Source organism: Streptomyces sp. NPDC005281, from assembly GCF_040607495.1.
GTDB lineage: Bacteria > Actinomycetota > Actinomycetes > Streptomycetales > Streptomycetaceae > Streptomyces.
In genome coordinates this window covers 1-43,310 of record NZ_JBEXGX010000048.1, presented here as the reverse complement: position 1 = coordinate 43,310, position 43,310 = coordinate 1, and the positions used below count along the sequence as shown (strand labels likewise).

At 68.9% G+C, this 43,310-nt stretch carries 36 protein-coding genes and 1 pseudogene; 28 read left to right on the top strand and 9 right to left on the bottom strand.

Features of this window, described 5'->3' with window-relative positions:
* Positions 1 to 356 precede the first annotated feature (356 nt).
* Positions 357 to 785, bottom strand: a complete 429-nt coding sequence (locus tag ABZV42_RS38840; protein WP_355846440.1) for a hypothetical protein — start codon at positions 783 to 785, stop codon at positions 357 to 359.
* A 355-nt stretch (positions 786 to 1,140) separates the two neighbouring features.
* Between ABZV42_RS38840 and ABZV42_RS38835 the strand changes: the two genes are divergently transcribed.
* The 11 genes and pseudogenes from ABZV42_RS38835 to ABZV42_RS38785 all read left to right on the top strand — a co-directional run bounded on the left by ABZV42_RS38835 (position 1,141) and on the right by ABZV42_RS38785 (position 12,782).
* Complete coding sequence (locus ABZV42_RS38835) at positions 1,141 to 1,470, top strand: hypothetical protein (protein WP_355846438.1); 330 nt, start codon at positions 1,141 to 1,143, stop codon at positions 1,468 to 1,470.
* Positions 1,467 to 4,220, top strand: coding sequence for a Helicase associated domain protein (locus tag ABZV42_RS38830; RefSeq protein ID WP_355846435.1), 2,754 nt, complete (start codon positions 1,467 to 1,469; stop codon positions 4,218 to 4,220). Before ABZV42_RS38835 ends, ABZV42_RS38830 begins: the two co-directional genes overlap by 4 nt.
* 287 nt (positions 4,221 to 4,507) lie before the next feature.
* Positions 4,508 to 5,518, top strand: a complete 1,011-nt coding sequence (locus ABZV42_RS38825) for a hypothetical protein (RefSeq protein ID WP_356056284.1) — start codon at positions 4,508 to 4,510, stop codon at positions 5,516 to 5,518.
* An 84-nt stretch (positions 5,519 to 5,602) separates the two neighbouring features.
* Positions 5,603 to 6,562 carry a hypothetical protein gene (locus ABZV42_RS38820; protein ID WP_356056282.1) on the top strand — a complete coding sequence of 320 codons (960 nt, stop codon included), beginning with the start codon at positions 5,603 to 5,605 and terminating at the stop codon, positions 6,560 to 6,562.
* Positions 6,559 to 7,599, top strand: coding sequence for an ImmA/IrrE family metallo-endopeptidase (locus ABZV42_RS38815; protein ID WP_355846427.1), 1,041 nt, complete (start codon positions 6,559 to 6,561; stop codon positions 7,597 to 7,599). Before ABZV42_RS38820 ends, ABZV42_RS38815 begins: the two co-directional genes overlap by 4 nt.
* Before the next feature lie 147 nt (positions 7,600 to 7,746).
* Positions 7,747 to 8,769 carry a hypothetical protein gene (locus ABZV42_RS38810; RefSeq protein WP_355846424.1) on the top strand — a complete coding sequence of 341 codons (1,023 nt, stop codon included), beginning with the start codon at positions 7,747 to 7,749 and terminating at the stop codon, positions 8,767 to 8,769.
* Between the two features lie 583 nt (positions 8,770 to 9,352).
* Positions 9,353 to 9,910: a hypothetical protein gene (locus tag ABZV42_RS38805; RefSeq protein ID WP_356056280.1), complete on the top strand. Its 558-nt coding sequence runs from the start codon at positions 9,353 to 9,355 to the stop codon at positions 9,908 to 9,910.
* A gap of 199 nt (positions 9,911 to 10,109) precedes the next feature.
* Positions 10,110 to 10,211, top strand: a pseudogene (locus ABZV42_RS38800) (DNA-binding response regulator); the annotation flags it as partial.
* A 133-nt stretch (positions 10,212 to 10,344) separates the two neighbouring features.
* On the top strand, positions 10,345 to 11,820 hold the full coding sequence (locus ABZV42_RS38795) for an NF041680 family putative transposase (protein WP_356056278.1): 1,476 nt from the start codon (positions 10,345 to 10,347) through the stop codon (positions 11,818 to 11,820).
* A 67-nt stretch (positions 11,821 to 11,887) separates the two neighbouring features.
* Entirely contained in the window at positions 11,888 to 12,181 is a 294-nt protein-coding gene (locus ABZV42_RS38790) for a hypothetical protein (RefSeq protein WP_356056275.1), read from the top strand.
* Between the two features lie 163 nt (positions 12,182 to 12,344).
* Positions 12,345 to 12,782 carry a VOC family protein gene (locus tag ABZV42_RS38785; protein ID WP_355846412.1) on the top strand — a complete coding sequence of 146 codons (438 nt, stop codon included), beginning with the start codon at positions 12,345 to 12,347 and terminating at the stop codon, positions 12,780 to 12,782.
* Positions 12,783 to 12,851: 69 nt separating this feature from the next.
* Here the strand turns inward: ABZV42_RS38785 and ABZV42_RS38780 are convergent, their stop codons facing one another.
* The 5 genes from ABZV42_RS38780 to ABZV42_RS38760 form a co-directional block, all read right to left on the bottom strand.
* Positions 12,852 to 13,715 carry an IS5 family transposase gene (locus tag ABZV42_RS38780; RefSeq protein WP_356056272.1) on the bottom strand — a complete coding sequence of 288 codons (864 nt, stop codon included), beginning with the start codon at positions 13,713 to 13,715 and terminating at the stop codon, positions 12,852 to 12,854.
* A gap of 39 nt (positions 13,716 to 13,754) precedes the next feature.
* The gene (locus ABZV42_RS38775) at positions 13,755 to 14,162 is read right to left on the bottom strand and encodes a hypothetical protein (protein ID WP_355846406.1); all 408 of its coding nucleotides are present in this window, start codon (positions 14,160 to 14,162) and stop codon (positions 13,755 to 13,757) included.
* A gap of 2 nt (positions 14,163 to 14,164) precedes the next feature.
* The gene (locus tag ABZV42_RS38770) at positions 14,165 to 15,166 is read right to left on the bottom strand and encodes a DUF6192 family protein (RefSeq protein ID WP_356056270.1); all 1,002 of its coding nucleotides are present in this window, start codon (positions 15,164 to 15,166) and stop codon (positions 14,165 to 14,167) included.
* A gap of 865 nt (positions 15,167 to 16,031) precedes the next feature.
* Complete coding sequence (locus ABZV42_RS38765) at positions 16,032 to 16,580, bottom strand: TetR family transcriptional regulator (protein ID WP_355846400.1); 549 nt, start codon at positions 16,578 to 16,580, stop codon at positions 16,032 to 16,034.
* 171 nt (positions 16,581 to 16,751) lie between these two features.
* A complete protein-coding gene (locus ABZV42_RS38760; RefSeq protein WP_355846397.1) occupies positions 16,752 to 18,155 on the bottom strand; it encodes a right-handed parallel beta-helix repeat-containing protein in 1,404 nt (467 codons plus the stop codon).
* Positions 18,156 to 18,780: 625 nt separating this feature from the next.
* Between ABZV42_RS38760 and ABZV42_RS38755 the strand changes: the two genes are divergently transcribed.
* From ABZV42_RS38755 to ABZV42_RS38695, 13 genes are all read left to right on the top strand, one after another.
* Positions 18,781 to 19,491, top strand: a complete 711-nt coding sequence (locus ABZV42_RS38755; RefSeq protein WP_355846395.1) for a GntR family transcriptional regulator — start codon at positions 18,781 to 18,783, stop codon at positions 19,489 to 19,491.
* A complete protein-coding gene (locus ABZV42_RS38750) occupies positions 19,488 to 20,693 on the top strand; it encodes a hypothetical protein (protein ID WP_355846392.1) in 1,206 nt (401 codons plus the stop codon). The genes ABZV42_RS38755 and ABZV42_RS38750 overlap by 4 nt, the downstream gene beginning before the upstream one ends.
* A complete protein-coding gene (locus ABZV42_RS38745) occupies positions 20,690 to 21,631 on the top strand; it encodes an ABC transporter permease (RefSeq protein WP_355846390.1) in 942 nt (313 codons plus the stop codon). The genes ABZV42_RS38750 and ABZV42_RS38745 overlap by 4 nt, the downstream gene beginning before the upstream one ends.
* An 8-nt stretch (positions 21,632 to 21,639) precedes the next feature.
* Positions 21,640 to 22,515 (top strand): ABC transporter permease, encoded by an 876-nt coding sequence (locus tag ABZV42_RS38740; protein ID WP_355846387.1) that lies wholly within the window; start codon positions 21,640 to 21,642, stop codon positions 22,513 to 22,515.
* A gap of 409 nt (positions 22,516 to 22,924) precedes the next feature.
* Positions 22,925 to 24,520 carry an ABC transporter substrate-binding protein gene (locus tag ABZV42_RS38735; RefSeq protein WP_355846384.1) on the top strand — a complete coding sequence of 532 codons (1,596 nt, stop codon included), beginning with the start codon at positions 22,925 to 22,927 and terminating at the stop codon, positions 24,518 to 24,520.
* A 5-nt stretch (positions 24,521 to 24,525) separates the two neighbouring features.
* A complete protein-coding gene (locus ABZV42_RS38730; RefSeq protein WP_355846381.1) occupies positions 24,526 to 26,403 on the top strand; it encodes an ABC transporter ATP-binding protein in 1,878 nt (625 codons plus the stop codon).
* Positions 26,391 to 27,554 (top strand): enolase C-terminal domain-like protein, encoded by a 1,164-nt coding sequence (locus tag ABZV42_RS38725; RefSeq protein WP_355846378.1) that lies wholly within the window; start codon positions 26,391 to 26,393, stop codon positions 27,552 to 27,554. Before ABZV42_RS38730 ends, ABZV42_RS38725 begins: the two co-directional genes overlap by 13 nt.
* The gene (locus tag ABZV42_RS38720) at positions 27,551 to 28,438 is read left to right on the top strand and encodes an SDR family oxidoreductase (protein ID WP_355846375.1); all 888 of its coding nucleotides are present in this window, start codon (positions 27,551 to 27,553) and stop codon (positions 28,436 to 28,438) included. The genes ABZV42_RS38725 and ABZV42_RS38720 overlap by 4 nt, the downstream gene beginning before the upstream one ends.
* On the top strand, positions 28,435 to 29,202 hold the full coding sequence (locus tag ABZV42_RS38715; RefSeq protein WP_355846372.1) for a ribonuclease activity regulator RraA: 768 nt from the start codon (positions 28,435 to 28,437) through the stop codon (positions 29,200 to 29,202). Before ABZV42_RS38720 ends, ABZV42_RS38715 begins: the two co-directional genes overlap by 4 nt.
* 74 nt (positions 29,203 to 29,276) lie before the next feature.
* Positions 29,277 to 31,256 (top strand): hypothetical protein, encoded by a 1,980-nt coding sequence (locus ABZV42_RS38710; protein ID WP_356056268.1) that lies wholly within the window; start codon positions 29,277 to 29,279, stop codon positions 31,254 to 31,256.
* Positions 31,257 to 31,312: 56 nt separating this feature from the next.
* Positions 31,313 to 32,692: an FAD-linked oxidase C-terminal domain-containing protein gene (locus ABZV42_RS38705; protein WP_356056266.1), complete on the top strand. Its 1,380-nt coding sequence runs from the start codon at positions 31,313 to 31,315 to the stop codon at positions 32,690 to 32,692.
* A 25-nt stretch (positions 32,693 to 32,717) separates the two neighbouring features.
* Positions 32,718 to 33,839: a (Fe-S)-binding protein gene (locus tag ABZV42_RS38700; RefSeq protein WP_356056264.1), complete on the top strand. Its 1,122-nt coding sequence runs from the start codon at positions 32,718 to 32,720 to the stop codon at positions 33,837 to 33,839.
* Positions 33,840 to 33,877: 38 nt separating this feature from the next.
* Positions 33,878 to 35,344 carry an aldehyde dehydrogenase (NADP(+)) gene (locus ABZV42_RS38695; RefSeq protein ID WP_356056261.1) on the top strand — a complete coding sequence of 489 codons (1,467 nt, stop codon included), beginning with the start codon at positions 33,878 to 33,880 and terminating at the stop codon, positions 35,342 to 35,344.
* 234 nt (positions 35,345 to 35,578) lie between these two features.
* Here the strand turns inward: ABZV42_RS38695 and ABZV42_RS38690 are convergent, their stop codons facing one another.
* Both ABZV42_RS38690 and mobF read right to left on the bottom strand, forming a co-directional pair.
* Complete coding sequence (locus tag ABZV42_RS38690; RefSeq protein ID WP_355846357.1) at positions 35,579 to 35,932, bottom strand: hypothetical protein; 354 nt, start codon at positions 35,930 to 35,932, stop codon at positions 35,579 to 35,581.
* Positions 35,898 to 37,736, bottom strand: coding sequence for a MobF family relaxase (gene mobF / locus ABZV42_RS38685; protein ID WP_355846354.1), 1,839 nt, complete (start codon positions 37,734 to 37,736; stop codon positions 35,898 to 35,900). Before mobF ends, ABZV42_RS38690 begins: the two co-directional genes overlap by 35 nt.
* A 424-nt stretch (positions 37,737 to 38,160) precedes the next feature.
* Here mobF and ABZV42_RS38680 point away from each other — a divergent pair, with 424 nt between their 5' ends.
* From ABZV42_RS38680 to istB, 4 genes are all read left to right on the top strand, one after another.
* Positions 38,161 to 39,174: a restriction endonuclease gene (locus tag ABZV42_RS38680; RefSeq protein ID WP_356056288.1), complete on the top strand. Its 1,014-nt coding sequence runs from the start codon at positions 38,161 to 38,163 to the stop codon at positions 39,172 to 39,174.
* The gene (locus ABZV42_RS38675) at positions 39,174 to 40,160 is read left to right on the top strand and encodes a restriction endonuclease (RefSeq protein ID WP_356056286.1); all 987 of its coding nucleotides are present in this window, start codon (positions 39,174 to 39,176) and stop codon (positions 40,158 to 40,160) included. The genes ABZV42_RS38680 and ABZV42_RS38675 overlap by 1 nt, the downstream gene beginning before the upstream one ends.
* A 475-nt stretch (positions 40,161 to 40,635) precedes the next feature.
* Positions 40,636 to 42,291, top strand: coding sequence for an IS21 family transposase (istA, locus tag ABZV42_RS38670; protein WP_356056258.1), 1,656 nt, complete (start codon positions 40,636 to 40,638; stop codon positions 42,289 to 42,291).
* Positions 42,288 to 43,082 carry an IS21-like element helper ATPase IstB gene (istB, locus tag ABZV42_RS38665; protein WP_356056256.1) on the top strand — a complete coding sequence of 265 codons (795 nt, stop codon included), beginning with the start codon at positions 42,288 to 42,290 and terminating at the stop codon, positions 43,080 to 43,082. The genes istA and istB overlap by 4 nt, the downstream gene beginning before the upstream one ends.
* Before the next feature lie 44 nt (positions 43,083 to 43,126).
* Here istB and ABZV42_RS38660 read toward each other — a convergent pair.
* On the bottom strand, positions 43,127 to 43,310 hold a 184-nt coding region (locus ABZV42_RS38660), incomplete at its 5' end, for a hypothetical protein (protein ID WP_356056254.1).

Here is a 43,310-nt window from a genome sequence, read left to right as displayed (position 1 = left end):
CGCGGAGCGGGAGCGCAACCCCCCCGCGCAGCGGGGGGGTTCGCTTGCACATCGCGCAGCGATGTGGTACCCGCTCCGCGGGAGCGCTGGCGGTTCGCTGCGCTCTCCGCTCAACCCGAGTGCTGCGCACTCGGGTTGGCACCCCCTTCGCTGCGCTGCGGGGGTGGAGTTGCTGCGCAGCCTGGCCCGGCCTGCGTCCGGGCTGAGCGGTCCTCCGCTGCGCTCCGGACCGCGGGCCTCACGCTGCGCGCGAGGCGATGCGCCGCGCTTCGCGCGGCTTGGGCTGGCGGCGAGGGGTGGTCCGGGGTGATCGGTCGTCAGCTTCTGAGGCCTTCGTGGCGGGGGGTCCTGCTCCTTCACTCTGAGAGTTTCCCGGCGGGCGTCCACGGCTTCGGGGAGGGTGCCGGGGCCTGCACAGCACTGCGGAGCATCTCTTTCAGCGTTTTCGGTGGGGCTTGCTTCTCCTCCTGGGAGTGCATCAACCGGGCTACGGACACCCGTATATGACACTCACGGTTCCGCTGCTTGAGGAGCACCACCCAGATCCCGTCAGGGGCGAGGAAGGCGTGCCGGGCCGGCTCATCTCCGGGCTGGGCGTGCCGGGCGAGGACTCCCGGCAGGTAGTGCAGGGCTGCGTCCTCGGCTGCTGCGGTGGCTTGCTCCTGGTCGCCGTTGATGTGGTGAGTGCCCACCAGCATCCATCGGTGCAGTTTCAGTTCCACGCCGTCGGCGCGTTCGGTCTCTCTGGTGTCCTCTTCAATGAGGACGTACCACTGATCGGTCATGATCGAATCATAGCTTTCTTCTGGGGTTCTCTGGAGGGTTCTCGGTTTGATGCAGCATGTAGAGTTGGCAGAAATGAGGGATCCCCTGTGGGGCATCAGGACCACAGGGGAAGGAGGAGGATAGGCGTGTTGATCTACGAGTATCTTCCCTACGAGCTCGTCCGGCTGGGGGTGGTCTCGAAAGCGGCCGGACGCACCTGTGCGGTGGCCGCACAGGTGCGTCCGGCTCAGGAACGCCTCGGCAGCGCGGCGGGCCCCTCTCGAGCCTCACCATCTGAGCGAGCTGCTCATCGCAGAGTTGCGATGTCGTCAGTGGGAGCGGATCGCGAGTCTCATGAACAAGGAGGGGATGGCCGTGTACGAGCTCGCTGGTGATGCGCGTGGCGGCCGTTACGAGCAGCAGCGGCTGCAGCGTCTGGTGAAAGAGGTGGCCGAGGCCGAGCGGTCGGGGGCCAGGGCTGTGGAGATCACGCGGCACCGGGTCTACCGGATCGATGCCCGGTCCGCTGTCGGATCGACGGCGCACGTACCGGTCCTCACACTTCATCTGATGGAGGCAACACCCGACCGCGCGGCCGAGAAGGCCTGGACCGTCCACGGACGAGAGGGCGGCCTCTACCAGCGTGGCGGATACCGGATCGCCTCCGTCGAACAAGTCCTTCCCGAACCCGGAGAGCTCTTTTGATCCAGCTCCGAGAACATCAGGTGGCTCAGAAGTCGAGTTTCCGGAAATGGGTCGGCTTTCCCGCAAGATCACCTGCGCCCTCTGGAGGGGTGCGAGGCACGATCGTGTCCGCGACCGGCTCGGGCAAGACGATCACGGCCGCCGCATGCGCCCTGGAGTGCTTTCGCAACGGACGGATCCTCGTGACCGTGCCGACCCTGGACCTGCTCGTCCAGACCGCCCAGGCCTGGCACCTGGTGGGCCACCGCGCACCGATGGTCGCAGTGTGCTCGCTGGAGAACGACGCGGTGCTCAGCTCGCTGGGGGTACGCACCACCACCAACCCGATCCAACTCGCCCTGTGGGCCCGGTCCGGCCCGGTGGTTGTGTTCGCCACGTACGCCTCGCTGGTGGACCGCGAGGACATCGACACCCCCCAGAGCCCAGGGAAGGTTCGTGGGCCGCTGGAGGCTGCTCTGGCGGGCGGGGAGCGGCTCTACGGACAGCAGATGGACGGCTTCGACCTCGCCATCGTGGACGAGGCGCACGGCACCGCCGGTGACCTCGGGAGGCCGTGGGCGGCGATCCACGACAACCAGCGGATCCCGGCGGACTTCCGGCTCTACCTGACCGCAACCCCGCGCATCCTCGCCGCCGCCCGGCCGCAGAAGGGCACGGACGGCGAGGAGCTGGAGATCGCGACCATGGCCGACGACCCGGACGGCACGTACGGCGCGTGGCTCGCGGAGCTCGGACTTTCGGAGGCAATCGAGCGCGAGATCCTCGCGGGGTTCGAGATCGACGTGCTGGAGATCCGCGACCCCTCCCCCGTCATCGGGGAATCGGAGGAGGCGCAGCGCGGCCGGCGCCTGGCGCTCCTGCAGACCGCACTTTTGGAACACGCCGCGGCGTACAACCTCCGTACGGTCATGACCTTCCACCAGAAGGTCGAGGAAGCCGCCGCGTTCGCGGACAAGCTCCCGCAGACCGCTGCCGAGCTGTACGTCACCGAGACCGATGACGAGACCATGGCCAAGGCGGAGGAGGAGCTCCCCGCATCCTCGATCGACGCGGAGTTCTACGAACTCGAGGCCGGCCGCCACGCACCCCCGGACCGCGTCTGGTCCGCCTGGCTGTGCGGCGACCACCTCGTCGCCGAACGACGTGAAGTACTACGGCAGTTCGCGAACGGCATCGACCCGGCCGGGCGCCGGGTCCACCGCGCCTTCCTCGCCTCGGTGCGCGTGCTCGGGGAAGGCGTCGACATCACCGGCGAGCGGGGAGTGGAAGCCGTCTGCTTCGCCGACACCCGCGGCTCCCAAGTAGAGATCGTGCAGAACATCGGCCGCGCGCTCCGCCTCAACAAGGACGGCACCACCAAAGTCGCGCGGATCATCGTGCCGGTATTCCTGGAACCCGGCGAAGACCCCACCGACATGGTCGCCTCCGCCAGCTTCCGCCCTCTCGTGGCGGTCCTCCAGGGCCTGCGCTCCCATGATGAGCGCCTGGTCGAACAGCTCGCCTCCCGCGCCCTCACCAGCGGCAAACGCAAAGTGCACGTCCGGCGCGACGAGGACGGGCGGATCGTCGGGGCCGGCAGCGAGGGTGACGGCGAGGACCAGGAGCAGGACGACACCGATGGCGCTGCCGAGTCGGCGCTGCTCCACTTCTCCTCTCCCCGGGACGCGGCGACCATCGCGGCGTTCCTGCGTACCCGGGTCTACCGGCCCGAGTCGCTGGTGTGGCTGGAGGGCTACCAGGCCCTGCTGCGCTGGCGGGCGGAGAACGAGATCACCGGCTTGTACGCCGTCCCGTACGACACCGAGACCGAAGCCGGAGCCACCAAGGCGTTCCCTCTGGGGCGATGGGTCCATCAGCAGCGGCGCACCTACCGGGCCGGTGAACTCGACGACCACCGCAAGGAACTCCTCGACGACGCCGGAATGGTGTGGGAACCCAGCGAAGAGGCCTGGGAGACCAAACTCGCCGTCCTGCGCTCCTACCGGCGAGCGCACGGCCATCTCGCCCCTAGGCGAGACGCCGTGTGGGGCAGCGCCGACAGTGAACTGGTCCCGGTCGGGGAACACATGGCCAACCTCCGCCGCAAAGACGGTCTCGGCAAAAACCCCTCCCGCGCCGCGGTACGGGCGGCACAGCTGTCCACGATTGACCCCGACTGGAACTGCCCCTGGCCACTGGACTGGCAGCGCCACCACCGCGCCCTCGCCGACCTGGTCGACGCCGACGGCAGCCTGCCCTACATCGCGCCCGGCGTCCTCTTCGAAGGCGACGACATCGGACGATGGCTGCATCGACAGATCCGCGAGTGGTCCCAGCTCACCGAGGAACAGCAGGAACGACTGACCAGGCTAGGCATCAAGCCCGTTGAGGCGCCGTCTCCCGCCCCGGCGACCAAGGGTGCGACGAAGAGCCAGAGCAAGGCGCAGCAAGCGTTCCAGCGGGGCCTGGCAGCCCTCGCGCAGTGGGTGGAGCGGGAAGGCGCCCACCGGCCGGTACCGCGCGGCCACAGCGAAGAGATCGCCGTCGACGGCGAGACGGACCCGGTGACCGTGAAACTGGGCGTGTGGGTCTCGAATACCAAATCGAGGTGGGGCAAGCTCCCCCAGGAGCAACAGGCCGTCCTCGCTGCACTGGACGTCCCGTGGGCGGTGACTGCGCCGGTGCCGAGCCAGCCCGAGGGCTCGGCTGGCAGGCGGCGGGCGCCCGAACCACTGCGGGCCCGGTCTGGCAGGGGGCAGGTTGGTCATTAGGATGCAATGCCACGCTGGTCAAACTGAATGTGGTACAGCGAAGTTGGCAAAGCCCTTGGTCCACTGGGTGCAATCAAGAACTACGGGCATCAGGCGGAGCGCGTGTTGGCGCACACCCCACCAGGGGGCAAGGGGAGGCCGGTGGCCTCCCCTTGCTGCTCGTCGGCATCAGTCCACCGCCCGGCGCATCAACCCGGCCGAGAGGGGCTGCGGGCATCCGTGCCTTCGCTTAGGTTCAAGCGTGGGATGGACGGACGAGGGGGAATCCGTAACTTCCTGTTCCGGGAGTGCTCCTTGACGTACGGTTCGCCCATCAAGGGGAGGTACCGGCTATTTCCGTATTCGACGAACTGTACGAACTCGGGTGCTTCGGCCCCGCGTGTCTGACCCTGACCGGCAAGCTGGTGCGGCAGGAAGCACGGCGCTTTCCCGTTCTGGATCCGTCGGCCGGCTGGCAAAAGGCCGATGCGGAGGATCTGCTGTATGAGTTCCTGGCAGACCGTCTCCAGGCGGTCACCGCCAATCTCCTGGCTCTGGCCACCGACGATGACAGTGTCGGACGATTGCTGCGGACATCGATCCGGCGCTGGTTGATCGACCAGGCCCGCAAAACCGCGCTCGGTTCGGTCAGGCGCTCGCTGGAAGAGGTACTGACGGACTGCAGTGCCTTCGAGGCGGTGCCGCCGGGCGAGGCGGGGGCCGGTAGGTGGCGCTTGTCCGGCACGACGTTGCAGCCCTGGTCCGGTCCCCCCGACCCGCTCGTCGACGCCGCGTACGCCGTGCCGAACATCAAGATCCCGAAGTGGACCAGTGAAACGCGCCGAGCCCCTCTCGCTGACAGGAAGTCGCTGGAAGCTGTGATCCGTGCGGTTTTGTCCACTGCCGCCGGATCGATGGAGGTCGCGCAGCTCGTCGAGGTGTTCATCGCTCGCTTTCCCGTGGCGCTGGATCCGATAGTCCTCCCGCTCCCCGACGATGCGGGATCGCAGATCACCGCCAGTGCGCATGCCTCCCCGGAGGAGATCGTGCTTGCTCGCGACGACGAGGCCAGTGCGGCGTCTGCCGCGGCACAGATCGTGGCCATGCTCAGCCCTCAGGAGCGGGTCATGGTCGCGTATCTGGAGAGCCCGGGGGAGCTCCAGGCGCATTTGGGCTGCGGCCGGTCCCAGGCCTATCACCACAGAACACGTCTGAAGGAGAAACTGCAGCAGCTCGTCGGGAACGGAGACGGGGACCAGGTACGTTCGGTGGGGTCGGAGGTGATCCGGCTGTGCAGCGAAGCGGCGCAGACACGATGAGCGCGGCCGGGGCCGGACGTCTTGGCCGGTATGACGTCAATCGATGGTGGAGGCCTGCTCAGTCGATGGATGCGGGAGGACACCATGAGTGACTCGGGAGTGCCGCAACGGTTCCTGGACCTGGCCCGGCAGATGCGTGGGCCGCATGCTCTGTCGGAAGCAGGGCTGAAGGAGCGCTTCGGTGATCCGGCTCAGGCGGAGATCAAGGCTGGTCAGGTATGGCGGGCACGCTGGGACGAGGTCAGCGTGCTTGTGCTGATCCTGGAGGTGGAGGCCCGTGAGGTGAACGCCGTCCCCGTCACGATCGACCCGCCCGGTGAGGATGAGACCAGCGTGGTCGTGGACGGGGCACGTACCGCGTTCGGCGTCGAGGCCACCGTGTGGGCAGGGCTGGCCTCCTGTGTCCCCATGCGTGTGCTGGAGCGCGTGGTCGATGCCTGGGACGAGGACATCGTGGAGTGTGCGGCGACCTGGGCCCAGGGACGGCCGGCGCCAGCCGTGGCAGGGGTACGCCAGGGGCAGATGATCCGGTCCGCCCTGGAGCCAGACGCCGAGACGCGAGCTGGCCTCGCTGATGATCTGGAGCATCTGCAACATGCGCCCGGTCTGCCGGTTCAGGAGAACGGACGGCCTCCCGGGACGTTGGCGTCGCTGCTCGGCGACCGGTTGGACTTGAGGACGCTGTGCTCTGCCTTGGAGATGCCGCAGCCCGAGGTCATGAAACTGCTTCGCGGCAAGGCTCCGCTGCCTGCCGACCGGATCGACGCCATCGCCTCGGCGACCGGGCTGAGCGCAGAGCAGATCGCCCGGACGGTCCGTCCCCTGCCCGCCGATCTCGTCCAGGCCATAGAGCACCCGCGGTGGCGCTCGGTATGGGTACGCCGCGCCCGGCAGCTGGAGATCAGTGAAGCCCAGGCGCGTCTTTCGGGCAGTTACGGCGCCTTCGCCCTGGCCGCTCGCGAAACAGGCGGTGGCGCGGCCGACTGGGACGCCCGTCTGCGGCAGTTCCTCGGCGGCGAGGACAGTACAAAGGGCGGCGCGTGACACGGCGCCGGTTCGACCAGGAGGCTCCGCGTCAGGCGGAGGCGATGATCTCGGCTCTTGAGCGGCTGCACCCCGGCGCCGTGGAAGCGCTGCGCGCCGATCCGTTGGCCGAGCTGGGCCGCTGGACGGACGTCCAGGTGTCGTTGGAGGCCGCGTCGGACGGCGGTGGCCGGTGCTCGGTCGCCGGCAGCTACCGGTCGCAGACCGATCCCCCCACGCTGGTGGTCGGGGCGGCCCGCTCACATCGGCGCCGCGGATTTACCGGCCTGCACGAGCTGGGCCACCATCTCCAGCAGACCGACCCCGAGCTGGGGCAGCGCCTGTTCGACTGGGAGGACTCCGAAGCGTTCGAGGAAGCCGCATGTGACGCCTTCGCCGCGCGCATCCTCGTGCCGGATGCGCAGATTGCCGCGGACGTACGCCGCCGCGGGCCCTGCGCCGACGATGTAGTCGCCATGTTCCGCACCTCCCGGGCCTCGCGCGAGGCGTGCTGTGTGCGTGCGGCGCGGTACCTGGCCGGCGGCGGTGTGGTCGTCCTGTTCGACGCCGCGGGCCGGGTGCTGTTCGCCGCGGCTCACGGCATGATTCCCCCGGCTCGGGGCTCCGACCAGTCGGGCACCCCGCTCCTGGCCGCGGCCCTGGGGACCCGCGCCATGGTGGAGCGCGACAAGACGTTCGTGCTCTACCGATCCGGCCAGCGGAGCGATCTGCTGTACGGGCAGGCGGCATGGTGTGACGAGGACTATCTGATCGCGGTGCTCGCCGAGGACAGCGTGGCCTGGCGTGCCTTCACAGCGCCGCGGCCGCGGACCGGGAGCTCCCGGTCCGGTTCCTGGTGGGAGTGCGAGACATGCGGGGAGTCATTCAAGATCACCGAGCCGGGATGTGCGGAGTGCGGGGAGCCTTCGTGCGGGCAGGGGCACTGTGGCTGTACGGCCGCCAGAAGGCGGAGCGACCGTGCTTGCGAGGAGTGCTTCATGGTCCTAGCTCCGTCCCGGTTCAAGGGTGCGAGCACGGTCTGCCGGGACTGTTCCTGACCTGATCGCAGCAAGGGTGAGGGGTGCCCGGACGATCTCGGCGGTGTGACGTCAGAGGAGGGTGAGCCGCCGAGTGACGGCTCCGCCCGGGGAGGTTCCGGGCGCTGTGCGGCGCTCGGCGCCCCTCACCTGAACGGACACATCCTCATGGGATACACCGAGGACATCCTCAACGACATCCGCGGCCAGATCGACGCCCACCCTGAGCCGCTGGCGCAGGCCCGTACGCGGTTGGACCTGGTCCGCTCGAGCGCGATCGGCTTCACAGGCGCACTGCGGACCTACCGCAGTGGTTCGCTGCCCCAGCACACCTTCACCCACCCGGTCGGCGACGGTGACGGCGGAGTCGTCCTGGACCGGCGCGTGTATCCGCGGCTCGGACCGGACGGGGGCGGCGAGACGCCGGCCGAGATCACCGGCGAGCTGTGCGCGCTGCTCGGCCCCGCGGTGCGCAAGGTGTACCCGAAGGCCCGGTGCGGCACCTCCAAGCGCGGCCCGAAGATCACCTTCGGAGAGCCGGTCGACGGCCAGGACCCGACGGTGGACCTGGTCGTGGCCCTCACCCGGAAGGAAGGGGGCGGGCTGTGGATCCCGAACCTGGAGACCGACCGGTGGGAGGCGTCCGACCCGGAGGGACACGTCGCGCTCTTCACCGGCGGGACGCAGCCGATGCGCCGTACCCGCCGCAGGGTGGTGCGCCTGCTGAAGGCCTGGAACAAGCAGTACTCCCAGCCGGGGTTCTCCTCGCACAACCTGACGGTGTGGGCGTGGGAGTTCATCGAGCCGGGGATGGGCGTGGCGAAGGCGCTGGCCAAGGTGCTGTCCAAGGCTGCAGCCCGGGTGGAGGCCGGTACGGCGACCAAGGACCCTCTGGGGGTCTCGCCGAACGTGAAGCTGCTGGTGGGGCGTGAGGCTGCGGCCCGGCGCCTGCGCGGGGCGGCGGACGGCGTGGCCGAGGCTCTGGCGGTCGACGACGACCGCGAGGCGGTGCTGTCGGCGCTGTCGGGGGTGTTCTACCGGTACGTGCAGGCTCCGGTATCCGACAGTTTCGCAGGCAAGATCGCGGCGCTGCGGCAGCGCACGCCTGTCACGACGGTAACGCTGGGGCTGAGCGGACCGGCGGCCGAGGTACGGCCCACCCGGGCCTACGGCGCGGGGCATCACGCGTGAGACACCGTCCTGCCTGGCGTGCGCCGGCCTGGTTCGCCAGGCCGGCGGCCCGCATCGCCTTCCAACGCCGCCTTGCCGCCTGCGGCCAGGCGGTCAGGGTCATCCCGCCTCCGCGCCGCTTCCGCGGCGGCTTCGCCCTGGCCGTCCAGCTGCGGGTCGCGGACGTCGTCGAGCAGACGGTCTCGATCATGTTCGGCCCAGGGTCCCCCGACGTGCCGCACGTGTACACCGACGGGCCGTCAGAGTCGCCTCACCGGTATTCCGATGACGCTTTGTGCATGTGGTACCCGTACGATGCGCCTGAGCAGCGCTGGGTCCGCGCGGACGGGCCGGAGGCCTTGCTGGGGCACGTGGTGGCCCATCTCCTGCGTGAACAATGGTGGCGTAGCACGGGTGAGTGGCCCGGCCAGGAAGCTCCCCACGGCACGTGAGCGGCGTGCCCGATATCTGCTTGGAGGTCGTCATGACGCCCGTGCAGACGGCGGTTCCGCCGCCGACTCCTTCTGTGTCGGCGACCGCAGCGGTGCCTTCCGCGACGCCTGCGGTCCCTTCCGTGCCGGTCCCGGCGGTGTCGACGGCCACCGTGGTTCCTTCCACGCCGCCCGCGGCCCCTGCTGCGGCCGATGCCACCTCGGTGTGGCCGGCCGTGGTGTCCGGGGCCTTCCTCGCCGCCGCGCTCACCGCGGCCATCAACATCTGGCTCGCACGGCGAAAGAGCCGGGACGAGGAGATCAGCAGGCTCCGGACCGCCTTCGCCGACGCCTTCGCCGCCCACAGCGCCTACAAGGAGATGCCCTACGCCATCAGACGGCGCCGGTTCGACGCCGCGGCCGAGGAACGCGTGCGGCTGTCGGAGACGTTGCGGGAGATCCAGGGCAACCTCTCCTACCACCTTGCCTGGACGAAGATCGAATCCGAAGCGGTGGGCCGTGCCTACGCCGACCTCGTCCAGGAGCTGCGCAAGACGGCCGGAGCGGCCATGCGCGCAGCGTGGGAAGCGTCGCCCATCGAGAGCGACACCGCCATGAACATCCCACCGGCACAGATCGACCTCAGCGCGCTACAGACGCTGGAGACCGCCTACATCACTGCCGTCCGGGAGCACGTGCGCGCGCTCAACAAACCGTGGTGGTCCCGGTAGAAGCGCCAGAGCGCCTGTCGCACGCACTTGTCGCGTTCAGTCCGATTTGCATCAATCGATTAGGAGAGAGCACGATTCGGTCCGAATATGTATCCATTCGCTGACTGGCTCTAGCCCAAGACATCAGCGTGCAGTGTTCTCGTTTCGGATCATGCGACGCAGGCTGGTGCGCGCTGCCGCGAGAGGGGCACCCGTGTCCATCGAGAAGCACATCGGCAACCTGCTCGCTAAACTCGACCTGCCCATCAGCACTGACACTCACCGCCGCGTCCAAGCCGTCCTGACCTACCTCAACGCCTGAGCTTGTCATTTATGGTCCGGCGTCGAACGCGGCTCGAACTTGGTCGGCGTTTTCGCAGTTCAGCGGACGTGAAGGCGGCCTTCGTCTGATCCTGTGCTCCGTCACAGAGTGGATCAGCGCGAAGGCCGTGGTCGTGAGTTTGGTACATCAGGGCGTCCTGCGGGATGCGTTCGCGGAAGTGTCACACTTCCGGTCGGAGCTGTACGCGTGTCTGACCGCGCGAGGCGACGCATTGTTCGAGTTATGCGACGCGCTGTTGTGCACGGACGGGCCGGTGCGAACGCTCGTTGATCTCGCGCTCGCGCCCGAACACCGTCGCGGGCACGGAGCTCTGTACGGCGGACTCAACCAGGGCCGGGTCGACGTCGCCCGGCTGCGCCGGGCCTTGGCCGGGGTGCCGTTGCCGAGGGCGGCGGATGGTCGGCTCGTGCTGGCGGTGGATGTTTCGCCGTGGCTGCGTCCGGACGCCAACACGTGTGCTGACCGGTCCTTTTGCCACACGTTCGGCCGGGGTGAGGGCAAGCATCAAATGGTGCCCGGGTGGCCGTACTCGGTGGTGGCCGCGCTGGAGACCGGCCGCACGTCCTGGACGGCGGTGCTGGACGCCATCCGCTTGGAGCCCGGCGCCGACGTCGCCGCCGTGACCACGGTCCAGATCCGCGAGGTCGTCGAGCGGCTGGTCGCGGCTGGCCAGTGGCGGCCGGGTGACCCGAGGGTTCTGATCGTGCTGGACGCGGGATACGACGCTCCGCGCATCGCCCACCTGCTGGCCGGGCTGCCCGTCGAGATCCTCGGCTGGCTCCGTTCGGATCGGGTGATGCGGCGTCCGACACCCTCCCGCGAAGAGTTCAGCCTGGCCAACCCCAAGGGCGGCCGACCGCCCAAGCACGGCGGCGAGTTCGTCTTCGGCGACCCCACAACCTGGGGCACCGAGCAAGCCGTGACGACCACGGACACCCGGCTCTATGGGAAGGCGACCGCGCAGGCGTGGGACCGGCTGCACCCGCGGCTGACCCGCCGGGCCGCATGGCTCGACCATGAGGGGCCGCTGCCCCTCATCGAGGGCACCGTCATACGCCTGGTCGTGGAGAAGCTGCCCAGCGGTGGGGTCAACAAGCCGGTATGGCTGTGGTGGTCGGGTACCGGCGCCACTGAAGCGGACGTCGACCGCTGCTGGCAGTCCTTCCTCCGCCGCTTCGACATCGAGCACACCTTCCGCCTGTTCAAGCAGACCCTCGGGTGGACCAAGCCCAGGCTTCGCAGCTCGGAAGCGGCCGACAGGTGGACTTGGCTGGTGATCGCCGCCTATGCCCAGCTCCGCCTCGCCCGCTCGCTGGCCACCGACCTTCGTCGGCCCTGGGAGAAGCCGACCCCGCCGAACAGACTCACGCCCGCCCGCGTCCGCAGAGGGTTCAGGAACCTCCGCACGAAGACCGGCTCCCCGGCCGGTGCACCGAAACCTTCCCGACCGGGTCCGGGCCGGCCACCAGGCTCGAAGAACCAGCGCCTGGCACCCCGGCACGACGTCGGGCGGGTCCTTGCCACCGGTGAGGTATACGCCCGACCAGCCCACCACAAGGTCGGCACCAAACCCCGCCGTGGCAACTGAACTTCCGCCCGCGTGAACCGCCAGGAAGCCGACGAGGTTGGATAGCTCCGTGGTGGGACGAGAACGCGTGAAGAAGAGACGGCCTCCCTTCGGCATGCCGAAAAGCATCGCCCTGCTGGCGACGCCGGAAGGCTGGCGCCACAGTGTCCTCACAGAGGAAGGCGGGATGCTTTGCGGGCGTCTTGCCGATGTGCCGGCCAACACCGACCCAGCCGAGGCACGGGCCGCCGTGGCCGCCATGGTGGTGGAACTCGCACACGACTTCTACGAAGCTGACGTCGACGTGACCTGGGATCCGCCTCGGGAACCCGGATCATGGACAGCCCAGGTCACCGTTGCCGCGACCCCGCCGAACGCCTGAAGTTAAACGACAAGCTGAGAGGGTGTTTTTGAACCGGGAAGCGGAGGGTCTTCCTCGGTGTGCCTTGCCGCCGTTCGTCAACCCACGGGGGCACGCGCGAAGTTGCGGGCCGGGGGTGTCAGAGGTGCCCGGTACGATCCGTTCATCAGACTGGGGAGGGCTCATGGCGACCAAGTGGACCTTGACGATCGACTGCGCGTACCCGTCCAAGCTGGCCGCGTTCTGGGCGCTGGCATTGGGCTATGCGGAGAAGCCCGCGCCCGCAGGGTTCGGGAGTTGGGAGGACTGGCTCTCGCACCATGGCGTTCCGGAGGACGAGTGGGATGACGGGGCGTATCTCTTGGATCCGGACGGCGTAGGCCCCACTTTGTCCTTCTTGAAGGTGCCGGAGCCGAAGTTGGTGAAGAACCGGTTGCACCTCGACGTGCAAGTCGGTGGTGGCCGTGAAACGCCGTGGGAGGTGCGCTGGCCGCGTGTGGTCAAGGCAGTCGAGCGGTTGACCGCTGCGGGTGCGACTGTGGTCCGCGAGGACGAGTTGCAGGGCAGGCCGGATCACGTGGTGATGGCAGATCCGGAGGGTAACGAGTTCTGCGTGGTCTGAGTGGGCGTTAAGTCCGCTTCTTCCGGACGACGCTGAGTGATCACGGGTGCGCCCTGCCGGGCCCCGGGGTCAGCCGGTGGTGGCCGGGGTCTTCTTCGTCCAGCTGTCCGTGCGGGGGCCCTTGCGGGTGAGGCGCCTGGTCATCAACGTGATGAGCGACCAGGTCAGATGTGCCTCACTGTGCTGCGGGAGCCGTTCGTAGTCCCTTGCGTTGCGGCGGGCCCGCATGGTCCAGCCGATCGTGCGCTCGACACGCCAGCGACGTGGGAGGACGACGAAGCCCTTGGCTCCCTTGGGCCGGTGGACGGTCTTGAGGGTGATGTGGAGGAAGTCGCGGGCCCAGTCGACGAGCTGGCCGGCGTAGGCGGAGTCGGCCCAGACCTGCGTGATCTGCGGATGCGTCAGACGCAGCCGCCAGAGCAGTTCGCGGGCGGCGTCCCGGTCGGTCATGTCGGCGGGCGTCACCAAGATCATGACGGGGAAGCCCTTCGTGTCCACCGCGAGGTGTCTCTTCCTCCCGTTGATCTTTTTCGCGGGATCGTAGCCGCGGGTGGCCCTGCTGACGGTCTCGGCGGCCTTCACCGACTGCGAGTCGACGATCAGCGTGACCGGATAGGGACACCGCCCCATGCCGGTGCGGAGCCGGCGGCGGAGCTGGTCGCGGATCCAGGCCACCACTCCGGTCCGGTTCCATCGTGCGAAAAAGCCGTAGACGGTCTCCCAGGGCGGGTAATCCGCAGGAAGGGCCCTCCATTTGGCTCCGTTGTCGGTGATGTAGCGGATCGCGTCGACGATCTCCCGTCTCGGGTGCTTCTCCGGCCGGCCGCCCTTCTTGGTCTGGCAGGCCGGGACGGGCAGCAGCGGTTCGAGCAGGGCCCATTCGGCAGTGGTGGTGTCGGAGGGATAGCGGCGGCGGCGCGTGGCGGTGGGCATGTCGGGCTCGGCAGAAGGGATCGGGCCGGCGGGAACCGGCTATTTGGTGAGCTGGGCGAGGGTGGCGCGGACCCCGGTGAGCTGGGCGACGGCGAGCTGGGCCCATTCGTCGTCGGGGCAGCGGGCCAGGTGCGGATCGAGCGTGCCCGTGATCACCCGGGTGAGCCGGCCGAGGATCTCGCGGAACTGCTTCTTCTCGTACTCGATCCAGTCCGCCGGCTCGTCGGAGAACAGGTAGCCGTCCTTGCGCGTGTAGATGATCGGGGTGAGATGTTCCGCCGCCGCGACATCGCGGAGCTGCCGGACACCTCGGGCGACCTGCGACTTCTTCAGCCTCGTCGCCGCGACGAGCTGCCGGGTGTGCAGCCCGGCGGGACGGGCCTCGATCAGCGAGGCGCGGACCAGGTCGCCGTAGTGCTCCGCGAGCGGCCGTGCCGCGCGGGGCACGGCTACTCGCCCTTGAGGAGCTGGACGAGCTGCTCGTCCAGGGTGAACTCGCCGTGGTCGACCGCCGATTCCAGCCAGTCGGCCGCCGCCCTCACCTTCGCGATGCCCCTTCGGACGGTCTCGCGCTCGTCCTCGGTGAACTCCTGGCCCCGTAGCCGCGGAACCAGCCTGCCCAGGGCGGCGACATAGCTGTGGCAGGACCCGACCAGGTCCAGGTACTCGATGGTGTGCTCGATCTGCCGCACCGCCGGAGTCCGTTCGCGGATCTGCTCGCGGGTCTGTTCGGAGTTGTCGAACTGCGCCCGGTTGATCACCATCCGGGTGGTTTCGTCCCGCATCACCCGCCGGGCGACCGTCGGCCGTTGCAGCAGGTCAGCGGTGACCTGACCGGCGACGTCGTCGTCACGGACCAGTTCCGACACTACCCGCACCTTGTCCTCCGACGGGACCTGCGAGGCGACCGCCGGGCGCCGCAGCAGACCGGTGGCCACCTGCCCGGCGACCTCGTCGTCGCGGACCAGGTCGGTCACCGCCTGGACCTTCTCCTCCACCGTCACTGGACGCTCCACCCGCTGCCCCACCAGCCGTTTCGCGCTGTCAGGGGTCCAGCGCCGCTGGCCGGTGCGCTGGTTGAACGGCGGATCCTCGATCGCAGCCCACCGTTCCGCCTCGTCCGCGACCGACGCCAGGACCCGGTGAACTGTGAAGGACACCCCGTCCTTGCGCCTGTCGGCCGGCCACCGGTTGGCGGTCCACCGCCAGTCCTCCACCGTCGCCCGTGCGACGCCGATGTCGTCGGCGAACATCTGCAACGACTCCTCGACGGTGAACAGGTCGTCGGTGCCGTTTGGCATCGAACCGCCCACCGGCCGCATCGGCTCGATCTCCAGCGCCTTTTCTCCCAGGGCGAATTGGGCCCGCGTGACCTGCGCGATCAGCTCCCGGGCCTCGGCGACGATCTGCTCGTAACGCGTCCGGGTGACGTTCCCGACCCGCTCCGTCATGATGCCCACCACCTCACCCCGGGCCGGGCCGGGCCGGCCGCCCTGCGGCGACCGTCAACACAGCACCTCCCCAGGTCACCTCAAACGGTGACGCGGACCCGATATGACGGGGCAGAGCGCGAAGCGGGGGCGCTCGCAGCGCGCACCGCCCACCGCCGGTACCCGTGCCGGACGGGAGTGATGCAGGAAGCTCAACTTCCGTTCGGCAACGGCGTTTCCGTAACGCCGTCCCGCGACGCCTGCCGTTGGCGGCACGCTCTCACCCGGCAACGGGGCGAACAGTACGTCGCCGCCCGGGACCGTTCGACCCCCACCGTCCAGCACTTCCCGCAAACCGGGCATTCCGCCTGGTCCCCGTGCTGGATCGCCACCACTCTCAGCCGGGCCTGCTCAAGTGCCCGCCAATGCCGTGACCTGCACCGGCCAGAGCAGAACACCGCCTTCGCCGCCATCGTCGACGGCAACGGATCACCGCACTCCCGGCAGTACCGCCGGCCCACCGCTCGCGACGCCACAACCTCGATCGTCGCGACATTCAGACCTCAAGACCAGCCTTCAAAAACACGCACTGACAAAGCGAAACGCACACGGCCGCGCTTCTCGCCTTCCTCACCAAGGACGCCGTGACCGGCCATCTCAGCCGTCGTTGCACAGGACATCGCGCATCCGTTCCATGTCTCCGCAGCCGTGCCGGATGCGCGAGCGGCCGGGGCCTCGACTATCTCCTGCCCGGGTTAGGGTTCTCGGCCGTAGTCCGGTCCTGACCGCGCTCTGGACGGGACCGGACTACTTCCCCCGCGGCCGGCGCCCGAACAGCACGCCCGCAGGGTCCGGGGCTGGTAGTCCCAGGTCATGTCGAGGGAATCTACCGAAGGACCTTCAATACTGCGCCCGCCAGCCGCTCCGCAGTCTCCGCCGCATCCGTGTCCGGTAGGACCAGGTGGCTGATGGTCATGCGGACTGTGATGTCCGCCGCGACAGTGATCGCGGGCTCGTTCTGATCGGGAAGGCGTTCAGCTAGCCAAGCGCGCAGGAGGATCTGGGCGGCGTCGAAGACGGGGTCCGCGCGGGCGGTGAGGTAGGGCAGCAGGCTGTCGGAGCCTTCGCGGGAGGCGGTGACGACAGCGCTGATCAGGGGGCTGTTGTGAGCTTCCGTGAGGACGTGGCGGATCGCGGCTTCCAGGCAGGTCCTGGTGTCGGGGCAGCCGGGGTAGAGGACGTCCGCGACACTCGCCAGGAACTCCTGGGTCTCTCGGATCACCAGGGCGTGCCCCAGGCCTGCGCGGCTTCCGAACTCCTTGTACACGGAGGGGCGGGACACCTCGGCGGCGGCGGCCACAGCGGAGAGACTGACCTGGTTCCAGCCGTTGGCGGAGGCGATGTCGCGTGCCGCGTCCAGGACGCGCTGCCTCATCTGTTTCCGCCAGGCGAGGCGGGGCGGATCGGGTGCCGCTGTCTCGGGATCAAGACTCCGGTTCCTTCGCGTGTCTGCCGCCATGGCCCAAGTCTGGCAGGCGCGGCGGAGGGGTCCGCCGCCCGGGCTGGGGGGCTGCCCGGGCGGCGGGGTTGTGGTGAGGCTGTTGCCTCAGGAGCGCTTGCGGCGCAGAACGAGGAAGATGCCGCCGCCGAGCGCGAGTGCCATCGCGGCTAGACCGAGGGGCAGAGCCACACCCGCGCCGGTCTCGGCGAGGTCGCCGCCTGCGCCGTTTGCCTTGACGTCATTGCTGTCGCCCTTGGCGGAGCTGTCCCCGCCGGAGGCGGCGGAGTTGGTACCCGTGCCGTTGCCCGGCGACTGCTCCTCGGGGCTCGCCGTGGACTCGGTGCCGCCCGGCGCGGCTGTCGCTGCCGGCGTCGCCGCGTCCTTCGCCGTATTGAAGGCATACGCGCCCCGGTCCGCGCTGCCGGCATCACGGCGGGCGCCGGCGATGTCGGTGGTGACCTGGGACAGCGGCTTGCCCGAACCGATACCGGGCGAGCCCTTGGCCAGCCGGAAACCGGGGGCGCCGTCGGTGCCGGGTGCGACGAACTTGGGGTTGGCGATGATGTCGTGCGGGCCCTTCACCGCGGGGGCTTTGCCGCCGTAGTAGAGGTTGTAGTCGTAAGTGACGTCGTTGTTCCCGTAGGTGGAGTTCGTCGGCTGGTTCGGGCGGCTGTAGGAGACGTTGTTGAACAGGTGGACGTCTTTGCTGTCCTGGGCGTAGATGTTGGCGTAGCTGTTCATGCGCGTGCTGCGGCCGTTCTGGTAGGCCGTGTTGTGCACGATGTCGACGTGCTGGCTCTTGAAGGAGTGGATGCCGGAGCCGCCGTTGTTGTAGGTGACGTTGTTGGCGACCAGGACGCGTCCGTTGTAGTCAGGACCGGTTGCTCCGGCTTTCGCCTTGTCCTTGAGCGTGTCGATGATGATGCCGTTGCCGTCCGAGTAGCAGTGGCAGTGTCCCCACTTCACCTTGCTCTCGTTGTCATGGACGATGTTGTTGGTGAAGCGGATCTTGTATTTGCTGGGGTCGCCCTGGTCGATGTCCTGCGCGGCGAGGATCGAGATGCCGCTGTTGGCGAAGACGGAGTACCACGCGTTGGCGTAGACGTTGTTGTGGTCGATCGTCACGTAGTCCGCGTAGCCTGCGCCTATGCCGCCGCCGGGGCAGTGGTGGACGGTGTTGCCGACGATGTCGATGTGGTGCGGCCGGGCGCCCGACTTTCTGTCCTTTTCGACGGACATGCAGTTGGTGTTGTACGTCGGCTTCGTGGTGCTGGCGCCCTGTTCGGCGTCCTTCAGGGAGATGTTCGCGCTGTTGCCTTTGATCTCGAGGCCGCGGAGCACGATGTGCGAGGCGCCGTTGATGCGGATGCCGTTCCATGCGGCGACCGGGTTGATCACGGGGTGTTGGCCGGGGTAGGCGCGGTAGGTGATGGGCGCCCCGGTCTTGCCGGAGCGGGAGATCGCCACGACGTCTGAGCCGCCCGGCTTCTCCTTGTACGTGCCGTTCATGATGGAGACGGTGTCTCCGGGTGTCGTGCTGTCGGCTGCCTTCTGAATCGTGCGGAACGGTTTGGCGGGCGAGGTTCCCGAATTGCCGTCGGAGCCGGCGGGGCTGACGTAGTACGTCCGGCCGGCTGCCTCGGCCTGCGGTGAGCCGACGAGGCCAAGGGGGATCCCTGAGCTCGCCAGAAGTACGGATATTGCATATGCGCCAGTGCGTTTCATTGCTGCCTTTTCTCTGAGAATGCTCGTGCGGTCGGCACCGCGTCCTGGGGCCGGGCGGGGCCTCGTCGTGCACGAGAGTCCTCACGAGTGATCGGGGCGGAGGACACTGCTGCGCGCCCGCGTTCGGCGGATTCGGCAGTGGAGACGGCGTCGGCAAACGCGTCACCCGGGGGCGGGCCTGCGGGTAACACGGGAGCACGACGTGTGAACGCGGCTGGTCAACAGCGGCGTCACCCGCCGGACCGTTTCGTGAGGGCGAGTTGCGTCAGTGACGGTGGCAGACTCCGGCTTCAGACGCAAGAAGGGTTGATCTGTAAACGTTTTGACGTTGCGTCAGTTGATGACGGGATTTCACGAACATGTTTCCAGGGGGTTGCGCTCCGGCATGCTGGTATACCAGCATGCCGCCATGCCAAGCATCGATTACGAGACAACGGGCAGCGCTCCCTCCCCGATCGTGCTCCCTCCCCTGAGCGAGCCGGCCTCCCGTACAGACCGGGTGCGCGATGCTCTGCGCCAGGCGATCCTCGACGGGGCGCTGCCCCCCGGCAGGGCCCTGGTGGAGCGGGAGCTGGCCGAGATGTACGGCGTCTCGAAGACCCCGGTGCGCGAGGCGCTCAAGCAGTTGAGGGCGACCGGCCTGGTGGAGATGAACACCTACCAGGGCGTGAGCGTGCGCCGCCCCGACGACAAGCTGGTGCGGGAGCTGTACACCGCCCGGTGCGCCGCCGAACCCGAGGCGGTACGGCTCGCCGCCGAACTGCACGGCGAGACGCCCTACGCCGCGGCGCGGCGCGCGCTGGACGACGCGGCCGCGCTGATCGGCTCCGGGGAGACCCAGGGCCTGGGCACAGCCAACCGGCGCTTCCACCGGGAGCTGTACACCGCGTGCGACAACAGCTTCCTTTGCGCCTTCCTCGATCAGCTACAGGATCTGACCGCGTTCGTGGCGGGCCTGGGCTGGCGGCTGCGGGCCACTTTCGAGGAGGAGGCCGCCGAACACTCGGCGATCCTCGAAGCCATGGAGCAGGGCGACGCCGACCGGGCCGAGCAGCTGACCCGCGCACATATCCGCAAGGCGCAGCAGACTCTCGCCAGTGCGCTCGGGGCCGAGAAGTGAACACCGAACTCTTCGCCCACCCGCTGTCGTTCCGCCACGCCCCTGGGGCGCAGGCGGAGCGACTGCGGGAGGCGGGGGTGGACCGGGTCCGGCTGGCGTACGCCTACCACAGCGGGCGCTGGTTGCTCACAACGAGCGAGCCGGCGGCCGTGATGGACTTCGCTGGAGGCCGCTGGTTCGCCGGGCGGCCCGGGGTCAGCGAGCGCCCGCCTCTCACGCTGCCCGTCCGCGGCGACCATGCCACGACGGCCGCTGAGGCACTGGTGGCCTCGGGGGTGGCGGTAACGGGGTGGCTGGTGGCGCTCCACCAGTCGGCGCTGGCCAGTTCCCGTCCCGAGTTGGCCGTGCGCAACGCGTTCGGCCACCCCTACCGGCACGCGCTGTGCCCGGCCCAGCCGGACGTGGTGCGCTACGCCCGTGACCTGGTTGCCGAGACCGCCGCGCAGCCCTGGGTCAGCGCTCTGGAGCTGGAGGCCTTCGGCTATCTGGGATGGCAGCACGCGAGCGCTCACGACAGGACGGGCGCGGCGCTGCGGCCGGTGGACCGCTGGCTGCTTTCGCTGTGCTTCTGCCCGGCCTGCTCCGCCCATCTGCTGGAGGCAGGTGTGGACAGCACCGAGGCGGCGGCCCGCACCCGGGCCGTCGTCCTGGCGCAGCTGTGCGATCCGCGGCCCGCCGGCGTCGCCCTCGCCGAGGACGCCGTGTCGGCGCTGGGGCAGGAGCTGCACGACGTGCTGCTCGCCGTACGGGCCGGTGTCACCACGACTCTCGTACAGGCGGCGGCCGAAGTGTCCAAGGGGCTGCCGGTGTCCGTGCGGGCCACCGCCGACCCGTATGCCTGCGACGGAAAGTCCACCGGCGATCTGCCCTCGCTGGGCGGTGCGGCCGGCGGGCTCACCGTCACCAACCTGGGCGGCGACCGCGCCGCCCTGCAGCGGGACCTGCTCGCCGCGAGCCGCACCGGCACCCGCTTCGCCGCCGGCTGGAACCTCGGTACCGCGCAGACGCGCGGCGAGGAGGAACTGAACGACATCGCCCGCCTCGCCCACTCCCACGGCGCGAGCGCACTCGTTCTCTACGCCTACGATCTCGCCCCCGCGCCCCGGCTCGACTGGCTCCGCCGTCTTTCCCAGGCCCCGAGGCTCGGGGAGAAGGCGCCGTACTACAGCCCACCCCACATACAAACGGAGCCGGCTCAATGACCGGATACCTGATCCGCCGACTACTCCAACTCATACCCGTCGTCCTGGTGGTGTCGTTGGTCCTCTTCCTCCTGCTGCGGCTGATGCCCGGCGATCCCACCGTGGACATTCTGGGCCAGGACGCCAGTGCTGCCGACCGGGCGGCGCTACGCGCCGATCTCGGCCTCAACGCCCCCATGTGGCGGCAGTTCACCGACTGGATCGGCGGCATCGTTCATGGTGACCTCGGCGTGTCCTGGCTGACCGGCGAGAAGATCAGCGCCGTACTCGGCGATCGGCTCGCCGCGACCGCCGAACTCGGCGTGATCGCCCTGGCCTTCGCACTGTTCATCGGCATCCCAGCCGGTGTGCTGGCCGCCGTCAAACGCCGCAAGCCCACCGACACCGCGCTGAACTCCGCAGGGCTCTTGGCCCTGTCGGCACCCCACTTCTACCTGGCCGCCCTGCTCATCCTGGTGTTCGCGCTGTGGCTGAAGGTGCTGCCGCCCTCCGGCTTCGTACCGCTCGCACAAGACCCGGTGGAGAACCTGCGGCACATGGTGCTGCCCGCCGTGACGATCGGCTCTACGATCGCGGCCGTCACCATGCGCCAGACACGGGCCGCGCTGCTGACCGTCTTCAACGAGGACTACATCCGGACCGCCGAAGCCAGCGGGCTCTCCCGCCGTCGGATCGTCGGCGTCTACGCCCTGCGCAACGCCATCGTCCCTGTCGTAACCGTGGTGGCACTGCAGATCGGCGCGCTGATGAGCGCCACCGTGGTCACCGAGACCGTCTTCACCGTGCCCGGCATGGGCACGCTGATCGTCGACGGCATCTTCAGCCGGGACTTGCCCGTCGTACAGGGCGCGGTCCTGATGGTCGTGGTCTTCGTCCTCCTGGTGAACCTGCTGGCCGACCTGATCTACGCGTGGCTCGACCCGCGCATCACGTACTGACAGGAGCGATGATGGCCACCGAAACCCTCACCCCGGCCCCGCGCCACCCGGTTCTGGGCCGGCTGCGCCGCGACCGCCGCGCCCAACTCGCCGTGCCCGTCCTGCTGCTGCTCGCGCTGGCGGCGGCGGCCCGGCCCTTCATGACCGACCGGATGCGGGCCACCGACACCGGAAACCTCCTCGCCGGACCCAGCATCGCGCACTGGCTCGGCACCGACGAACTCGGCCGGGACGTCCTCGCCCGGATCATCGCCGGCGCGATAGTGACCGCCGAAGTCGCCACCGTCACCGTCGGCGCGGCCTTGGTCGTCGGCACGGTCCTCGGTCTCATCGCCGGATACCGGGGCGGCTGGCTGGACTCCGTGATCATGCGGCTGTCCGACGGGCTTCTCGCCTTCCCGCTGCTGGTGCTCGCCCTCACCGTGGTCGCCGCGCTCGGGCCCGGTCTGCGTAACGCACTCATCGCCATCGCCGTGGTGACCACACCTCGCTTCGCGCGGGTGGTCCGGGGCGAGGTGCTGTCGCTGCGGACCCGCGAATGGGTCTCGGCGGCACGGATCGTAGGCGTCCCGCAGGCCGCGATCATGCGCCGCCACCTACTGCCCCATCTGGCGGGCACACTGCTGGTGTTCGCCGCGCTCCAGGTCTCTACCGCAATCATGGCCGAGGCAGCGCTGAGCTTTTTGGGACTGAGCGTGCAGCCGCCGCAGTCCAGCTGGGGCGCGATGGTCGCCTCCGGCACAGACCATCTCAGCGCCAGCTGGTCGCTGAGCGTGTTCCCCGGCCTGGCAATCCTGCTGACCGTGGCCGCGTTCAACATGCTGGCCGACGCGCTGCGAGACGCACTGGACGCGCACCGGCCGCAGCTGACACCGCCGCGGTGAAACGCCCGCCGGGCACCCCGCTGGACCTGGGTACCGCGGGTTCGGTTACCGCGGCTGCCGAGGCGGTACGCCTCCTCACCGCAGACGGTCCCCGTCCCTCACACCCCTCGACAGACCGTAGGTCCCTGCCATGACCACTTTCCCCGACGCCCCGGCACCGTCCGGTCCGTGTCGCCCTCATCGTTTATGACGCTCCGGTAAGACCCGGGCCGCCCAGCCCCTCTTCTCGACGCCGTACCGCCTGGCCTCATCGCCTGCCGGGCCGTGCGCCGTCCGCACCGGCACACCCTGCCGTGTCTCCTCGGCCCCCACGCCGGGCCTTGCGGGCCCCCGCGTCCCCTCACGCGCCCCGCCCTTCCTCAGCACTCCGCATCCCGCATCCGCGATCCGTACAAGGAAGTGCTTCACCATGTCTCTTTCCTCCCGTTCATCACGTTCCTCCTCCGTGCGCGGACTGCCCCGCCGTGCCGTCCTCGCCGGCGCCGCCGCTACTGCGGCCACCGCTTCTTTGGCCAGCATCTCCGGATGCAGCGACTCGGCTTCCTCCGGCGGAGGGTCCGCCACCCTGACGGCGGGCTTCGATAACGAACCGGTCACCCTCGACCCGGCGCTGAGCGCCGCCATCTCCTCCGACCGCAATGTGCTGAACCTCTTCTTCGACGCGCTGCTGCGCCAGCGGCCCGACGGCTCTTTCGAGGCCGCGCTCGCCACCAAGTGGGAGCACACCGACAAGGAGGTCACCTTCACGTTGCGCGACGGGGTGAAGTTCCACGACGGCACCCCGTGCGACGCCGAGGCCGTGGTCCACAACCTGCGCCGCGTGATGGACCCCAAGACGCTCTCCACCAAGGCCGCCGCACTCGCCAAGGTCGCCTCCGTCGAAGCAGCCGACGCCAAGACCGTCAAGCTGAAGCTGAAGTCACCGGACCCCCTGCTGCTCATCCAACTGGCCCACGAGGCAGGCATGATCGCCTCCCCGGCAGCGCTGAAAAAGCATGGCAAGGACTTCAGCCGCCACCCCGTCGGCACCGGCCCCTTCACCTTCTCAATGTGGCGTTCCAACGTGCAGCTCACCGCCGAGCGCAACGACAGGTACTGGGCCAAGGCCTCCGACGGCAGCAGCCTGCCCAAGCTCGACAAGGTCATCGTGCGCTTCGTCACCGACGCCAAGGTGCTGCGTGCCGAACTCTCCACGGGCGGCGTCCAGCTGGTGCGGGCCCTGCCTCCGGAGGAGTACAAGCAGCTCGCCGGCGACAAGCGCATCGTCATCAAGGACGGCGGGGTGCGCCGCGCCTACTACGTCGCGCTCAACACCACCAAGGGCCCGTTCAAAGACGCCAAGGTGCGCGCCGCGTTCGCCCAGGCCGTCGACCGCCGCGCGGTGGGCAAGGCCGCCGCGGGCGACGAGTACGACATCGCCCCGTCCTTCGCCACCACCTCCGACTGGTTCTACGACGGCTCCATCGCGCCGCTGCCCCACGACGCGGCCAAGGCCCGCCAGGCGCTGAAGGACGCGGGACTGCCCGGCCAGGTGCCGATCACGCTCGTCGCCCGCCGCCGCGCCCCCGACCCGACCATCGCGGAGCTGTTGCAGAGCCAGCTCACCTCGGCGGGCTTCGCGCCGAAGGCGGACGTGCTGGAGTTCCAGACCTTGCTGGACCGGATGAAGAAGCGGGACTTCGACGCGGCACTGCTGGTCATCGACATCCCGCGCTTGGACCCCTCACTCTCCTTCGATCCGTACTTCACCAGCGACGGCCCCAACAACTGGTCCGGCCTCCACGACCGCACCCTGGACGCCCTCCTCTCCGACGGCGCCGAGTCCACCGACCGGTCCGACCGGAAAAAGGCGTACGCAGACGCGCAGCGCCGCATCATCGCCAACAACTACTGGGTGTTCCTGCACCAGGCGAAGTCGCCACTCATCCACAGCAGCCGCCTCAAGGGCATCCAGCTGGACATTGACGGGCAGTGGCGCCTCGCCGAAGCCGAGCTGGGGGCATGACGCCCATGTCCCTTCTCGAGATAGAGGACCTCAGCGTCACCTTCAACGCCACCCCCAGCAGCCCGACCGTGCGGGCCGTCGACAACGTCAACCTCAGCCTGAAGGCGGGCGAGACGCTGGCTGTCGTCGGCGAGTCGGGGTCCGGCAAGACGGTGACAGCGCTCAGCCTGCTCGGGCTGAACCCGCCCGAACCGGTCTGCGGCATCACCGGGTCGATCCGGCTCAACGGCGAGGATCTGAGGGCCCTGGACGCCAAGGAGTGGCGGTCGGTACGCGGGCGGCGAGTGGCGATGGTCTTCCAGGACCCCAGCTCGGCGCTGAACCCGCTGCTCACCATCGGCACCCAGATCACGGACGCAGTGCGCGCCCATGAGCGGATGAGCAAGACCGAGGCCCGCCACCGCGCGGTCCAGGCCCTGGAGCAAGCCCGGATGCCGGCTCCGGAGAGCAGGCTTCGGCAGTACCCGCACGAGCTGTCCGGCGGTATGCGGCAGCGCGCCGCCATCGCCCTCGCCATCGCGTCCAGGCCCGAGGTACTCATCGCCGACGAGCCGACCACCGCCCTGGATGTCGCCGTACAGGCGGAGATCATGGCGATGCTGCGCTCCCTATGCGTCGACCTTGGCATGGGTCTGATCCTGATCACCCACGACCTCGGGGTGGTCGCCGAGCAAGCCGACCGAGTCGCGGTGATGTACGCGGGCCGCGTCGTGGAGAGCGGCCCCGCCAGTCAGGTGCTGAAGAACCCGCGCATGCCGTACACCCAGGCGCTGCTGTCGGCCACGCCCCGGGTCGACGCGACAGCCCGCACCCGGCTGGTCTCCATGGAGGGGCAGCCACCCCGGCTGCAAAGCCGTGCCACCGGCTGCTCCTTCGCCCCGCGTTGTCCCGTCGCCGTGGACGAGTGCAAGACGACCGTGCCGGAGCTGGAGGGGTACGGCTCCGACCACGCGGCCGCCTGCCTCTTCGCGGACGCCCCGGTGGAACTGCCCGCGGGACGGACCCTGCCGGTGCGCGAGCACGAGCCGGCCATGCCCGGGTCCGGCAAGATCGCGCCGCTCGTCGAGTTCGACAGTGTCGACCTGCGCTATCCCGTCCGGAGCGGGGCGCTGCGCCGGGTCACTGGACATGTGCACGCCGTCCAGGACGTGAGTCTGCGGGTGGAGCCGGGGAAGACACTGGCGCTGGTCGGCGAGTCCGGCTCGGGCAAGACCAGCCTGACCAAGCTGCTGCTGCGGCTGGAGCACCCGTCCGGCGGCACGGTCCGCTACGACGGCATCGACGTGACCCGGCCGGGCCCCGCCGAGCTGCGCCGCCTCCAGCGGGAGGTGCAGGTCGTCTTCCAGAACCCGTACGCCAGCCTCGATCCCCGGCTGACGATCCGGCAGATCCTCCAGGAGCCGCTGCGGGTGCACGGCCTGGAGCACGGTGAGGACGTCCTCACCGGCCTGCTGCGGGACGTGGGCCTGGACTCCTTCGCCCTGGACCGCTTCCCTGCCGCGTTCTCCGGCGGTCAGCGGCAGCGCATCGCCATCGCGCGTGCCCTCGCCCTGCGCCCCCGTCTCATCGTCTGCGACGAGGCGGTCAGCGCCCTGGACGTGTCGATCCAGGCACAGGTTCTCAATCTGCTCGCCGACCTTCAGGCCGAGCACGGCATGGCCTATCTCTTCATCACCCACGACCTGGCCGTGGTCCGCTCGGTCGCCCACCGCATCGCGGTGATGCGCCGCGGCCAGATCGTCGAGGAGGGCCTGGCGGAGGACATCTACGCCGACCCCGCCCACGACTACACCCGCGAACTGCTGGCCGGCGCGCCCGGCCGGCACTCCCGTACGACACCGAACTCCCCGCACAAGGAACGGAGCCCCCAGTGGCGAAGGTGACCAGGGTCGCCCTGACCTCGATCAACACCCCCCGACACAACAGCATCACCTGCGGCCACATCCTCGTCGAACTCCACACCGACGACGACTCCCTGGTGGGCGTCGGGGAGATGTCCGACTTGCAGCATCTGCCGCGCTTCCACTTCGATGTCCTCGAACTGGAGGCCACTCTCAACGAGATCCTCGTCGGTCTGGACGCCCTGCAGCTCACCGAGGTGGAGCGGCGCCTGGAGGCCAACTTTCCGCAGGCCGGATACATCTACGACAAGAGCCGCGCCATCAAGTGCGGTGTCGACATCGCCTTCTGGGATCTGGCGGCCAAACAGCTCGGCGTGCGCGTGTGCGATCTGCTGGGCGGCGCGGTCCGCGAGTCCGTGCCGATCGCCTACCCGATCTTCCGGCAGCAGAGCGAGGAGGACGTCGAACGCAACCTCGCCATGGTGGAGCGCCGCCTCACCGAGGGCTTCGAGTACTTCCGGGTGTACGTGGGACGCCGACTCGACCTGGACGAGCGTTTCCTGCGCACCGCCCGCGAACGGTTCGGCGACCGCATCACCATCAAGTCCCTCGACTTCTCCAACCTGCTGGACTCCAAGGCGGCCTGCAACTTCGCCGAACGCGTCGCCGACGTGGGCTACGGACTGGTGGAGGCCCCGGCCCCCAACCACGACGTACGCGGCCTGGTGTACGCCCGCAATCGGCTCGCCGTCCCCATCAGCGAGCACGTCTACGGCTTCCGCTGGGCGCTGGACCTGGTCGCCGCCGACGCGGTCGACGTGTTCAACGTGAGCGTCATCGCGATCGGCGGGATCACCCCAGCGCGCCGTATCTTCTCCATCGCGGAGGCCGCTGGGAAGTCCTGCCTGGTCGGCACCACTCAGGAACTGTCCATCGGCACGGCAGCCGCCGCCCATGTCGCCATGGCCATGCCGCCGGTCACCGAGCCCAGCGACCCGGTGGGCCCCCTGCTCTATACCCGCGATGTGGTCACCGACCCGGTGCGCTATATCGACGGCAGGCTGCATGTGCCCTCAGGCCCCGGCCTCGGCATGACCCTCGACCCGGAACTGGTCAAGGCGTCGGCGGGCCCGCTGACCTGGGTATCGACCAGCGCGGCGGCCGTGGTGGACCGTCAGGAGACGACGCGATGAGGGCTGGTAGCGAAAGTGCGGGCTCTGCCGGGGGCCTCTCGTCTCCCGGTCGCCGTTTCGCCGGCCAGGTGGCCCTCGTCACCGGCGGCGCCCGCAACATCGGTCTCGCCATCGCCGTTCGACTGGCCGAGGAGGGCGCCGCGATCGCCGTCAACGGCCCCGACGCGCAGGAGGCGGAGGCTGCGGCGGCCGCCCTGCGGGACGGAGGGGCGCGAGCCATCGCCTGTCCCGGGGATGTGTCCGACCCGGCGCAAGTCGACGCGGTGGTCGCCCGCACCGTTGCGGAACTCGGCCGCCTGGACCTGGCCGTCAACAACGCCGCCGCCGCGATGCTGGGCCGGGGCAGCCTTCTCGACCTGGACCCCGCGGACTGGGACCGCAGCTTCGCGGTGAACGCGCGCGGCACGTTCCTGTGCACGGTCGCCGCCGCCCGGGTGATGCAAGCCGGGGGCGCCGTCGTCAACATCTCCTCCGTCGGTGCGACGCGCGCCCACCGCGCGGCCGTCGCCTACGACGCCTCCAAAGGCGCTGTGGAAGCGGCCACCAGGGCGACCGCCCTGGAACTCGCACCGCTCGGCATCCGTGTCAACGCCGTCGCACCGGGCCCTGTCATCAATGACCGATACGAGCTGCTGGACGCGGCGCACAAACGCGCCCGCATCCAGCCGATCCCGCTCGGCCGGATGGGCGACGGCACCGACGTCGCGGCGGCAGTCGCCTTCCTCGCCTCAACAGACGCCTCCTTCATCACCGGCCAGGTACTCACCGTCGACGGCGGTCTGAGCATCCAGATCAGGCCGCCGGGCACCGACCCCTCCCTCGACTCCCCCACCACCATCCCGGCGCCGACCGCCGCCGACCAGCCACAAGGACCCGCATCATGACCGAGACGCCCCAGGCGCCGCTGAACCCCGACGACCTGGCCGCGCTCCGTGAGGCCAGCACCGCCACCCTCACCACCCAGTTGTTCAAACTGGGCCTGCGCAACACCTTCCTCGCGGGGCTGGGCCGGGTTACCGGCGACCAGCCACGCATGGTCGGCGAAGCGTTCACACTGCGCTACATCCCGGCGCGCGAAGACATCGACACCCTCGATGTCTTCGACGACTACGACCATCCGCAACGCGCCGCGATCGAGCAGGTCGCCCCCGGCCAGATCCTCGTCGTGGACTGCCGTGGCCAGGGCCGCGCCGCCTCGGCAGGCAACATCCTGCTGTCCCGGCTGTCGGTGCGCGGAGCGGCCGGTCTCGTCACCGACGGCACACTCCGCGACATCGAGGAAATCAGCACGCTGCCGCTGCCGGTATACGCGGCCGGCGCCGCCGCGATGACCAATCTCGCCCTGCACCACGCCGTCGACATGCAGGTCCCTGTCGGCTGCGCGGGCGTGGCCGTCTACCCGGGCGACGTCCTGGTCGGCGACCGCGACGGCGTGGTCTGTGTGCCGCGCCACCTGGTGCCGGCGATTGCCCGGCAGGCGCAGGAACAGGAGCACCTCGAGGCATTCCTCACCGATCGCGTCCTGGCCGGCGCCCCGCTGCGCGGCACCTACCCCGCCGATGAGGACACGCTGCGCGCGTACGAGGAGAGCCGCCTCGCGAACGCTCCGCAGCCACGGGCACAGCCCCAGCCCCAGCCGCAGGACTGACCCTCCATTCTCCTGCGGCGGGGCGGGCCCGCCGCAGGGCAGTACCAGCCTCCAAGGAAGAAGGCAGGAATTCCATGGTCAACTCCCCATCCCTCAGGCGTCCCTCCGCGGTCCTGATGGCGGCCTCCCTCGTCGGAGGTCTGATATCCGTCGCGACGGCTACCCCGGCCACGGCGGCCGATCTGACCGGCGACTTCAATTCCACCGCCATCGGCAGCGCACCCTCCGGCTGGTCCGTGACCGGCGCTGCCGGTGACACCACCGTGCAGAACGTGCCGGGCACCGTCGACCGCAGCCTGCAGCTGCGCGACACCTCCACCAGCGCGCCCGTCACCGCCAGCGCCTCTTTCGGCACCACGGCGTCGACGGTCATCGCAGGTTTCCGGCTGCGTGCCGCGCAGACCTCGGCGACGATCGGGGTGCACCTCGACGGCGCGGGCGGCCACAACGTCACCCTCGCCATGGGCACCGACGGTCACCTCTACACCTACAACGGCACCGAGCGAGTCGACCTCGGCACCTACACCGCCGACTGCTGGTACGACATGCGCATCGTCGCCGACCCGGCAACGGGCACCGCCGACATCTACATCGACGGCTCCCGCAAGGCGAAGCGGCTGGCATTTCGCACCGCCACCAAGTCGCTGAGCGCACTCCAGGCAGGTGTCTCCACCGCCGACACGGGCACCGCCTGGCTGGACGATGTGCGCACCACCACCGAGTCCGGGCCGCAGGGCTGGCCGTACCTCGGACAGGTCGGACCGCGCACCGCTCTGCAGATCGGTACCTCCAAGCTGCTCGTCGGCGCCGAGACCCTCGACCGGGACTACACGAGCGAGCAGGCGTTCGCCCCCTACCTCGGCAAGCTCGGCGCGACCAAGGTGCGCCTCCAAGGTGGCTGGGCCAAGACCGAGAAGACCAAAGGCGTCTACGACTGGACCTGGCTGGACAAGATCGTCGACGACGCCAGCGCCAAGGGCCTCAAGCCGTGGATCCAGCTCTCGTACGGAAACCCGATCTACAGCGGGGGCGGGGGGAGCGGGCTCGGCGGTGTACTGCCCACCTCCGACGAGGCGTTGAAAGCGTGGGACGCCTGGGTGAAGGCGATGGTCAACCGGTACAAGGACCGGGTCACCGAGTGGGAGATCTGGAACGAGCCCAACCTTGCCGGCATCCCGGTCGCCGACTACACCGACTTCTATGTTCGTACGGCTTCCCTGGTGCGGTCGGCGCAGCCCGGCGCGGTGGTCTTCGGGCAGGAGGCCGGAATCGACGTCTCGTACGCCAAGAACTTTTTGACGCTTCTGTCCCAGAAGGGCAAATCCGAGCTGCTGGGCGGCTTCAGCTACCACCCCTACAATCCCAACCCGGACGACGCATGGACGTATGAGCAGGTCGCGAAGCTGAAGGCGCTGGTCGACCAGTACGCGCCCGGTGCGGTGATCCGGCAGGGCGAGAACGGCGCGCCCAGTGCCCCCGGGAGCTTCGGCGCGCTGGGGGACCTGGACTGGACGGAGCTGAGCCAGTCGAAGTGGTTTTTGCGCCGGGTCCTCAACGACCTGGGGCGGGACATCAGCACCTCGGTCTTCAGCATCTCCGACCTGCACTACCCGGGGAAGATCAACAGCAAGGGCCTGCTCCAGACCAACACGGACAAGTCGATCCGCTACGCGAAGCCGTCGTTCTACGCCGTGCAGACCGTGGCCTCGATCTTCGACAGCACGCTGAAGCCGCTGCCCGGCTACAGCTGGAGTGCCACGCCCGGTACGTCGCTGACTGTGCAGGCTTTCGCGAACCGCACCAGCGGCCGTCAAGTCGTCGGCGTGTGGTCCGGCGCGGGCAAGCCCACGGAGACCAACTCCCGCACCGCGACGGATCTCACTTTCACCGGCGGCGACTTCTCCGACCCGGTGTACGTCGACGTACGCACGGGCGCCGTCTACGGCGTCCCGGCCGCCAACTGGTCGGTGCAGGGCAGCACGTACACCTTTAAAGACATCCCGGTGTATGACTCGCCCGTCCTGATAGCGGACCGCTCCACCGTCAAGTTCTAGTGCCGTGCCGGTTCCGCCCCGGGTGCGCCGGGGCGGGACCGGCCCAGGAGGCAACCGTGCAAGCCCCTGTCAGAGCCGCGCTGAAGTCGATCGTCGGCGACGCCCACTACCGCGACACGGACGGCGACCTGGTCCCCTTCAGCCGGGACGCAACCCCGCTGTTCTCCGCCCGGCCCGACGCCGTGGTCTTCCCCGCCGACACGCGTGAGGTGGCGGCCGTCCTGAAACTCGCCACCCGGCACGCCCTACCGGTCGTCCCGCGCGGTGCCGGCTCCAATCTGTGCGCCGCGACCGTCGCCCTGCGCGGTGGCATCGTCCTCGCCCTCACCCGCCTCGACCAAATCTTGGAGATCGCCCCGTCCGAACTTCTCGCCCGCGTCCAGCCGGGTGTCACCAGCTCGGCTCTCGCCGACGCTGCCGTCCGCGAGGACCTGCTGTGGGCGCCCGACCCGGGCAGCCGCACCGTCGCCACGATCGGCGGCACCATCGCCACCAACGCCGGCGGCCTGCGCGGCCTGAAGTACGGCGTCACCCGCGACTATGTCCTCGGTCTGGAAGCCGTCCTGCCCACCGGGGAGACCATCCGTACGGGCGGCAGACTTCACAAGGACGTCGCCGGATACGATCTGACGAGGCTGCTGACCGGCTCCGAGGGCACCCTCGCCGTGATCACCGAGGCCACCCTCGCACTAAGGCCGGCGCCCCGCACCGCCAGCACGGGCATCGCCTACTTCTCCGACCTGGCCACGGCGGGCCGCGCCGTTGCCGCGATCATCTCCGACGGCGTGCTGCCGGCCACCCTCGAATTCCTCGACCAGTCCTGCATCCGCGCCGTGGAGCAGTTCGCCGGGCTGGGCCTGCGCACCGACGCCGGTGCGCTCCTGCTCTTCGGCGACGACGGCGAACCCGACTCCGTCGGCAAAGCGATAGCCCGGATGAGCGACGCCTGCTCCGCCCAAGGAGCCCTGGAAGTCACCACCGCCGCCCGTATCGCCGAGGCCGAGGCGCTGCTCGCCGCCCGCCGCTGCGCGCTGCCCGCCCTGTCCCGACTGGGCTCCCTCACCATCCTGGAGGACGCGACCGTACCCCGCCCGCGCATCGCCGAGATGGTGGAACGCATCGACCGGACCGCCGAACGCCACGACCTCACCATTGCCACCTTCGGCCACGCCGGCGACGGCAACCTCCACCCGACCTGCGTCATCGAGTCCCGCGAGGACACCGAGGCCGTCACCCGCGCCGAGCACGCCTTCAAGGAGATCTTCTCGACCGCCATTGAACTCGGCGGCACCATCACCGGCGAACACGGCGTTGGCGCGGCCAAGTTCCCCTATCTGTCCGCGCAACTCGGCCCCGACCAAATGTCCCTGCTGCGTCGGGTCAAAAGCGCCTTCGACCCGGCCGGAATTCTCAACCCCGGAAAGCTGGGTTCATGAACGGTACCCCCGCAAGGTGGCATGCATGACCGAGCGCATCTTCGACCCCGACCTCCTCTCCCGCTGCATATCCTGCGGCTTCTGCCTGCCCGCCTGCCCGACCTACGCGACCACCGGCGACGAGGCGTCCTCCCCGCGCGGCCGCATCAACCTGATGCGCGCCCTCCAGAACGGCGACCTCGACCCCTACGACCCCACCCTCACCGAACAGGCCTCCCAATGCCTGGGCTGCCGCGCCTGTGAACCGGTCTGCCCGGCCGGGGTCGAATACGGCCAGCTCCTCGAGCAGTGGCGCGACCACCAGTGGAAGGGCCGCCGCCAGCCCCTCATCGCACGGGCGCTGATGCTGGTGACACAGCTGCGGGAGGTGTTCCGCGTCATGGGTACAGCGCGACGGCTGTCGGCGGCTGTGAAGCGGAAGGTACGGCGACCGCGATCCGGGATCGCGTCCGAGACACCAGAGTCCTCCCTGCTGCTCGGCTGCTTCGAACAGGTGCTGTTTCCCAAGGTCAGCCGGGCCGCGCAGCAGCTGGTGCCGGGGCTCGCGGCCCCCACCCGTCAGGGCTGCTGCGGCGCCCTGCACGCCCACAACGGCGACACGGCGGCCGGTGAACGCCTGGCCCGCCGCCTCGGCGAGGACCTGCCCGGCACCATCGTCACCACATCCGGCGGCTGCGCGGCGCACCTGGCGTCGATCCTGGGCCGGAACCGGGTGAAGGAGATCTCCGAGCGGCTGGCGGAACAGGCCGAGACGGACGAACCCCCGACACCAGCAGGCGAAGTGCGAGTGGACGGCCGTCGCGCCCGCGTCACCCTCCAGGACTCCTGCCACCTCCGAAACGGCCTCGGCATCTGGAAGCAACCACGCGTCCTGCTCGGCCGTGTCGCCGACTACATCGAACTGCCCTCCGCCGCGGGCTGCTGCGGCGCGGCAGGTACCTACGCCCTGCTCAGGCCACGCGAATCCCGCCGCATCCTCGACGCCAAGATCCGTGAGATCGAGGCGGCCGGTGTGGACTACGTCGTCGCTGTCAACCCGGGTTGTCTGCGCCAGCTCCAGACGGGCCTGCGTCGGGCCCGCTCCCGAGTCAGGGCCGTTCACATAACGGAACTCCTGGCGCAAGCAACGGACGAAACCCGTAACTGACCTGCCCCTGCATAGCCCCGTAAAAGAGGTAAAAAAAGATGCCCACCCCTTCCCCTGTTGCCGCTTCGCGGGCGGCCCGCGCTGCGGCGGAGGCAGCGCAGACCGCCGCGTCGGCGCTCGCCGCCCTTCCCCTGCCACTGCGGGCCTCGCTGCTGCGCGGCCTGTCGCAGGTGCTCGGCGAAAACGACGCCCATCTGGTGTCCGTGGCCGAGGACGAGACCAAGCTCGGCGTGGAACGCCTCAAGGGCGAGATCCGCCGCACCCGGGTGCAGCTGGAGATGTTCGCCAATGTGGTCGAGAACGGCAGTTTCCTGGACGCGGTGATCGACCACGCCGACCCGGCGGCCCAGCCCGCGCCCCGCCCCGATATCCGCCGCATGCTGGTGCCGCTGGGGCCGGTCGCGGTGTTCTCGGCGTCGAACTTCCCCTTCGCCTTCTCGGTACTGGGAGGCGACACGGCGAGCGCGCTGGCGGCGGGCTGCCCGGTGGTGGTCAAGGCCCATGAGTGTCATCCCCGCCTCTCCAACCTGACTACCGAACTTGCCGCGGAGTTCCTGCCTCAGGGCATCCTGACCGTGGTTCACGGCCGGCAGACGGGCCGCGAGCTGGTCACCGATCCGGCGATCCGGGCGGTCGGCTTCACCGGCTCCACGGCGGGCGGCCGCGCCCTGCTCGATCTTGCGGCCGGCCGCCCGGATCCGATCCCGTTCTACGGCGAACTCGGCTCCCTCAACCCGGTGGTGGTGACCCCGACGGCCTGCGCGGCACGCGGCGCGGACATCGTGCGCGAGTTCGCGGCGTCGGCAACCCTGAGCCAAGGCCAGTTCTGCACCAAGCCGGGCCTGCTGTTTTTGCCGGAAGGCCACAGCCTGGACCACGCCCTGCGCGGTGAGTTCGCCTCGAGGGCCCCGGCCCCCCTGCTGGGCGAACGGATCGCCAACGCCTACCGCACCACCCTCAACACCCTCGCCACCCACCCGGCAGTACGCCCCCTCCACCAGCCGGATCAGCAAACCGAGGCACGCTACGCCGCCCCGGCTCTCCTCGCCACCACAACCGAGGCACTGCGCACCTCACCGGAGCTCCTGGTGGAATGCTTCGGCCCGACGGCCCTGATCGTCACCTACACCACGCACCAGGACCTGCTGCAAACCCTGCGTGCCCTCCCGGCGGGTCTCACTGCAAGCATCCAGGGCGAGGAGTCCGAGGACGAAGACCTCTTCCACACCCTGACGGCGGCCCTCCACACTGGCCGCCTCATCTGGAACGGATGGCCCACAGGCGTGGCCGTGACTGCCGCCATGCACCACGGCGGCCCCTGGCCCGCGACAACATCCCCGCTCCACACCAGCGTCGGCAGCCGGGCGGTCAACCGCTGGCTTCGTCCCGTGTCGTACCAGAACATCCCGGACGCGCTTTTGCCTGCACCGCTTCAGGAGGGCAATCCGTGGGACATTCCGCGGGAGGTGAACCTCCCGAGCCAGCGCCAGAACCCCAGGGAATGACGCCGGAGCCATGGAATGCAGCCGGAGAGCTATCCACCCAGGGACACATCCTGTCCGCCAACGTTGGAGATCCACGACGGGCCAAGGAAACAACCAGCCTCACAAAGAAGGCGCTGCGCGTACGTACCGACCAGATCACGACCTGGCCCGCACCTCATGGGGCCCTCACCGGAGTGGAGTCCACTCGGTGGAGCCCATCCGTGGGCTCCACTCAGTGGACGATGCCCAGCATCGTCACCACAGCCAGGCGTTGGAGTGCCGCACCCGGGACAGGGCGCGGGCATCGCGGCGGGCGGCCGCGTTGCCGATCCGGTTCTGCCGGGAGCGGGGCCGGCGCGACTGCGCGGCGGCGAGGCGGCGCTTCCCGGCTTCCTGGAGCCGCTTCCGCTGCTTGCGCAGCTGCTTCTTCCTCTCCGCCTTCGACTTCGGCTTCCGGGGCCGCTTCCAGACCGGCTGCCACCCCAGGGGCTCGTCGGGCTCGGGCTCGGGCTCCTGGTCCTCGTTGAGCGCGGCGGCCATCTTCGCGCGGGCCGCGTGGGCGAGGGCGAGGGCTTCATCGGGGTTGGGGCGTTCTTCCGGAGTGCTCACGCAACTCCTCCTGTGGTCCGGCCCGGTGGGTGCTGGGTGCCGGGCTGCTGGGTGTGCGGCGGCCGGGCCGTCGCCGGGCGGGCTGTGGCAGGGGGCCGTGGGCGACGGCGCGCTCCCGTTTGGCGTCCTGGAGCTTGGCGGCCAACTTCGCGGCGGCGGCTTCCATGGTCTGGCGGGTCTGCTCCACCGCGTCGACGCCGGTCTCCGGCTCCAGGAGGCGGCCGTCCTTCGGGCCGGTGCGGAACGGTCGCGGGTGCGACCTCGAGGTGGCGGGCATGGCGACGGTGCGCGGCCGGGTGCGGGAGCCCAGGCGCTCCGCACGCCGCGCGGCGTTGACCCGGGCGGCCAAGGCGCCGGCGGCGAGGCGGGCCCGCTCGTACGGGGACGCGGTGCGCTTGCGGGTCAGCGGGCGCAGCACGGCCTGGTCCTCGGTGTCGCTCGGGTACAGGGCGCGCAGGTCGGCAGTCATCATCCGGCGGCCGACCGGGCGGGTGTAGTCGTCGACGACCGCTTGCACGATCTGTTCGTCCAGGCCCGGCTGGTGGGGTCGGCCGCGCAGGACGTAGGCGAGGTGACGTCGGGCTTCGGCGAGCAGGTGCCGTCGTTTGAAGGCGCCGCGCATGACGTACACCACGGCCGTGACGTCGACGGCGGCCAGGACGACGTCGACCACCGGCCGCACCCGGGCCCACACCGCCGCGGCCGCCGCCCTCGCCCGCACTGCGAGCCGGGAGACGACGTCGACGCCGTACGCCCGGATCGCCGACTCCCTCCAGTCCTCGCGCAGCTTGGTCAGCGAACGCGGCGTCTCGGGCTTCGGCGGGCGTGTCCGGTCGGCTGCCTTCCCGCCCAGCGCGTAGGCGGCCTGCTCCCCCGGCGCATGCCCGTGCTCCTCTTCGTAGTCGGCGGTGAAGACGGACAGCGCGTCCTCGATCTGCTGGCGGCGGGTGGACTGCCAGCCGATGAGCCGCTGATCAATACCCGCGACCTCCATGACGGGCCGGCGGCCGGGCGTCACCTCGCGCGGCTCCCACGCCCACCCCAGCCGCGCGGACACCTCCTCCATGAAGAACAAGGAGTAGAGAGTGCCCGCGGCGACGACGTTCTCCAGCATCGAGTCCGCCGACAGGTTGCCCCACTTCCCGTCCGGCCGCCGGGCACGGATAGACACAAGAGCGTGGTCATGAAGCAGGGGCTGCCCGGCTCTCGACTCGTAGTGCCGGAACACCGCGACGATCAGCCCGTCCCGGATCGGCTTGCGGTGCTTGCCGCCGCTCCCCCAGCGGATCTCCGCGACCAAGTCCTCCAGCCACGCCAGCGCCTTGTCCCGGGCGATGTCCTGGCACAGCTCCAGAACCAGGCGGTGCTCGTCATCCATGAGCGCCCACGAGATCTGCGCAGTCGACGGCGCCCGGAACACCAAGTCCAGGGCCAGCCACGGCGACCGCTCCTTGGCGTCCTCGGTCTCCGGCGACTGGTTGTGCTCGATGGGCCTGCCCAGCACCGTCGCCCGCCGGGCCTTCGCCGGACTCTTGCCCTCCGCCAGGAGCTCGCGCTCGATCCGGTCGGCGTCCGGGTGCCGGCCTTCCCCCAGGAGCAGTTCAGCCTGCCGCTCGGTCACCACGTCCCCGGCCGCAAGGCCGACCGGGGCAAGTCCCCGGCCCGTCCAGACGCCGGGCGGAACACCGGCTTCGTCCTGGGCGGCGCGCAGCGGCTTGCCCGCAGGGCGGCGGCCGTCGCCGACCATCACGCTGCGGAAGTAGTACCGCCACCCACCCGGGCCGACCTTCTTCGCACTGAGCATCGGGCCATGGAACACCGCCCATGACCTGCACAAAAGCGTGATCCGGGGCGCTTCCCGCCGGGCGGGAGGCCATCACCAGATCTTTACCGTGGCGGCCCGCCAGGCGGGCCGCCACGTCAGCCCGCGACGGTAAGCCGCCACTGTGTGCATCCTCCCGTCCATGATCAGACATGGAGCCCCCTGCCCTTTCTGCCGCACGCCTCTTCTGGAGAACGTGTACCAAGTCCGTTGTCAGCAGTCCGACTTCACCCAACGAGAGAAGGTCATCGACCGCAGGTGTCCGGCCGGCTGCAACAAGACCCGCTCCGATCAATGGAACGACGTGATGCGGGCGCTCTACCCAGACGACTGACGATGTCGTGCGAATGCTGCACCTAGAGTTGAATAAGCCCATGTCAGAGGTGGTGTGTACCCTCACGCGGTGATGATTGACAGAGCTGCGGGGGTTACACCTACCCGCTTCGTTGACCGCGGTCTTCGCCAGGAGATCGGCGGGCTCATAGGGAAGGCCACCCGTGATGACATGCTGCGCACCTTCTTGTGGGTGAGTGAGTGCCAGATCGCCCAGGAGATCTGCGAGGCGTGGGAGAAGTTCATCAGCTCCCTCGACCGTGAGGTGCGGGACGCTAACTCCCTGAAGGCTGCTACAGACCGCACCTATTCATGGGTGCCAGATTCACGTGACGAGATCACCAAGGACTGCCATGACGCGAGTTCAGCGCTGCTGGCTGAACTCCAGAGCGAAATCGCCGAAGCCCGGCAGGCCCATCGGGAATGTACCCAGGTGGCCTACCAGTTGAGCTCCCGGCTCGGGCAGCCGTTGGCTAAGCGTGTTCCGGTCGCAGATTCGGCCGGGGTGCTTCTTCTGGACACGCTTGCACCCCTTCGCGATCAACTGACGGCAGCCACGAAACGCTTGGCGGCGCTGGTGGCCCAAGACCGTGACGAGCTGCACGACCTCGCTCTCCAGGAGAACTATCGGCGGCAGTGCGCTGGCAGCAGCTCGTCTGTACCTATGAACGGCATCGACTCCATGTCTCCCTCGGAGTTCATCAGTCTCGTGGAGACACTGCTGCAGCGCGACGGGTTCCAGACTGCTCTCCCTGGCGGTACTGGCGCGGAGTTCCTTGTATCGGCAACCTGCCCGAGGGGCCATACCTTCCTCTTCAACGGCCACCATGTGCGTGGCCCGCATGGGTGGAAGCCGGAACCAGCGGTACAGATCAGCGCACCGAGCCTGCATTCTCTGCACCTTCTCGCCGAAGGCCGTACGTATGACGGCTTCGTCGTCGTCACCAACGGCGGCTTCTCCGAGCCAGCCCGCCGCTACGCCAACGAGCACGACATGTGCCTGCTGAATCGCCGCGGCCTGCGGCGGTGGGCTGAATGGGAAGAGCCGATGGAATGCGTTGAAGACCATGAGCGGGACGTTGCGTGATGCACCTCAACTGGACGACTGGAGTCACCCTGCCCGTGTACCGCGACGCGGGGATCAGTGCGGCGCTGCAACGCCGGATCCGAGCCGCGACGGATGATGACCTGCTGTCCGCATTTCTTCACTTCACAGAAGGCCGCGTAGCACTGTCGTCGTACCAGGACTTCGATCAGCTGCTCACTGTCCTTCGTCGCGAAGAGGTTCATGCCGCAAAGCTCAGCGGCGACGACGATTCGCCGCTGTGTTTCGAGTACAGGCAAGCCAACTACAGGCTGCATCAGAACTTGCGCGCTGTACTCGCGGAGACCGAGAGGGTCAGGGGCGAGATCGGCAGTGTCTGGCATTCGCTCCGCGAAGCAACGGCGGGGAACCTCAACTACCGCTATCGGCCGGATGCTGATCCGGCCGAGTCCGGACTGGATGCGATCGGCTCCCTGAAGTGCACCCTGGACCCGATGTGGGAGCGCCTGCTCACGATCCTGTCGCAGCACCATGATGACGTACACGGTCTGGCTCTCAAGGACGCCGAGTTTCAGGCGTTTGCTGCGACTGCAGACAGCATCGCTCTTGAACAGTTCGACAGCATGGCGCCCCTGGCGTTTGAGCAGGCAATCGCTGCCCTTGTGCAGCGAGACGGCTGCACCGTCGCTCAACGCAACGGCGGCGCACGGGATCTGGGGGCCGATGTCATCGCCATCACCCCAGACGGACGCAAGATCGTCTTTCAGTGCAAGCACCGCCAACCCGGCGGCCGCCCCCTGGGCTCCCCCGTCATCCAGACACTCAACGGCACAGCCAAACCTGTACACGAAGCGGACATCGTCATCGCGGTGACCAACGCTTCGTTCACCGGGCCCGCTCATGAGCTCGCAGGCAAGCAGGACATCCACCTGCTGCACGGACCGCGGCTGCGTAGGTGGGCAACGTGGGGTGTGCCCCTGTTGACAGTGCTCGGAATCGAGATGGCGACCGTCCTCGAAACAGCCTGACGCTTCCCCGAGTGTCCAGGAGGGCGCTCTGTGTGACTCCAGTTGCCACCTTCGCCCGGCGATTATCGCGGCGTCACGATCTCCGGGGTCCGTGGTTGGGACGAACCCCGCCCCAACCACAGGACGTACGACGCAGTGGTCTCCTGGTGCGAGCTCGCACAAAGGGGCGGTGCGACTGGAGGATCCGGTGGCACCGCCCCTTTGGGGATAATCCACTGGCCATGGAGCGACAGTGTCAGGAGGCGTTCGGTGGGCGGGCTACACCCAAGACGACCGGTGCCTCTCCGAGGGGTCCATCCTCGATCCAGAACTCCTGGATGCTGAGGATCGAGTGGCTCTAACAGTGGGTACTGGCCCCGTCTGTGAGGCTCGGTTGGCCCCACCCGGCGGATCCGAGATGGTGTAACGACGGATTCTGGCCCCACCGGGGTTGTTGTGGGACGCTCGTTGTGCTCCTCGCGCTGAGGGGGCACGGATGCGAGCATCGAAGTCCAAAGTTCAGCTGTACGCCGCGATCCGACGGGATCACCGGATCGAGGACCTGTCGATCCGTCTGCTGGCGGAGCGGTACGGAGTTCACCGGCGTGAGGTCCGTAAGGCGCTTCAGTCTGTGTTTCCGGAGCCGCGGAAGAAGATGAAGCCGCGGGGCTCGCGCCTGGATCCCTACAAGCCTGCGATTGACGCGATGTTGCGGGTGGATCTGGATGCACCTCTCAAGCAGCGCCATTCGGTGAGGCGGATCTTCGACCGGCTGGTGGCGGAGCATGAGATGGAGGGCATCTCCTACTCCACGGTGTGTGACTACGTGCGGCTGCGGCGCCCGGAGATCCGGGTGGCGGCGGGCAGGGCTCCGTCCAGGATGTTCATTCCGCAGACGCACCGGCCCGGGGTCGAGGCCGAGGTCGACTTCGGCGACGTGATTGTGCTGCTGCGGGGCGAGAGGACCCGCTGCTATCTGTTCACGTTCCGGATGTCGTACTCCGGCAAGGCGGTCCACCGGGTGTTCGCCTCCTGCGGTCAGGAGGCGTTTCTCGAAGGCCACCTGCATGCTTTCAGCGTGCTGGGCGGGATCCCTACCGGCAAGGTCCGTTACGACAATCTGCGATCCGCAGTCAGCCAGGTGCTCGGATTCGCCCGCACCCGGGTGGAGAACGAACGATGGGTTGCGTTCCGTTCGCACTACGGACTGGATGCCTTCTACTGCCGCCCAGGCCTGGAAGGAGCCCATGAGAAGGGCGGCGTCGAAGGTGAAGTGGGCCGTTTTCGCCGGAATCACTTTGTGCCGGTGCCCGAGGTCGACTCGCTCGCCGAGCTCAACGCCCGTCTCGATGGCGCCTGTCTCGCCGACGACGAACGGCGGATCGGCCGGCGCACCCACACCGTCGGCGTCTACTTCGCCACCGAACAGCCGTTGCTCAAACCGCTTCCAGACGAGGTGTTCGAGACCGCGCGGGTGCTGCACCCACGGGTGGACCGCTACGGACAGGTCACCGTCCGCCAGTGCCATTACTCCGTTCCGATCCGATTGGTCGGCCACCAGGTCCGGGTGTTCCTGCACGCCTCAGAAGTGGTCGTCTTCGACGGCTCCGACGAAGTCGCCCGGCACGAGCGGCTGACCACCCGTTACGGATCGAGGCTCGTCCTGGATCACTACCTTGAGGCCCTCGCCCGCAAGCCCGGTGCCCTGCCCGGGGCGACCGCGCTCGAACAAGCCAGAGCCTCGGGAGCATTCACCCCCGCGCACGAAGCCTGGTGGGCAGCGGCCCGCAGGGCATACGGGGACGCGGACGGAACCCGCGCACTGATCGAAGTCCTGCTGCTGCACCGCCGCCTCGCCCACCAGGACGTGGTCGCCGGCATCACCGCAGCAGTCTCGGTCGGCGCACTGACCGCGGACGCGGTCGCGCTGGAAGCCCGCAAGGCCGCCAGCATCCGTGGCACCACCCAGGCTTTGCCGCCCGCAGCAGCCCCACCACCCCGGCCGCGGGCGACGGTGACCTCACTGACCGAGCGGCGTCTGCTGGGCGAGCTACCGCCCGACACCCGCCCCCTGCCCACCGTCGATGCCTACGACCAACTCCTGCGGCACCCGCCGCGAACCCGCCGCAGCACCAAGGGACAAGCTCCATGACCACGAAGAACCACCACGGAGTGACCGACCAGGCCGCCGACGCCGCCATCCTGCAGTCCTGCCGGATGCTCCGGCTGCCCACAATCCGGGCCCAGTTCGCTGCCACCGCCGAATCGGCCGAGCGGGAACACCTCTCCTACCTCGGCTTCCTCGCCGAACTGCTGATGGCCGAGTGCGAAGACCGCGACCGGCGCCGATCGGAACGACGGATCAAAGCCGCCGGCTTTCCCCGCAGCAAGTGGCTCTCCGACTTCGACTTCGACGCCAACCCCAACGTCCAACCCGCCACCATCCACACCCTCGCCACCTGCGACTGGGTCCGCAACGGCCAGCCGCTCTGCCTGATCGGCGACTCGGGAACCGGCAAGTCCCACCTGCTGATCGCGCTGGGCACCGCGGCAGCCATGGCCGGCTTCAGGGTCCGCTACACACTCGCCGCGAAACTCGTCAACGAACTAGTCGAGGCGGCTGACGAGAAGCAACTCACGAAGACCATCGCCCGCTACGGCCGCGTCGACCTTTTATGCATCGACGAACTCGGCTACATGGAGCTCGACAAACGCGGGGCTGAACTCCTCTTCCAGGTTTTGACTGAACGAGAGGAAAAGAACAGTGTCGCCATCGCGTCCAACGAATCGTTCTCCGGTTGGACAAAGACATTCACTGATCCCCGGCTCTGCGCGGCCATCGTGGACCGGCTGACCTTTGGCAGTAACTTCATCGAGACCGGTACCGACTCCTACCGCCTCTCCCACACCCGCGCCCAGCAGGCGGCGACGAATACAGGATGACCTGCGGCTTCACACCGATTACCCGTCGTGAGCCGACAACCCCATCACGAGCGGAGGGACAGCAGGATCCGGCGTCTATGCAGGTTGATGCCAGCAACTTCGACCATGACCTCATCATCAATCTGCAAGACGCTCTCAGCCTCGATCCACCGCGTAATGGCCGGGCTGTGGACAGGGAAATGAGAAGAGGTGCCCGCTGACCTGGGATAATGGGAGTTCTCTACGCTT

Excerpts from the sequence above, each read along its gene's own strand:
- ABZV42_RS38680 (WP_356056288.1), top strand. The coding sequence starts at position 38,161 with ATGATTGACAGAGCTGCGGGGGTTACACCTACCCGCTTCGTTGACCGC.
- ABZV42_RS38675 (WP_356056286.1), top strand. The coding sequence starts at position 39,174 with ATGCACCTCAACTGGACGACTGGAGTCACCCTGCCCGTGTACCGCGAC.
- ABZV42_RS38700 (WP_356056264.1), top strand. The coding sequence starts at position 32,718 with ATGACCGAGCGCATCTTCGACCCCGACCTCCTCTCCCGCTGCATATCC.
- ABZV42_RS38840 (WP_355846440.1), bottom strand. The coding sequence starts at position 785 with ATGACCGATCAGTGGTACGTCCTCATTGAAGAGGACACCAGAGAGACC.
- ABZV42_RS38820 (WP_356056282.1), top strand. The coding sequence starts at position 5,603 with ATGAGTGACTCGGGAGTGCCGCAACGGTTCCTGGACCTGGCCCGGCAG.
- ABZV42_RS38710 (WP_356056268.1), top strand. The coding sequence starts at position 29,277 with ATGGTCAACTCCCCATCCCTCAGGCGTCCCTCCGCGGTCCTGATGGCG.
- ABZV42_RS38760 (WP_355846397.1), bottom strand. The coding sequence starts at position 18,155 with ATGAACGGCACGTACAAGGAGAAGCCGGGCGGCTCAGACGTCGTGGCG.
- ABZV42_RS38780 (WP_356056272.1), bottom strand. The coding sequence starts at position 13,715 with ATGCCCACCGCCACGCGCCGCCGCCGCTATCCCTCCGACACCACCACT.
- ABZV42_RS38770 (WP_356056270.1), bottom strand. The coding sequence starts at position 15,166 with ATGACGGAGCGGGTCGGGAACGTCACCCGGACGCGTTACGAGCAGATC.
- ABZV42_RS38730 (WP_355846381.1), top strand. The coding sequence starts at position 24,526 with ATGTCCCTTCTCGAGATAGAGGACCTCAGCGTCACCTTCAACGCCACC.
- istA (WP_356056258.1), top strand. The coding sequence starts at position 40,636 with ATGCGAGCATCGAAGTCCAAAGTTCAGCTGTACGCCGCGATCCGACGG.
- ABZV42_RS38735 (WP_355846384.1), top strand. The coding sequence starts at position 22,925 with ATGTCTCTTTCCTCCCGTTCATCACGTTCCTCCTCCGTGCGCGGACTG.
- ABZV42_RS38720 (WP_355846375.1), top strand. The coding sequence starts at position 27,551 with ATGAGGGCTGGTAGCGAAAGTGCGGGCTCTGCCGGGGGCCTCTCGTCT.
- ABZV42_RS38785 (WP_355846412.1), top strand. The coding sequence starts at position 12,345 with ATGGCGACCAAGTGGACCTTGACGATCGACTGCGCGTACCCGTCCAAG.
- mobF (WP_355846354.1), bottom strand. The coding sequence starts at position 37,736 with ATGCTCAGTGCGAAGAAGGTCGGCCCGGGTGGGTGGCGGTACTACTTC.
- ABZV42_RS38740 (WP_355846387.1), top strand. The coding sequence starts at position 21,640 with ATGATGGCCACCGAAACCCTCACCCCGGCCCCGCGCCACCCGGTTCTG.
- istB (WP_356056256.1), top strand. The coding sequence starts at position 42,288 with ATGACCACGAAGAACCACCACGGAGTGACCGACCAGGCCGCCGACGCC.
- ABZV42_RS38695 (WP_356056261.1), top strand. The coding sequence starts at position 33,878 with ATGCCCACCCCTTCCCCTGTTGCCGCTTCGCGGGCGGCCCGCGCTGCG.
- ABZV42_RS38755 (WP_355846395.1), top strand. The coding sequence starts at position 18,781 with ATGCCAAGCATCGATTACGAGACAACGGGCAGCGCTCCCTCCCCGATC.
- ABZV42_RS38765 (WP_355846400.1), bottom strand. The coding sequence starts at position 16,580 with ATGAGGCAGCGCGTCCTGGACGCGGCACGCGACATCGCCTCCGCCAAC.
- ABZV42_RS38810 (WP_355846424.1), top strand. The coding sequence starts at position 7,747 with ATGGGATACACCGAGGACATCCTCAACGACATCCGCGGCCAGATCGAC.
- ABZV42_RS38715 (WP_355846372.1), top strand. The coding sequence starts at position 28,435 with ATGACCGAGACGCCCCAGGCGCCGCTGAACCCCGACGACCTGGCCGCG.
- ABZV42_RS38745 (WP_355846390.1), top strand. The coding sequence starts at position 20,690 with ATGACCGGATACCTGATCCGCCGACTACTCCAACTCATACCCGTCGTC.